The organism is Streptomyces sp. NPDC032940 (assembly GCF_040636935.1).
GTDB lineage: Bacteria > Actinomycetota > Actinomycetes > Streptomycetales > Streptomycetaceae > Streptomyces.
In genome coordinates this window covers 56,690-111,230 of sequence record NZ_JBEZVJ010000010.1, presented here as the reverse complement: position 1 = coordinate 111,230, position 54,541 = coordinate 56,690, and the positions used below count along the sequence as shown (strand labels likewise).

The following is a 54,541-nucleotide window of genomic DNA, read 5'->3' as shown; positions in this document are numbered from 1 at the left end:
CGGCCCGTGGCCCGTGTCCCCCGGTGGGGCGCGCGGCCCGCCTCAGAGGCGTCCGTCGCTCAGGGGGCCTCCCCGCGCCGGAAGGCCTCCGCGTCCCACGTGCCGTCCAGACGGGGTGCCAGCCACTGCGGTGCCGCCGACCGGAAGGCGGACGGTGCGAGGGCGGCCGCGCCGGCGGGCAGGGCGCCGAGCAGGGGTGCCCCCGACACCTCCGGCAGGTCCGCGAGGTTGCAGCGCGAGGCGAGGTCCGGCTCCGCCGGCCAGCTGCCGATCACCACACCCGGCAACTCAAGCCCCCGCGCGGCGAGTTCGCGCGCCGTCAGCTCGGTCGTGTTCAGCGTGCCCAGGCCCGCCGACGCCACCACGAGCACCGGCGCGCCCAGAAGTGCCGCGACGTCCGCCAGGGTGCCGCCCTCCTCGTCGAAGCGGACGAGCAGGCCGCCCGCACCCTCCACCAGCACCAGGTCGTGCTCGGTCGCCAGCTTGGCCGCGCGCTCCGCCACCTCCCCGGGACGCACCGGCGCCCGCCTGGCCCGCCGCGCGGCCGTGCCCGGTGCCAACGGCTCGGGGTAACGGTCGACCTCGGCCGCCGTCACGGCGCCCGCGAGACGCGCGACCTCCTGGGCGTCCCCGGGCTCGTCCGGACGTACGCCAGTCTGGGCGGCCTTGAGCACGGCCACCGACCGGCCCACGGCCAGCGCCGTCGCGGCGACGGCGGCGGTCACGACGGTCTTGCCGACCTCCGTGCCCGTCCCCGTGATCACCAGTACCGGCATGTCGTCATCCTTCCCGTGCCGCCGCGCACACCGCGCGCGTGATGCGCGCGACGTCGGCGTCGCCCGTGACGTAGGGCGGCATCGTGTAGATCAGGTCGCGGAACGGCCGCAGCCACACACCCTCGCGCACGGCCGCCTCGGTCGCCGCCCGCATGTCGACGGGGTGGTCGAGCTGCACCACGCCGATCGCGCCGAGCACCCGCACGTCGGTCACGCCCGGCAGTTCGGCGGCGGGCGCGAGCCCCCCGGTGAGGCCCGCCTCGATGCGCTTGACCTCCGCGCGCCAGTCCTGGCCGAGCAGCAGCCCGATCGACGCGCACGCCACGGCCGCCGCGAGCGGGTTGCCCATGAACGTCGGCCCGTGCGCGAGCACCGGCACCTCGCCGCGCGAGATGCCCTCGGCCACCCGCGAGGTGCACAGCGTCGCCGCCATGGTGAGGTAACCGCCGGTCAGCGCCTTGCCCACGCACATCACGTCCGGCGACACGGCCGCGTGCTCCGCCGCGAACAGCGCGCCCGTACGCCCGAAGCCGGTGGCGATCTCGTCGAACACCAGCAGCACGTCGTGCGCGTCGCACGCCTCGCGCAGCACGCGCAGATAGGCGGGGGAGTGGAAGCGCATGCCGCCCGCGCCCTGCACCACCGGCTCGACGATCACCGCGGCCAGCTCCTCGGAGTGCCGCTCGACCGTCGCGCGCAGATGTTCGGCGTACGACTCCTCGTACTCCGCGGGCGGGGCGTCCGCGAAGACCTGACGCGGCAGCACCCCGCTCCACAGCTCGTGCATCCCGCCCTCGGGGTCGCACACCGACATCGGCTGCCAGGTGTCGCCGTGGTAGCCGCCGCGCCAGGTCAGCAGCCGCCGCTTCGCGGGCCGGCCCAGCGAACGCCAGTACTGGAGGCACATCTTGACCGCGACCTCGACCGACACCGACCCGGAGTCGGCGAGGAACACATGCTCCAGCCCCTGCGGCGACATGTCGACAAGGAGCTTCGCCAGCCGCACGGCGGGCTCATGGGTGAGCCCGCCGAACATGACGTGACTCATCCGGTCCAGCTGCTCCCGTGCGGCCTCGTTGAGCACCGGGTGGTTGTAGCCGTGGATCGCCGACCACCAGGACGACATCCCGTCGACCAGCTCGCCCGAGCCGTCGGCCGGCCGCAGCCGCACCCCGCTCGCCGACTCCACGACGAGCGGGTCCTGCCGGCCGGGCATGGGGCCGTAGGGGTGCCAGACGTGCCGCCGGTCGAGGGTCAGCAGCTCGTCGACGGTCAGCGCGGGCTCAGGCATTGGGCGCGAGGTCCGTTCCGGCACCGCGCCGGCGCACGGCGACCAGGTCCGTACGCGCCTCGCCCGCCGCCGGCACCTCCGCGGCCGCAGGGGCGGAACCGCAGACGCCGCCGCCCGCGTGGGAGCCGCAGCCCCCGTTCCCCTCGTGCGACCCGCAGGCGCCGCCGTCCGCGCCGTCCCCGTGCGACCCGCAGCCGCCCCGGCCGGCCGCCCGGTGTTCCGGCAGGGTCACCTCGCCGGTGCCCTCCACCTCGAAACCGGCGTCCGCGATCATCTCCAGGTCCGCCTTGCCCGCCTGGCCCTCACTGGTGAGGTAGTCGCCGAGGAAGATCGAGTTGGCCAGGTGCAGCGCGAGCGGCTGCATCGAGCGCAGATGCACCTCGCGGCCGCCGGCGATGCGCACCTCGACGTCCGGGCACACGAACCGCGTCATCGCGAGGATGCGCAGGCAGCGCTGCGGGGTGAGGTTCCACTCCTTGGCCAGCGGCGTGCCCTCGAACGGGATCAGGAAGTTCACCGGCACCGAGTCGGGGTCCAGCTCGCGCAGCGAGAAGACCACGTCGACCAGGTCCTCGTCGCTCTCGCCCATGCCCGCGATCAGCCCGGAACAGGCGGACAGCCCGGCCGCGTGCGCCTTGTTGACCGTGTCCACCCGGTCGGCGTAGGTGTGCGTGGTCGTGATGTCCCCGTACGTCGACTCGGACGTGTTGAGGTTGTGGTTGTAGGCGTCGGCGCCCGCCTCGCGCAGCCGCTCCGCCTGGCCGTCGGAGAGCAGGCCGAGACAGGCGCACACCTCGACGCCCTCGTTCTGCTCCTTGATGGTCCGGATCGTCTCGGAGACCCGGTCCACGTCCCGCTCGGTCGGACCGCGGCCGCTGGCCACCAGACACACCCGCTTCGCGCCGCCGGCCACGCCCGCGGCGGCGGCCTCGGAGGCCTGGCCGGGCTTGAGCCAGGTGTACTTGAGGATCTCCGCCTTGGAGCCGAGCCGCTGCGAGCAGTAGGAGCAGTCCTCGGGACACAGGCCCGACTTGAGGTTGACGAGGTAGTTGAGTTTCACCCGTCGGCCGAACCAGTGACGGCGCACCCTGCCGGCCGCGGCCACCACCTCGAGCAGGTCGTCGTCGGAAGTGGCGAGGACGGCCAGCGCTTCCTCGCGGGTCGGCGTCTCGCGCCGAAGCCCCTTGTCCACCAGCGTGTTCAGCAGGTCCATGAGAGCCGATCCTGTCCTACGGGGCCGCCCGGGGCCAAGGAGACTTCGCACAACAGTGACAGATCACCGTGTGGGTATCGCCACACCTCGGGCAGCCCGTCGTGCCGCTAATGTCTGTCCACTGCCTACAAAACCCCGGAGGGCGAAGCCATGGCGTTCGGCTGGATCGACGAGCAGGCAGCGGCGCGCCGCCGGGCCGGACTGGTCCGCACCCTGCGGCCCCGCCCCGCCGAGTCACCCCTGCTGGACCTGGCCGGCAACGACTACCTCGGGCTGGCCCGGCACCCGGAGGTGGCCGAGGGCGCGGCGCGGGCCGCGCGGACCTGGGGCGGCGGCGCCACCGGCTCCCGGCTGGTGACCGGAACGACCGATCTGCACGCCGAACTCGAGCGCGAACTGGCGGCCCACTGCGGTTTCGAGGCCGCGCTCGTCTTCTCCTCCGGCTACGCGGCCAACCTCGCCGCGGTCACCGCGCTGGCCCCGCACGGCTCCCTCGTCGTCTCCGACGCGGGCAACCACGCCTCGCTGATCGACGGCTGCCGGCTGGCCCGGGGGACCACCCAGGTGGTGGCTCACGCCGACCCGGACGCGGTGCGCAAGGCGCTGGCGACGCACGACGGGCCCGCCGTCGTCGTCTCCGACACGGTGTTCTCGGTGGACGGCGACGCGGCGCCGCTGGCCGGCCTCGCCGAGGCGTGCCGGGAACACGGCGCGGGGCTGGTCGTCGACGACGCCCACGGTCTCGGCGTCCTCGGCGACGGCGGCCGGGGCGCTCCGCACGCCGCGGGGCTCGCGGGCGCCGACGACGTCGTCGCGACGGTCACGCTGTCCAAGTCGCTCGGCAGCCAGGGCGGCGCCGTGCTCGGCCCCGCGCGGGTGATCGACCATCTGGTGAACGCCGCCCGGACGTTCATCTTCGACACCGGACTCGCCCCCGCCGCCACGGGCGCGGCCCTCGCCGCACTGCGGCTGCTGCGCCGGGAGCCCGGCCGGGCCGCGCGGGCGCGCGAGGTGGCGGCCGAACTGCACGCACGCCTGACCGCCGCGGGCCTCGAGGCGGTGCGCCCGGACGCCGCGGTGGTCTCCGTGCGCGCTCCCTCCCCGGAGGGAGCCGTGCGGTGGGCGGCCGACTGCCGTGCGGCCGGCCTGTCCGTGGGCTGCTTCCGCCCTCCGTCGGTGCCCGATGGCATCTCACGGATCAGGCTGACCGCTCGCGCGGACCTCTCCGGGGATCAGATCGCACAGGCTGTACGGGTGATCGGCGAAACGCGGCCATGAGTCGGCGTGGCACGGCCGTGCGTCGCGCGGCACCCGGCGGGATCAGCCGGTCCGGCCGTCGTGGACGGCGGCCGTGAAGGACGCCCAGCTCCCGGGGGAGAAGAGCAGCGCGGGACCGGCCGGGTCCTTGGAGTCGCGTACGGCGAGGAGTCCGGCCCAGGGGCCGGCCGCCGGACGTGCCGTCTCCACGCAGTTGTTGGCTCCCGTGCTGTAGCTGCTGCGCCGCCACCGCACGCCGTGCAGGTCGGTACTCGTGGGGGTGTTCCGAGGAAGTGCGGACATGGTGCCTCCTTACGCGCCGGCCGCTGTCGCGGCGATGTAGTCCAACGAGTCCTCGGGCGAAAGGGCATGGTGCAGGAGAGCGTGGAAAGCCTCGGTGTAGGCCTCTAGGTCTTCTTTCCGCTCGAGATGGAGGCTACTCGTCAAGTGGTCGAGAACCACCACGTCGAGATCAGAAGTGCTCGGAAAGGAGAAGATGACGAAAGGGCCGGTGACGCCGATGTGCGCCCCGGCGGCGAACGGGAGCACCTGGAGCCGGACATGGGGCAGCCGCGCGGCCTCCACCAGCCGTTCCAGCTGGCGGGCCATCACCCCCGCCCCGCCCACCTCCCGGCGCAGCACCGCCTCGTCGAGCACCGCGTTCAGCTCCAGCGGCGGGTCGGCCCGCAGCACGTCCTGCCGGGCCAGCCGGACCTCCACCAGCGTGTCCAGCCGTTCCTCCGACAGACCCTCCACGGCGGCCCGGGTGACCGCGCGGGCGTACTCCGGTGTCTGCAGCAGCCCCGGCACGACCGTGGTCTCCAGCGTCCGCATCGCGCTCGCCTGCGACTCCAGGCTGATGAAGTCCCGGTACGTCGGCGGCAGCACCCCGCGATAGGCGTGCCACCAGTGGTGCCGGCCGCCCGTGTCCTCCGAGCCCGCCAGCACCACCAGCAGCTCCCGCAGTTCCCGGTCGGCCACTCCGTAGGCGTCCAGCAGCAACCGCACGTCGGCCGGCTTCGCCCCGCTCGTCCCGGTCTCGATCCGGCTGACCTTCGACTGGTGCCAGCCCACCAGCCGGGCCGCCTCGCCGCTGGTGATGCCCGCCGACGTGCGCAGGGCGCGCAGTTCCGCGCCCAGCTTGCGGCGGCGCACCACCGGACCGTGCTGCATGGGCCACTCCTCTACTCCCAGTGAGCCACCCGAATACGCTCTGCCGTCGCAGAGTTCACCGCTTCGAGCGACAGATATATGCATATCCCGGTGGATCGCCGCCCCGCTCCGGGTGGTGATGGCAGTCTGACGGTGAAGCACCAGTCCGGGACCGTACTCGAACCATCCGCTCCGTGTCGGACCGCGGTCCCGTGGGAAGGGACGACGTCGCCATGGCAGACCATCTGGAAGCATCCGTCACTCTGCCGAGCGATCCCGCCTCGGTGGCCGCCGCGCGCACCTACGTGGTGGGCACCCTGGCGGAGTGGGGTCTGCCCGCGGAGGCGGAGGTGTCGGAGACCGTCCGGCTCATCGTCTCGGAGCTGGCGACGAACGCGGTGCAGCACACGTTCGGGCAGTCGCCGACCTTCACGGTGGACCTCGTCCTCGACCGCGACGAGCGGCTGTACATCGGCGTCACCGACAGCCATCCGCGCTTCCCCAAGCGGCTGCCCGCCGCCGTGCAGCAGGACAACGGCCGGGGCATGGTGATCATCCGCTGGCTGACCGCTGAGTGCGGCGGCAGGCTGAGAGTGCGGCCCACACGTGAGGGCGGCAAGACCGTCTCCATCGAACTGCCCTGGACGGCACCGGCCCCGGCGGTGCCCGCCGAGCCGGTCCCGGTCGTGGGACGTCCCCGGGGCGAGGCGGTGGAGCGGCAGGAGCCTCAGCGCTGAGGCGTGGACGGCACCCGGCGCGCGACGGACGTCGCGGCCCGGGCCGTGCGGCCCCGCGCCCGGCCGTGCCGGGCCGACGGGGCCGGGTCCGCCGCCGTGCGGCGATCCGCGGCACGGCGTTCACCGGTCATGTGGACCCGCCGGACCCGGTGGGGGAGCAGCCCCCACAGGCCGAGGCAGGCCAGCAGCGTCACCGCGCCGGCGGCCGCTCCGCCGGACCGGCCCGCGGTCACGTCGACCACGAGCAGCACCGAGCCGGTGAACGCGCAGACCAGTACGCCGAGGCCCGCCGTGGCGAGTCGCGAGGACACCCGCACGATGCGCGCCTTGGCGCCCCGCTGGAAGAGCGAGCGGTGCAGCGCGGCCGGAGCCGTGAACAGCATCGCGGCGAGCACCGTGAACAGCAGCGTGGTCACGTAGACGGCGCGCTGGAAGGTGTCGAGCTCCGGGAAGCGCGACGTGAAGGCCAGGGACAGCAGGAAGGCGAAGAGGATCTGCACCCCGGTCTGGGTGACGCGTAGTTCCTGGAGCAGCTCGACGAAGTTGCGGTCGGCTCGCTCCAGCGGGGTCTCGTTGCGTGCGGTGCAGCGGCGGTGGTCGGCCATGCCTGACGGGTAACCGCCGAGCGCCGCGTCACGCATCCCGGGCGGTGACGGCGCGTCAGGGCGCCGTCACCGCTCCGGGCGGCTCACCTCACCCGGCCGTACGAGACGTTGCTCGTCCAGATCTTCTGGAGCCGCACCACGTCCCCGGTCTTCGGGGCGTGCCAGATCTTGCCCTTACCGGCGTAGATGCCGACGTGGTACACGCTCCGGCCCGAGTGGAAGAACACCAGGTCCCCGGCCTTGCGGCTCCCGGCGGAGACGTGCCGGGTCTTGTTGTACTGCTGCGCGGCGGTCCGCGGCAGCTTCTTGCCGGCCTTCTTGAACGAGTAGAGGGTCAGTCCGGAGCAGTCGAACCGGTACGGGCCGGTGGCCCCCCACGCGTAGGGGGAGCCCTTCTTGGAGGCCGCGATCCGCAGGGCCTTCGTGGCGTGGGCCGCCGCGGCGGCCTCGGAGGCGGCGCCGGGAACCACGAGGGTGCCGCCCACGGCGGCGATGGTCAGGGCCGAGGCCGTACCGGCACGGGCCATCAGGGACGGGACACGATTGAGCGCAGTCATGCGCAACCCTTCGTCAGCCGCCTGTGAAGGATGACCTGTCGGATTCGGGCTGGCGAAGTTGCCCGGCCGCACGGGTGCGGCTTCACCCCAAGGGCTGCTCGGCCCGGCGCCTCCCCGTCGGGGGGCGGCCGTTCCGGCGACCCGTCGTGCTCGGGTCCTCCACTCCTGCCGATCCACTCCTGTCGACCGGTCGTCCGGGCGGCGGCAGGACTCGGCGTCCGCCCGGACCGCCCCGCCGCTGTGGCGGGGGCTTGTCGTCAGTCATGGATCTTGGCGCACCGAAGTCGGAAAATCCCAACGGAACCGGGCCCTTGTGTGGTTACTCACCACTCACCCGTTCAGGTGGACATGTCGGTGTTCGACCCCTTGACGGGTGCCGCGGCGACCCCGGGACCAGCGACGGAATGACACCTTCCGCCATCCGGGATCATGCGTGGCGCAAGCTCGACGGGCCGGAAATCCGAGGTGTTTCTACGCCGATGGGGGGTAAGCCGTTCGGCCGGTTCGGGCGCGCCCGTGTCGACGCCTGCGGCAGCGCCGGTTCCGGAGGGGGGGCGACGTCGCGGTGCGGCGGCGGTGGCGTCCAGGAGTGCGCGGGCATGCGAAAGGCCGTCGGCGGCACCGGTAATCGGCCGGTCAAACCGGTAATCAGTCAGTCAAAACCGCGTGACGTGGCAGAAACACTCTAGCCGTACTGTGCACCCCGTTCCACCTGCGGTTTTCCCGACGGCAGCGGGCACTTTGCGGCCCATTGCTGTGTGTTACATCTAGAGCCGTCGCGGTGGACGCGGCAGCCGGACCGTCCGGGTCCCGGCGTGATGTTCTGTGAGGTGGTACGTGCAACTGACCCCGCACGAGCAGGAGAGACTGCTCATCCACGTGGCCGCGGACGTGGCCGCGAAGCGCCGCGCGCGCGGCGTGAAGCTCAACCACCCCGAAGTCGTCGCGCTGATCACCTCGCACATCCTCGAAGGGGCCCGCGACGGCCGCACGGTCGGCGAGCTCATGGCGTCCGGACGGAAGCTGATCCAGCGTCACGAGGTCATGGAGGGCGTGCCCGAGATGATCCACGACGTCCAGGTCGAGGCGACCTTCCCCGACGGCACCAAGCTCGTCACCGTCCACGAACCGATCATCTGACGGGAACCGCAGCCATGATTCCCGGAGAGATCCTCTTCGCCGACGAGCCCGTCGCCTTCAACGAGGGCCGCGAGAGCGTCCGTCTGACCGTGCTCAACACCGCCGACCGGCCCGTCCAGGTCGGCTCCCACTACCACTTCGCCGAGGCCAACCCCGGTCTCGACTTCGACCGCGCCGCCGCGCACGGCAGGCGGCTGAACATCGCCGCCGGCACCGCCGTCCGGTTCGAGCCCGGCATCCCGGTCGACGTGGAGCTGATCCCCCTCGCGGGCGCTCGCGTCGTCGTGGGTCTGCGCGGCGCGACCGGAGGTGCCCTCGATGCCTGAACTGTCCCGCGCCGCCTACGCCGACCTGTTCGGCCCGACCACGGGCGACCGCATCCGCCTGGCCGACACCGGCCTCTTCGTCGAGATCGAGGAGGACCGCTCCGGCGGCCCCGGCCGCTCCGGCGACGAGTCGGTCTTCGGCGGCGGCAAGGTGCTGCGCGAGTCCATGGGCCAGTCGCGCACCACCCGCGCCGAGGGCGCCCCCGACACCGTGATCACCGGGGCCGTGATCATCGACCACTGGGGCGTCGTCAAGGCCGACATCGGCATCCGCGACGGCCGCATCACCGGCATCGGCAAGTCCGGCAACCCGGACACCATGGACGGCGTCCACCCCGAGCTCGTCATCGGCCCCGAGACCGAGGTCATCGCGGGCAACGGCAGGATCGTCACCGCCGGCGGCATCGACACGCACATCCACTTCATCGCGCCGGGCATCGTCGACGAGGCCCTCGCCTCCGGCGTCACCACCCTCATCGGGGGCGGCACGGGCCCGGCCGAGGGCAGCAAGGCGACCACGGTCACCCCCGGTTCGTGGCACCTCGCCCGGATGTACGCGGCCCTGGAGTCGAGCCCCGTCAACATCGGCTTCCTCGGCAAGGGCAGCACCATGTCCAAGGAGTCGATGCGCGACCAGTTGCGCGCCGGCATCCTCGGCTTCAAGATCCACGAGGACTGGGGCGCGACCCCCGCCGTGATCTCCGCCTGTCTGGACGTGTGCGAGGAGTCCGGCGTCCAGCTCGCCGTCCACACCGACACCCTGAACGAGGCCGGCTTCGTCGGCGACACCTTCGACGCGGTCGCCGGGCGCACCCTGCACGCCTTCCACGTCGAGGGCGCCGGCGGCGGCCACGCGCCCGACATGATCACCGCGGTGTCGCTGCCCAACATGCTGCCGGCGTCCACCAACCCGACCCGGCCGCACACCGTCAACACCGTCGAGGAGCACCTCGACATGCTGATGGTCTGCCACCACCTCAACCCCGCGGTCCCCGAGGACCTGGCCTTCGCCGAGTCCCGCATCCGGCCGAGCACCATCGCCGCCGAGGACGTCCTGCACGACATGGGCGCCATCTCCATCATGTCGTCGGACTCCCAGGCCATGGGCCGCGTCGGCGAGGTGATCCTGCGGACCTGGCAGACCGCGCACGTGATGAAGGGCCGGCGCGGCTTCCTGCCCGGCGACACCAGGGCCGACAACCGCCGCGCCCGTCGCTATGTCGCCAAATACACCATCAACCCGGCCGTCGCCCAGGGCATCGACCACGAGGTCGGCTCCGTCGAGTCCGGCAAGCTCGCCGACCTGGTCCTCTGGGAGCCCCGCTTCTTCGGCGTGAAGCCGCAGCTCGTGCTCAAGGGCGGGCAGATCGCCTACGCGCAGATGGGCGACGCCAACGCCTCCATCCCCACCCCGCAGCCCGTCCTGCCACGCCCCATGTACGGCGCCCTGGGCAGGGCGCCCGCGCTGAACTCGCTGAACTTCGTGGCCGAGGCGGCGATCGAGGACGGACTGCCCGAACGCCTCGGCCTCGGCAAGGAGTTCGTGCCGATTCGCTCCACCCGCGGCCGTACCAAGGCCGACATGCGCGAGAACGACGCCCTGCCCCGGGTCGAGGTCGCCGCGGACTCCTTCGCGGTGACCATCGACGGCGAACTCGTCGAACCCGCACCCGCCACGGAACTGCCGCTCGCGCAGCGGTACTTCCTCTTCTGAGCGCCGCCATGAGCCGCGCAGCACTGCTCGTCCTGTCGGACGGCCGCTTCCCCGCCGGAGGGCACGCCCACTCCGGCGGGGCTGAGGCCGCCGTCAAGGCCGGACGCATCACCGACGCCGCGAGCCTTGAGGAGTTCTGCCGGGGACGGCTGCACACGAGCGGGGCCGTGACGGCGTCCCTCGCGGCAGCCGCGGCCCTCGGCGTCGACCCCGAGGAACTCGACCGGGCCGCGGACGCCCGCACGCCGTCACCCGCCCTGCGGGTGGTGGCGCGAAGACTCGGCCGGCAGCTCATGCGGGCCGCCCGCGCCACCTGGCCGGACCCCGGACTCGAGGCGCTGGCCGGGCGCTTCCCCAAGGGCGCCCACCAGCCCGTCGTCCTCGGGCTGGCCGCCCGCGCGGCCGGGCTCGAAGCCCTGGACGCGGCGTACTGCTCCGCCTACGAGGGGGTGAGCGGACCGGCGACCGCGGTCGTGCGGCTGCTGGGCCTCGATCCGTTCGACGCCACCGCCGTCCTCGCGAGGCTGGCGCCCGACGTGGACCGCGTGGCCCAGGACGCGGTGGAGGCGGCGCGGCAGGCCGTGAGCGAGGGGGTGGACGCGCTGCCGGCGCGGTCCGCGCCGTTGCTCGAGATCGGGGCGCAGGCGCATGCCGCCTGGGCTGTGCGGTTGTTCGCCTCGTAGCGGGCTCTCGCCCCCGCCGCCCCTTCCCTTTCCCGACCCCCGGGGGCTCCGCCCCCTGGACCCCCGGTCGGCCTGAACGGCCTCGTCCTCAAACTCCCCCAGAGGGGGGACCCCCAGGACGGGCTGAGAATGCCGGCCCAGCTGTACAGGAGTCGCACCATGCACCTCGACCACCACCACGACGGGCCCGCCGCCGTGTCCGCCGACGCGCGCCGGCCCGACGGGAGCCGGCGTGCGCTGCGCATCGGGCTCGGCGGGCCCGTCGGGTCCGGGAAGACCGCGACCGTCGCCGCGCTCTGCCGGGCCCTGCGCGAGGAGTTGTCCCTCGCCGTCGTCACCAACGACATCTATACGCGCGAGGACGCCGAGTTCCTGCTCCGCGAGGCGGTGCTGCCGCCGGAGCGGATCAGCGCCGTCGAGACCGGCGCCTGCCCGCACACCGCGATCCGGGACGACATCTCCGCCAACCTGGAGGCCGTCGAGGACCTGGAGGACGAGGTCGGACCGCTCGACCTGGTGCTCGTGGAGTCCGGCGGCGACAACCTCACCGCCACCTTCTCCCGGGGGCTCGTCGACGCCCAGATCTTCGTGATCGACGTGGCCGGCGGCGACGACATCCCGCGCAAGGGCGGCCCCGGTGTCACCACCGCCGACCTGCTCGTCGTCAACAAGACCGACCTCGCCCCCTACGTCGGCTCCGACCTCGCGCGGATGGCCGCCGACGCCAAGGCGCAGCGCGGTGAACTGCCCGTCGTCCTCCAGTCGCTGCGGAGCGAGGCGGGCGTGGGGGAGGTCGCCGGCTGGGTGCGTGCCCGGCTCGCCGCGTGGACGGCATGACGGCGCCGGCCGGCGTCCGGGCGCGGGCGCGGATCCTCGCCCGCGGCGACGGACGCGGCGGCACCAGCCTGCCCGTGCTGGAGGGCGAGGGCCCGCTCGCGGTGCGGCGGACCCGGGGGAGCGGGGCGGAGGCCCGGGTACTGCTGGTCGGCGCGATGAGCGGCCCCCTCGGCGGCGACCGGTTCACGGTGACCGCCGAGGCGGTACAGGGCGCCCGGCTGCGGGTCGGCTCGGCCGCCGCCACCCTCGCACTGCCGGGCCAGGACAAGGCGGGGGCCCGCTACGACGTCCGGCTCGATGTCGCCGACGATGCCGAACTGCACTGGGTGCCCGAACAGTTGATCTCCGCGAAGGGCAGCGACCTGCACGTGACCACTCGCGCCGACGTCGCGCCCACGGCACGGCTCGTGCTGCGCGAAGAACAGGTGCTGGGGCGGTCCGGCGAGGAACCGGGGCGGCTCACCAGCCGTCTTGCCGTCCGGGTCGCGGGCCGTACCGTCCTCGACCAGGAGCTGGCCTGCGGGCCCGGCGCGCCGGGCGGCTGGGACGGCCCGGCGGGCCTGGCCGGTCATCGCGCCGTCGGCCAGGCCGTCGTCGTCCGGCCGTCGTTCGCGACCGCGCCGCCGGCCGCGCGTACCCTGGGGGACGGCGCGGCCGTCATGCCGCTCGCCGGTCCGGCCGCGCTGGTGACGGCCGTGGCGGCGGACGCGCTGCGGCTGCGGCGGCTGCTGGACGAGGCGCTGGCCTCCCTCGACTGAGGGTCTCCGCCCCTCGGACACACTTCTCCGTTTATCGGATTGGCAAAGAAGTGGCGCGGGCCCTGTTCTCAGCGAACGCACAGCCGCGAGGATCCCCGTACTTGTCGAATCATGTACGGGGAGGGCCACTTGAGGAAGACCAGGCTGCACCGGAGAGCCGCGGCGTTCGGCTCGGCCGGAGCACTCGTCACCGCGACGCTGATAGCCGGCACCGTCGCGGCACCGGCGGCCAACGCCGGCCCGGCCGACGGCCGGGGACACGGGCACGGGCAGGGCTGGGACCGCGAGGCACGCGGCGCCGCCGTCGCCGCCGCCCGCGCGGCGAAGGCCGGCATCGACTGGAAGGACTGCCCCGCCGACTGGAACCTGCCGAAGCCGATCCAGTGCGGCTACGTCACCGTCCCGGTCGACTACGCCAAGCCGTACGGCAAGCAGATCAAGCTCGCCGTCGACCGCATCGGCAACACCGGCACGGCGTCCGAGCGCCAGGGCGCGCTCATCTACAACCCGGGCGGCCCCGGCGGCTCCGGCCTGCGCTTCCCGGCCCGCGTCACCAGCAAGAGCGCCGTGTGGGCCGACACCGCCAAGGCCTACGACTTCGTGGGCTTCGACCCGCGCGGCGTCGGCAGGTCGGCGCCCATCTCCTGCGTCGACCCGCAGGAGTTCGTCAAGGCGCCGAAGATGGACCCGGTGCCGCGCTCCGAGGCCGACAAGCGCGCCCAGCGGGGGCTCGCCGCCGAGTACGCCGAGGGCTGCCTCGAGCGCAGCGGCGACATGCTGGCGCACATGACCACACCGAACACCGCCCGCGACCTGGACGTCATCCGCGCCGCGCTCGGCGAGAAGAAGCTCAACTACCTGGGCGTCTCCTACGGCACCTACCTCGGCGCGGTCTACGGCACCCTCTTCCCGGACCACGTGCGCCGGATGGTCGTCGACAGCGTCGTCAACCCGTCCCGCGAGAAGATCTGGTACCAGGCCAACCTGGACCAGGACGTCGCCTTCGAGGGCCGCTGGAAGGACTGGCAGGACTGGGTCGCCAAGAACGACGCGACCTACCACCTCGGCGACACCCGCGCCGAGGTCCAGGAGCAGTGGCTCAAGCTGCGCGCCACCGCCGAGAAGGCGCCCCTCGGTGGCGTCGTCGGCCCGGCCGAGCTGATCTCCTTCTTCCAGAGCGCCCCGTACTACGACTCCGCGTGGGCGCCCACGGCGGCGATCTTCAGCAAGTACGTCGCCGGGGACACCCAGGCCCTCGTCGACGCCGCCGCCCCGGATCTGACCGACACCGTGGGCAACGCCGCCTCGGAGAACGGCAACGCCGTGTACACCGCGGTCGAGTGCGCGGACGCCAAGTGGCCCACCAATTGGCGCACCTGGGACCGGGACAACACCAGGCTGCACCGCGACCACCCGTTCATGACCTGGGCCAACGCGTGGATGAACCTGCCGTGCGCCACCTGGCCGGTCAAGCAGCAGACCCCGCTGAACGTGAAGACCGGCAAGGGACTGCCGCCGGTGCTGATCGTCCAGTCCGAGCGTGACGCGGCCACCCCGTACGAGGGCGCCGTCGAACTGCACCAGCGGTTCAAGGGCTCCCGTCTGATCACCGAGAAGGACGCCGGCTCCCACGGCGTCACCGGCCTGGTCAACCCGTGCATCAACGACCGGGTGGACGCCTACCTGCTCACCGGCAAGCTGGACGCCCGGGACGTGACCTGCGCCCCGCACGCCACGCCCAAGCCGTAGTCCACGACAGGCGGACACCAGGGGGCGGCCGGTCCGACCGGCCGCCCCCTTCCCCTGTCACCGGCCGGTCGGACCGGCCGGCCAGGCGTCCTCCGCCGCGTAGTCGAAGAGCTCGCCGTAGTTCGCGGCCATCTCGGGGAAGGCGTCCCGCCAGTCCCGGCCGGCGAGCCGCTCCTCGATCCAGGCGACCGTGTCCGGCAGGGTCTCGGCGTACCGGACCACCGGGCGGTAGTCCAACTCCCGCCGGGCCGCGCTCATGTCGCACACGACCGGCGCGGGCGCGGACCACGGCGTGTCGCCCACGCCGGGCACGGGCGGTGCACCGTCCACCAGGACGTCCTCGGCACTGACGCCCATCACCGCGTCGATCGCCGCCGCGATCTCCGCCACCGTCGGCGCGTCCGGGTCGACGGCGTTGAGCACGCGCGTGCCCGGCCGCGCGGCGGCCAGCCGGATCAGCTCCGCGATGTTCCGCACGCTCGCCGGGTGAAAACGGCTCGCACCGCCGTACGCGAGCACGCGCCGGCGCCTGCCGTCCAGGTTGCGCTTGACGAAGTACAGCTCGCGCGGGGTCCGGCAGTGCGGCCCGTGGACCGCTCCCGCACGCAGCAGCGTCACCGGCAACCGGTCCCCGGCGGCGAGGAGTCCGCTCTCCAGGGCCGCCTTGCGGGTGCTGTACGACGAGTCGCCGGGCCGGACCGTGCGCTGTTCCTCGGTGAGCGGGACCGGGTACTCCGGGAAGCCGCCGGGTTCCGCCTGTGTGTCGAAGTTCCGGCCCTCCGCGTCCTCGTAGACCGACACGCTGGAGATCACCACCGCAGAGCCGACGCGTCCGGCGAGCGAGACCAGCTGGCGGGCGTGCCCGGGGCCGAAGGCCACCACGTCCACCAGGACGTCGCAGCCGTCGCCGACCGCCGCGGACAGCGCCGCGTCATCCTCCCGGTCGGCCCGCACCACCCGCACGTCGCCCGGCCAGTCCCCGCCGCGGCCGCCGCCGCGCGAGACGGCCGTCACCTCCAGCCGTCGCCGGCCAGCGCCCCCACCGCAGCCCGTCCGATCTGTCCCGTCGCCCCGATCACCACAGCTCGTGTCATACGGGGACCGTAGGCGCGCACCCTCCCGCACGGCCATGCCCCTCTGCCGAGGGCAGACAGGGCCGAAAACGGACGGGGCAGCAGACTGCCCGTGTCTAGCGGTGCGGCAGCCGGGGGAAGCGCCGGTTCCTCGCCGCCCGCTCCGCCTCCTCGGCCTTGACGTCGGCCGCGTACCGGTCGACGTACTCCTGCTCGGACAGCGACAGGATCGCGTACATGATCTCGTCGGTCACGGCGCGCAGTACGGCCTTCTCGCCCTCCATGCCCGCATAGCGGGAGAAGTCCAGCGGCTCGCCGAAACGGATCACCACGGGGTGCAGCCGCGGGATCTTCCGGCCGGGCGGCTGGGCCTCGAAGGTGCCGATCATCGCGCACGGCACGACGGGCACCCCGGCCCTGAGCGCCATCACCGCGACGCCGACCTTGCCCTTGTACAGCCGCCCGTCGTGCGAGCGCGTGCCCTCCGGATAGATGCCGAGCAGTTCGCCCCGGTCCAGCACGCCGAGCCCCTCGCGGATCGCGGCCTGGCCCGCCTCCTTGCCGGAACGGTCGACCGGGATCTGTCCCGCGCTGCGGAAGAAGAACGCCGTCAGCCGGCCCTTGAGGCCGGGACCGGTGAAGTACTCGGCCTTGGCGAGGAAGGTGATGCGGCGCCGCAGCACGGCGGGCATGAGGAAGTGGTCGGAGAACGACAGGTGGTTCCCGGCGACGATGGCCGCACCCGAGCCCGGCACATGGTCCAGCCCCTCGATCCGGGGGCGGAAGACCAGCCTCAGCAGCGGCCCGAGCAGTACGTACTTGAGCACGTAGTAGAACATGGTTCGCCCTCTCACCCGGATTGATGCTGCCCCCATGCTGGGTCACCTGACGGGCCATCACCAGCCTCGCCGGGTTATTCGCCGCAAGTCGCGCCGGCGGTCCGGTCCGGCTGCGCTGCCCGAACCCGACCGATCTTTCCACGAGGAAGTTCAGTCTTTGTCCTTGACGAGGGGAAAGTGGGCCCTCTAGCGTCCAACCGACTCACTCCGCACGGGTTTTCGCCTGTCTCACCTGCAGCGGCCGGCCGGGGTCTTCACGGCTGCCGACCAGTACGAAGGAGTTCCGAGTGCGCAACAGACGGATCGTCACCCTGGTGGGGGCAGCGGCGCTGGCCGCGACCGCCGGGCTCCTGACCGTCCCCACGGTCCAAGCCGCCCCGTCGGACCCGGCACCGCCGGCCGCGTCGGCCTTCCAGAAGGTCACCCTCAACGACCGTCCGGGCGAGCCCATGGCCCTCGCCGTCCTGCCCGACGGGCGGGTGCTGCACACCGCGCGCACCGGCGAGGTGCGGATCAACGACCCGAAGAGCGGCGTCAACTTCCTCGCCGCCGACATGAAGAAGAGCCCCGCCGGGCTCTACCAGCACGACGAGGAGGGCGTGCAGGGCATCGCCATCGACCCCGACTTCAGCAGGAACAAGTGGGTCTACCTCTACTACTCGCCCCGCCTCGACACCCCCATGGACGACCCGGCCACCCCGGGCGTGAACGAGGGCGACGCGCCGGAGTTCGGCACCGCCGCGGACTTCGCCGAGTACAAGGGCGTCACGCGGCTGTCGCGGTTCAAGCTCGAGGGCAACACGCTGAACTTCGCCACCGAGCAGAAGATCCTCGACGTCCCGGCCGACCGCGGCATCTGCTGCCACGTCGGCGGCAAGATCGACTTCGACGGCAAGGGCAACCTGTTCCTGTCGACCGGCGACGACTCCAACCCGTTCGCCTCGGACGGCTACGCCCCGCTCGACGACCGCCCCGACCGCAACCCCGCCTTCGACGCGCGGCGCACCGCGGGCAACACCAACGACCTGCGCGGCAAGGTCCTGCGCATCAAGGTCCACAAGGACGGCCGGTACACGATCCCGGGCGGCAACCTCTTCCGTCCCGGCACCCCGAAGACCCGGCCCGAGATCTACGCCATGGGTCTGCGCAACCCGTTCCGCTTCGCGGTGGACGACCGGACCGGCGAGGTCTACGTCGGCGACTACTCGCCCGACGCCAACACGGCGAAGCCCGACCGCGGCCCCGCCGGCCACGGCCGCTGGATGGTCATCGACCGCCCCGCCAACTACGGCTGGCCGTACTGCGTCACCCCGGACATGCCCTACCAGGACTACGACTTCGCCACCCAGAAGTCGAGCGGCGCCTTCGACTGCGCGGCGCCGGTAAACGACTCCCGCAACAACACCGGCCGGAGCCTGCTGCCGCCGGTCACCGACGCGGAGATCGTCTACGGCTACGGCGCCACCGAGGAGTTCCCGGAACTCGGCACCGGCGGCATCGCCCCCATGGGCGGGCCGGCGTACCGCTACGACAAGCGGAACAAGGCCGAGAACCGCTGGCCCGCGTACTTCGACGGCAAGCCGCTCTTCTACGAGTGGACGCGCGACCAGATGCTCGCCCTCACCCTCGGCAGGAAGAACGAGGTCACCAAGATCGAGAACGCGCTCACCTCGATCACCACGGACGGTCCGATCGACGCCGAGTTCGGCCCGGACGGAGCCCTGTACGTCCTCGAGTACGGCACCGGGTACTTCGCGGAGCTGCCCGAGGCCCAGCTCGCCCGCATCGACTTCACGCGGGGCAACCGCACCCCGGAGCCCAGGGCCGCCGCGGACGTGGTCAACGGCACCAGCCCGCTGACCGTCCGGTTCTCCAGCGCCGGCACGAAGGACGCCGACGGCGACGCCCTCAGCTACGCCTGGGACTTCGACGCCGACGGGAAGGTGGACTCCAGGGAGGCCGACCCGACGCACACCTTCACAGAGAACGCCGTCTTCGACGCCACGCTGAAGGTCACCGACAGCACCGGCCGCTCGGCCGCCGTCTCGGTCCCGGTCGTCGTCGGCAACAAGGCGCCGGTCGTCTCCCTGACGACCGACCCCGCTCCGCACGGCGGCACCGCGTTCCACTGGGGTGACACGGTCACCTGGAAGGTCACCGTCACCGACGACCAGCCGGTGGACTGCTCCAAGGTCAGCGTCTCGTTCATCCTGGGCCACGACACCCACGGCCACCCGCTCTCCTCGAGCACCGGCTGCTCCGGATCGTTCGAGACGTTCGTCGACGGCGGTCACGCCGGTGCGGACAACCTGAAGGCCGTCTTCAACGCCTCCTACACGGACACGCCCCCGGACGGGCTTCCCGCCCTCTCCGGCAGTGCCGAGGTCGCGCTGACGCCGGCCGACTGACCGGCGGCGAGGACGACGACGGCGGGGCGCCACCCTTGCGGGCGGCGCCCCGTCGGGCGTGCGGTCGTTCAGAACTTCGGCGTCGGCGCCTGCGCCTCCACCAGCTCCGCGGCCTCCTCCTCGGTCTGCACCGAGGGCGGGGACCCGGCGAGCGGCTGCTGGGCCGTCTCCTTCATGCAGGCCACCGCAACGACACCGACCAGGGCGGCGGCCATCGCGTAGTAGGCGGGCATCATGTCGGAGCCGGTCACGCTGATCAGGGCCGTGATCACCAGCGGCGTGGTCCCGCCGAACAGTGACGTCGACAGGTTGTAGCCGACCGACAGGGACCCGTAGCGGACGTTGGTCGGGAACATCGCCGGGAGCGCCGCCGACATCGTGCCGAGCAGACAGACCAGGGACAGCCCGAGCATCAGCATGCCGCCCGAGACGGCGAGCAGGCTGCCGTTCTGCACCAGCACGAAGGCCGGGGCGGACAGGACGAAGAAGCCGATCATGCCGGTCATCAGCACGGGCCGGCGGCCGTACCGGTCGGAGATCCGGCCCACCCGGTTGATGATCAGCATCAGCAGCACCATCGTGACCACCAGGATCAGCAGACCGTGGCTCTCGCTGTAGTCCAGCTCGTCCGAGAGATACGTCGGCATGTACGACAGCAGCATGTAGTCGGTGATGTTGTACGCGCCGACCAGCGCGATGCACAGCACCAGCGGACGCCAGTGCGTACGGAAGATCTTGGCGAGGTCCCCCCGGGCGCTGGTCTCCACCGCGGTCGCCGCGTCGGAGACGTGCACGTTGGCACCCTCGAGCTTGAGGAAGGCGGGCGTGTCGTCCAGCCTCAGCCGCAGATAGATGCCGACGATGCCGAGGGGGGCGGCCAGCAGGAAGGGGATGCGCCAGCCCCAGGCGTCCATGGTGTCGCTGCCGAGCCACGCGGTCAGCGCGGTGACCAGACCGGCGGCGCCGGTGTAGCCGGCCAGCGTGCCCAGCTCCAGGAAGCTGCCGAAGAAGCCGCGCCGCTTGTCGGGCGCGTACTCGGCGATGAAGGTGGACGCGCCGCCGTACTCACCGCCGGTGGAGAAGCCCTGGAGCAGGCGGAAGAGGATCAGCAGCAGCGGCGACCAGAAGCCGATCGCGTCGTAGCTGGGGATGAGCCCGATGGCGGCCGTGCCGATCGCCATGAGGATCATCGTCAGCGCGAGGACCTTCTTGCGGCCGATCCTGTCACCCATGGGGCCGAAGACCATGCCGCCGAGCGGGCGCACGAGGAACGCCACGGCGAAGGTGGCGAACGAGGACAGCAGCTGCGCCGTGTCGCTCCCGGACGGGAAGAACACCCGGCCGATGGTGCCGGCCAGATACGCGTAGATGCCGAAGTCGAACCACTCCATGGCGTTGCCCAGCGACGCCGCCTTCACGGCGCGCTTGACCGCGGCCTCGTCCGTGACGGTGATGTCCGACCGGCGCAGCCGGGGGTTCTGCCGACGTCTGATGGCCCGGAACAGTGCGGGGTGGCGGCGGATCGCCGCGGCGTCCGGTTCTGGGCCGTTCTCGTTGGGGGACGTGGCGGCCTCCCTTTCCACGCGCAGACACTCCCGGGGGAGCGCTGCTCGGTCGTACGTTCTCAGGTCCTCCCGTTCCCCCGATCATCCTGGGTATGGGCGTGACGTCGGTCATGCGGATGAGCCGATGAGGTGAGCGGCCGCGCCGAGTACCCTTCGCACATGCGTATCTCCGTCTCCTCGGACATGGACGAACCGGTGGCCGGCCTTCTCGTCGAGGAACTGCGCGGACGCGGGCACGAGGTGCTGACGCACGGCGCCCTGCGCCCCGGGGACGACCCCCGATGGGCGGTGTGCTCGGAGCGCGCCGCGCGCGACGTCGCCGCCGGCACGGCCGACCAGGCGGTGGTGTGCTGCTGGACCGGCACCGGCGCCTCGATCGCGGCCAACAAGGTCCCCGGCGTACGGGCGGCCCTGTGCACCGACGCCTACACGGCCGACGGGGCACGCCGCTGGAACGACGCCAACGTGCTCGCGCTCAGCCTGCGCCTCACCTCCCCGCCGCTGCTGCGGGAGATCCTCGACGCATGGTTCGCCGCCGGGGCGAGCACGGACGCCGAGGACCTGGGCAACGTGGAACGCGTGGAGCGGCTCGACCGGGGCCGGGCCGCTCCCTGACGCGGACGCTCCTCAGGACGCCAGGACCTTCTCCAGCGTCCCGATCGCGCCCCTCAGCTCCTCGCCGGTCACGGTCAGCGGCGGCGCCAGACGGATCGTGGAGCCGTGGGTGTCCTTGACGAGGATGCCCTCGCGCATCAGCCGCTCGCTGATCTCGCGGCCGGTGCCGATCGCCGGGTCCACGTCCACGCCCGCCCACAGCCCGCGTGCCCGGAAACCGACGACGCCCTTGCCGACCAGCGCCTGAAGTCCCTCGCGCAGCACTTCGCCCAGCTCGGCCGCCCGGCGCTGGAACTCACCGGTCTCCAGCAACTCCACCACCGCCGTGCCGACCGCCGCGGCCAGCGGATTGCCGCCGAAGGTCGACCCGTGCTCACCCGGGTGCAGCACACCGAGCACCTCGCGGCGCCCGACCACCGCCGACACCGGCACGATCCCGCCGCCCAGCGCCTTGCCGAGCAGCACCACGTCCGGGACGACCGACTCGTGCTCGACGGCGAGGGTGTGCCCGGTGCGGCCCAGGCCCGACTGGATCTCGTCCGCGACGAACAGACACCCCGCCCGCCGGGTCAGCTCACGCACCCCCGCCAGATAGCCGTCGTCCGGGATGTTGACGCCGGCCTCGCCCTGGATCGGCTCGATCAGCACGGCCGCCGTCGTCTCGTCGACCGCCGCCTCCAGCGCCGCCAGGTCGTTGTACGGCACGATCCGGAATCCGGGCGTGAACGGACCGAAGCCCGAGCGGGCCGTCTCGTCCGTCGAGAAGCTCACGATCGTCGTCGTACGGCCGTGGAAGTTGTCCGCGGCGACCACGATCGTCGCCCGGTCCGCCGGGACGCCCTTCACGTCGTAGGCCCACTTGCGGGCCACCTTGATGCCGCTCTCCACCGCCTCCGCTCCGGTGTTCATCGGCAGCACCATGTCCGTGCCGGTCAGCGCGGCCAGCCGCTCGGCGAAGCCGGCGAGCCGGTCGTTGTGGAACGCGCGCGAGGTCAGCGTCAGCCGGTCCAGCTGCCGGTGCGCGGCCTCGATCAGCGCCGGGTGACGGTGACCGAAGTTGAGCGCCGAGTAGCCGGCCAGCATGTCCAGATAGCGGCGGCCCTCCACGTCCTCCACCCAGGCGCCCTCCGCGCGGGCCACGACCACGGGCAGCGGATGGTAGTTGTGGGCGAGGACGGGCTCCTCCGCGCGGATGAGCTCCTCGGAGCCGCGGCTGCGGGCGGGTGCGGTCATGAGCGGATCTCCCGGATCTCCTGGGTGCAGCACTTGATGCCGCCACCGGCCTTGTGGAACTCGGACAGGTCGACGGGGACGGGGACGTAGCCGAGGCCCGCGAGCCGGTCGGCGAGTGCCCGCGCCCCGGGCGAGATGAACACGTGCCGCCCGTCTGACACGGAATTGAGCCCGAACGCCATGGCGTCCTCCCGGGCGGCGAGCACCGCGTCCGGGTACAGCCGCTCCAGCACCTCACGGCTGCCCGGCGAGAAGGCCCCGGGGTAGTAGACGATGTTCCCGTCACCCCCCTCGTGGCCGTCGTCCAGGACGAACAGGGCCGTGTCCAGATGGTAGAAGTACGGATCCACCAGCGTCAGCGACACCACCGGCCGGCCGAAGTACTCCTGTACCTCGCGGTGCGCCTCGGGCGTGGTGCGGAACCCGGTGCCGGCCAGGATCCAGCGGCCCGCCGGCACGAGGTCGCCCTCGCCCTCGCAGACCGACTCGGGCGGATGGACGTCGAAGCCCGCGCCCTTGAACCACGTCTCGTAGGGCACGGACTCGGGACGGCGTTCCGGCGCGTGGAACAGCGAGCCGAAGACCCGGCCGTCCACGACGAGCGCCGCGTTGGCGGCGAACACCATGTCGGGCAGCCCGGGGACCGGCGTCACGGCGTCCACGGTGTGCCCGTGGGCGCGATAGGCGTCGATCAGCGCGCGCCACTGGGTCAGCGCACGGCCCACGTGGACGGGCTCTCCGGAGCACATCCACGGGTTGATCGCGTACTGCACGGCGAAGTGTCTGGGTTCGCAGACGAGGAAGCGCCGCCGGCGCGGCACACGGGAGTCGGACACAGAGGGGTGCCTCCGCTTCCTGACGGACGGTGACTGAGGGATGACACCACGGTAGGAAGCGGGCGTGACGGACGACAAGCGCGAAGAGCTGCGTGTCGGCGCACGATCGCTGCGTCCTCACCCGGGTCGGCGCAGGTCTGCTGCGCCCGGTCGGCCCACCTCTGCCGCGCCCTCGGGCGCCGGGAGATTCGCCCCGGCCTCCGGGCTGTCCGGCAGCAGGTGCGACAGCACCATCACGCTGATCGTCTTGCGGATGAACGGCTCCGCCCGGATCCGCTCCAGCACCTCCTCGAAGTGCTCCACGTCCCGCGCCCGCACATGCAGCAGCGCGTCCGCCCCGCCGGTCACCGTCATCGCCGCCGTGATCTCCGGATAGCCCCGCACCACCTCCGCCAGCCGCCGCGGCGGGGCCGCCCCCTCGCAGTACACCTCCACGTACGCCTCCGTGCGCCAGCCCAGCGCGGACGGCCGCACCGTCGCCGTGAACCCGGTGATCACGCCGGTCTCCCGCAGCCGGTCCACGCGGCGCTTGACCGCCGTCGCGGACAGCCCGATCCCCGTGCCGATCTCCGCGAAGGACGTCCTGGCGTTCGCCATCAGCGCTGTGACGATCTTCCGGTCGAGCTCGTCGAAGGGCGAGGGCCTGCTGTTCATGCCCGCACTGTAACCAGCCATGTGCAGGCGTCCGGATTCCACCTACACTCCACCTTCATGCTGCGCGCCCTCGCCGTCGACGACGAACGCCCCTCGCTGGAGGAACTGCTCTACCTGCTGGACGCCGATCCACGGATCGGCAGCGTGGAGGGCGCCGGCGACGCCACGGAGGCGCTGCGCCGCATCAACCGGGCCCTGGAGTCCGGCCCGCACGGCCCCGAGGCCATCGACGTCGTCTTCCTCGACATCCAGATGCCCGGCCTCGACGGACTCGACCTCGCCCGGCTGCTCACCGGCTTCGCCCGGCCGCCGCTGGTCGTCTTCGTCACCGCGCACGAGGACTTCGCCGTCCAGGCCTTCGACCTGAAGGCCGTCGACTACGTCCTCAAGCCCGTCCGCAGGGAACGGCTGGCCGAGGCGGTCCGCCGCGTCGTCGAACAGCGCGGCACCGCCGGCGCCGCCCCCCGCATACCGGTGCACGAACCGGACCCCGGCCACATCCCCGTCGAGCTGGGCGGCGTCACCCGCTTCGTGCCCGTGGACGACATCACCCACGTCGAGGCGCAGGGCGACTACGCGCGCCTGCACACCGACAAGGGCAGCCACCTCGTCCGCATCCCGCTGTCCACCCTGGAGGAGCGCTGGCGGGCCCGCGGCTTCGTCCGCATCCACCGCCGCCACCTGGTCGCCCTGCGCCACATCGGCGAACTCCGCCTGGACGCCGGCACCGTCAGCGTCCTCGTCGGCTCCGAGGAGCTCCAGGTCAGCCGGCGCCACGCACGCGAACTGCGGGACCTGCTCATGCGGAGGCCGTGAGCGTGCCCCAGGACCCCGCCGAACGCCGCGTCACCGTCACCGGCCCGCCCAGGCGCACCCTGCGGGCCTCCGGCTACTACCGGCCGCGCACCGAGATCGACGAGCAGACCACGCTCGGCCACACCTACGTCCGCTCCCTCATGCGCAGCCAGCTGCGCGCCGGGTTCACCGCCCTCGCCGTGCTCGGGCTGCTCGTCGGCCCGCTGCCGCTGCTGTTCGCGGTGATGCCCGACGCCCGCCGCCTCGAATGGGCCGTCCTCGGCTTCGGCCTGTACGCCCCACTCGTCCTCCTCGCCCGCTGGTACGTGCGCCGCGCCGAGCGCAACGAACGCGACTTCGTCCGCCTGGTCGAGGACCGGTGAGCCGAGGACCGGTGACGAGAAGAGCCGTGAACCGCCGATGAACCCGAACTACGCGATACCCGCCGTCGCCCTCGTCGTCGTCGCCACCGTCCTGGTCGGCGCGTTCGGCCTGCGCGTCTCCCGCACCACCTCCGACTTCTACGTCGCCTCCCGCACCGTCGGGCCCCGCCTCAACGCCGCCGCCATCAGCGGCGAGTACCTCTCCGCCGCGTCCTTCCTCGGCATCGCGGGCCTCGTCCTCGTCCAGGGCTCCGACATGCTCTGGTACCCGGTCGGCTACACCGCCGGCTATCTGGTCCTGCTGCTCTTCGTCGCCGCCCCGCTGCGCCGCTCCGGCGCCTACACCCTGCCCGACTTCGCCGAGGCCCGGCTCGCCTCCCAGGCGGTACGGCGGCTGGCGGGCGCCTTCGTCGTCGGCGTCGGCTGGCTGTACCTGCTGCCCCAGCTCCAGGGCGCCGGACTGACACTGACCGTGCTCACCGGCGCGCCCGACTGGCTCGGCGGGGTGATCGTCGCGGTCGTGGTCATCGCCATCGTCGCCGCCGGCGGGATGCGCAGCATCACCTTCGTGCAGGCGTTCCAGTACTGGCTGAAGCTCACCGCCCTCCTCGTGCCCGCGCTCTTCCTGGTCCTCGCCTGGCAGGGCGACGGCGCCCCCGGCCACGCCTTCGAGGAACCCGCCACCTTCCGCGAGCAGCGGTCCGTCAAGGTCGCCGACACCCTCACCCTCAAGCTCGACCGACCGCTCACCGTCACCGTCGACGGCACCGTGGACGGCCGCGCCCTCGACGCCACCCGCGTGCAGCTGCCCGCCGGCACCCACCAGATCGACGCCGACACCCGCCTCACCTTCGCCGAGGGCACCCCGGTACCGGCCGCCGGACGCGGCGCCGACGACGCCCTGTCGCCGTCGCGGGCCGAGAGCCGCACCGAACGCCCGCTGTACGCCACCTACGGGCTGATCCTCGCCACGTTCCTCGGCACCATGGGCCTGCCGCACGTCGTGGTCCGCTTCTACACCAGCCCCACCGGTGTCGCCGCCCGCCGCACCACCGTCGCCGTCCTCGGCCTGATCGGCGCCTTCTACCTGCTGCCGCCCGTCTACGGCGCCCTCGGCCGCCTCTACGCCCCCGAGCTGACCCTCACCGGCGCCGCCGACGCCGCCGTCCTGCTGCTGCCGGACCGGATGATCGGGGGAGTGGGCGGCGAGCTGCTCGGCGCCCTGGTCGCGGGCGGCGCCTTCGCCGCGTTCCTGTCCACGGCGTCCGGGCTGACCATGGCCGTCGCGGGCGTCCTCACCCAGGACGTGCTGCCGTCCCGCGCCGTACCGCACTTCCGGCTCGGCACCCTGCTCGCCATGGCCGTGCCGCTGGCCGCGAGCGCGCTGGTCGGCGGGCTGCCGGTGGCCGACGCCGTCGGCCTCGCCTTCGCCGTGTCCGCCTCCTCCTTCTGCCCGCTGCTCGTCCTCGGCATCTGGTGGCGCCGGCTGACCCCGCCCGGCGCCGCGGCCGGGATGCTGGTGGGCGGCGGCTCCGCCCTGCTCGCCGTCGCCGCGACCATGGGCGGCTTCCCGGGCGGCGGCGGCGCCCTGCACGCGCTGCTGGCCTGGCCCGCCCTGTGGTCGGTGCCGCTGGGCTTCCTCACCATGGCCCTGGTCTCCCTGGCCACCCCGGGCCGGGTGCCGGCCGGGACGGCGGCGATCCTGGCCCGCTTCCACCTCCCGGAGGAACTGCTCGCGGACGAACTGCGCAAGGAGGTGACCCCGTGAGCGGCTCCGTGAGCGGATTCCTGGCCGGTCTGGCCGTCGCCGTGCTGCCCCTGCTGGCCGCGGGCTTCTGGCTGGGCCGACGCACGGCCCGGCCCCAGCACCTCGGCGGGCTCGGCACCCCGGTCGAGCACGCCACCTTCCAGACCCTGCACACCGCCTCCCTCGCCACCCCGCCGCTGCGCGCCGGCCTCACCGAGGAGACCGCCCGCAAGTCGGCCCGCAAGCTGCGCTCCCTGCTCGGCACCGACGCGCTGTGCCTGGCCGACCACAAGGAGGTCCTGGTCTGGGACGGCGTCGGCGCCCACCACCGCGCCGAGATCATGGAGCGCCTGGCCGGCCCTCTGGAGACCGGCCGCGGCGAGGCCTTCCCGCTCACCTGCGACACCCCCGACTGCGCGGTGCGCTGGGCGGTCGTCGCCCCGCTCACCGTCGACGACCGGGTGCACGGCGCCCTCGTCGCCTGCGCGCCCCGCGAGTCCGCCGTCCTGGTCCGGGCGGCCGGGGAGGTGGCCCGCTGGGTGTCGGTGCAGCTGGAGCTGGCCGATCTCGACCAGTCCCGGACCCGGCTGATCGAGGCCGAGATCAAGGCGCTGCGGGCCCAGATCTCCCCCCACTTCATCTTCAACTCGCTCGCGGTGATCGCGTCCTTCGTGCGCACCGATCCCGAGCGCGCCCGCGAGCTGCTGCTGGAGTTCGCCGACTTCACCCGCTACTCGTTCCGCCGGCACGGCGACTTCACCACGCTCGCCGACGAGCTGCACGCCATCGACCACTACCTGGCGCTCGTGCGGGCCCGCTTCGGCGACCGTCTCTCCGTCACCCTCCAGGTCGCCCCCGAGGTGCTGCCGGTCGCCCTGCCCTTCCTCTGCCTCCAGCCCCTCGTGGAGAACGCCGTCAAACACGGCCTGGAGGGCAAGTCGGACAAGTGCCACATCCAGATCACCGCGCAGGACGCGGGCGCCGAGGCGCTGGTCGTCATCGAGGACGACGGCGCCGGAATGGACCCCGGTCTGCTGCGCCGGATCCTCGCGCGCGAGGTCAGCCCCTCGGGCGGCATCGGCCTGTCCAACGTCGACGACCGGCTCCGCCAGGTCTACGGCGACGACCACGGCCTCGTCATCGAGACCGCCGTCGGCGCCGGAATGAAGATCACCGTCCGGCTGCCCAAGTACCAGCCGGGCGTCCACTCGGCCGGACGGCTCGGCCGCGAGTGAGGCAGGCGACGCCGCTCACGAGCTGCGCGTGGCGACCATCCCGATCGTGATCAGGCCGAGGACGACCCAGCCGAACCACAGCCAGCCGTTGCTGCCGAGCGCCACCGTGTAGGCCGTCACCGCGACCAGGCCGCCGATGGTGAGCGCCCCCATCGTCTTCGTGGAACTGTCCGTGGAACCGGGCATCGCGACACCCTCCTCGTGGTCCGTTGCCCTCCATGGTGCCCCGAACCACCGCCGCACGGGGGGTACGGCGGGATCCGGGCCCGATTCCCGGGCCCGGCACGGCTCAGCTGCTGCGCCCGTTCAGCGAGGCCAGATAGGCGTTGTACGCCTCCAGCTCCTTGTCGCCGTCACGGTCGGCGGCCCGGTCGGTGCGCCGCGCCTGCCGCTGGTCCGAGGCGTACCACTGGGCCACCAGGGCCAGCAGCACCAGGACGGACGGGACCTCACTGAACGCCCAGGCGATGCCGCCCGCCGCGTTCTGGTCGGAGAGCGCGTCGATGCCGAGCGAGGCGGGCGGGTTCTTGAACGTCTCCACCATCGGCGAGGACGCCATCATCAGCGCGATGCCGAAGAACGCGTGGAACGGCATGCCGGCGAACAGCTCCAGCATCCGCATCAGGTAGCCCGGCCGGTGCGGGCCCGGGTCCACGCCCATGATCGGCCAGAAGAAGACCAGGCCGACGGCGAGGAAGTGCACCATCATGCCGACGTGCCCGATCTTGGAGCCCATCAGGAAGTCGAAGAGCGGAGTGAAGTACAGCGCGTACAGGCTCGCGATGAACAGCGGGATGGTGAACACCGGGTGCGTGACGATCCGCATGTACCGGCTGTGCAGCAGCATCAGCAGCACCTCGCGCGGCCCCTTGCGGCCCCGGCCCGCCGTGGGCAGCGCCCGCAGCGCCAGGGTGATCGGGGCGCCGAGCAGCAGCAGGATCGGCGAGACCATGCTGATCACCATGTGCTGCACCATGTGCACGCTGAACATGACCATGCCGTAGTCGTTCAGCTTGGTGCACATCATCAGCCCGATGCTCAGCACACCGGCGACGAACCCGACGGTCCGTCCCACCGGCCACTTGTCACCGCGCCGCGTCAGACGGACGACACCCCAGCCGTACAGCGCCAGGCCCACCAGGCAGGCGATGAGGAAGAAGGGGTCCGCCGACCAGCCGAGACCTCGCCCCAGCGTGAACGGCGGCAGATCCATCGTCATGCCGTGCCCGCTGTGATCCATCCGCCGGCTCCTGTTTCGTGGGGGTTGAGCGCTGCTTGTCCGGACCAAGACTAGAACCGCCCCCGGCGACTTCTGTCACCGGGGGCGTGGAGCGCCCCGTCAGGGGCGCGGGACTGCATCGATGTGCGGCTCCGCCGCGTGGGCGCGGTCAACCACACACGACCCGCGGTCGGCCGACCACCGCATCCTCAGAGAACACACTCCGCTTCCGCGTACCGCGCGTCCGGTACCGTCTTCAGCGTCTCCACGGCCTCCGCCAGCGACACCATCCTGATGTCCGTCCCGCGCAGCGCCGTCATCATCCCGAACTCCCCGCGGTGCACCGCCTCCACCGCGTGCCATCCGAACCGGGTCGCCAGCACCCGGTCGTACGCCGTGGGCGTCCCGCCGCGCTGGACGTGCCCGAGGATCACCGGCCGGGCCTCCTTGCCGAGCCGCTCCTCCAGCTCGAGGGAGAGCTGGCGGGCGATCCCGGCGAAGCGCTCGTGACCGTAGACGTCCTTGCCGCCCTCGTCGAAGTCCATGGTGCCCGGCTTCGGCTTGGCGCCCTCCGCGGCGACCACTATGGCGAACCGCTTGCCCGCGGAGAACCGCTCGCCGACCTTGGCGGTCAGCTCGTCGATGTCGAAGGGCCGCTCCGGGACGACGACGGCGTGCGCGCCGGCCGCCATGCCCGAGTGCAGCGCGATCCAACCGGTGTGACGGCCCATGACCTCCACGATGAGCACCCGCTGGTGGGACTCGGCGGTGGTCTTCAGCCGGTCCAGGGCCTCGGTGGCGACGGTGACGGCCGTGTCGAAGCCGAAGGTGACGTCGGTGACCGCGATGTCGTTGTCGATGGTCTTCGGCACGCCCACGATCGGCAGGCCGTTGTCGGACAGCAGCCGGGCCGCCTTCAGCGTGCCCTCGCCGCCGATCGGGATGATCGCGTCGAGTCCGAGTTCCTCGACATGGCCGCGGGCCCGCTCCACGCCGTCCCGCAGGTGCTCGGGGCGGACCCGGGAGGAGCCGAGGATGGTGCCGCCGCGGGCCAGGATGCCGCCGACGGCGTCGAGGTCGAGCTTGAGGTAGTCGCACTCCAGGAGGCCCTTCCAGCCGTCCCGGAAGCCGATGACCTCGTCGCCGTGGTCGACGACGGCACGGTGTACGACGGACCGGATGACGGCGTTCAGGCCGGGGCAGTCACCGCCGGACGTGAGGACACCAATGCGCATAGCCCGAATTACCTTCTCAACGTGGCACGGGTCCGGACCGCGCTGTCCGGTTCGATTCCCCGCCACCCTAGCGGTACCGGGGGGCGGGGCCGAACCGTGCGTCCGCCTACTGGACGCACCCGCTCACCTGTGCGGATGCATCATCAGACGGGCTGCGCGGGGCGTGTCAGGCGGGCTGCTGCGCCGCCGCGATGCGCTCGTTGCGCAGTGCCTCGTACCACCGGTCGTCGGTCGGCGGCAGCGCGTTCACGTCGAGGGCCAGCTTGAGCAGCAGGTCCGCGATCTGCGGGTTGCGGGCGAGGACGGGCCCGTGCATGTACGTGCCGAAGACCGTGTCGTTGTACGCGCCCTCCGTGCCGTCCCCGGTGCCGTTGCCGTTGCCGAAGCGGACCTGGGCGAACGGGCGGGCGGTGGGGCCCAGGTGGGTGACGCCCTGGTGGTTCTCGAAGCCGGTCAGCGGGGGCAGGCCGAGGCGCGGGTCGATGTCGCCGAGGACGTCGCCCACGCACCGCGCGCCCTCGCCGCGCGTGGAGACCACGTCGAGCAGGCCGAGGCCCGGCTCGCGCTGGCCGAGGTCGTTGATGAACTCGTGGCCGAGGATCTGGTAGCCGGCGCAGACGGAGAAGACGATCGCGCCGTTCTCCACGGCCCGGTGCAGACCCCCGTCCCGGCGCAGCCGCTCGGCCGCCAGCCGCTGCGGCCGGTCCTCGCCGCCGCCGATCAGGTAGATGTCGCCGGAGGTCGGGATGGGCTGGTCGCTGCGCACGTCGAGCCGGGCCACGTCGAGGCCGCGCTGCCGGGCCCGGCGCTCCACGACGAGGGCGTTGCCCTGGTCGCCGTAGGTGCTGAGCAGGTCCGGGTAGATCCAGACGATCCGCAGTTGGTTGTCGCTCACGAAAGTCCCCTGAAGTCTCGCGGTCAGTTGCCGACGCGGCGGCGCAGGTCCTGGAAGGCGGTGTAGTTCGCGATGACCTCGATCCGGCCGGGCGGGCACAGCTGCACCGCCTGGTCGAGGTTCTCGCACACCTGGAACTGCTGGTTCGCGACCTCCAGGCGCACCGCGAGGTCCAGCTTGCGGTCGCCGATCACGCAGATCGGGTGGCCGGTCAGCCGGGTGTAGTCCACGTCCCACAGCCAGGAGGTGTCGGTGCCGTCGGCGCCGCGCGCGTTCACCGAGAGGATCACCGGGGTCGGCGGCGGGTCGATCAGGGAGAAGGTCTCCAGCCAGCCCGCGGGGTTCTTGGCGAGCAGCAGACGCAGGTCGCGGCCCTGGAACTGGACGACGTCGTAGCGCCCGGCGACGGCCTGCACCTGGTACATCCGCTCCAGGGCGACCTGCGGCGGCACCCCGAAGACGGCGCAGACGGCGGCCGAGGAGGCGGCGTTGGCCTTGTTGGCGCGGCCGGGCAGCTGGAGGTGGATCGGCCAGGCGGAGCCGTGCGGGTCGAGGACGTGGTCGTTCGAGAGCGCCCAGCTCGGTGTGGGACGGCGGAAGCCGCACTCGCCGCAGAACCAGTCGTCGCCGGGACGCTGCATCACACCGCCGCAGGACGGGCAGGACCAGGCGTCGTCCTTCCACATCTGCCCGGCGGCGACCCAGATCACGTTGGGGGAGGAGGAGGCGGCCCACACCACCAGCGGGTCGTCGGCGTTGGCGACGATCACGGCCTTCGAACCGGCCAGGCCCTCGCGCCAGTTCTCGGCGAGCATCCGGGTCTCGGCGGCGCGGTCGAGCTGGTCGCGGGAGAGGTTGAGCAGCGCGATGCACTTCGGGTCGGTGGCCTGGGCGACGCCGACGAGGTACTTCTCGTCGACCTCGATGACCCCGTAGCGGGCCTCGGCGCCGCCCGCGAGGGCCGAGGTGATGCCGGCCGGCATGTTGGCGCCGAGCGCGTTCGACACGACCGGGCCGGCCGCCTTGAGCGCCTCGGCGATGAGCCGGGTGGTGGTGGTCTTGCCGTTCGTCGCCGAGACGAGGGTCACGTCCAGGTGCTGGGCGAGCCGGTGGAGGAGGTCGGGGTCGAGTTTCAGCGCGACCCGGCCGCCGATCACCGAACCGCTGCCGCGCCCCGCGGCGCGCGACGCCGCCGCGACCGCCTTGCCCGCGGTCACGGCGATCTTGGCCCGCGGCGTGAGCGGGTCCGAGTTGCCTGCCATCAGTTCTCGATCCTCCTTGCCGTACGCGCCGCGGCTGAAGCCTGGGAAGCCTGACGGCCACGTGGTGTGGACCTCAGCCTATCGAGATCCGTTCGCACTCCCGAATCGCGGCACCGGCCACACGGCCCCGACGGTGGGCGCGCGCCGCCGGGGAACACAGGGACCTTACTCTGACCGTCATGCGACACGGCTCCATCCCGGGCGTCCACGGACGCGTACGGCCCCTCCGCCTCCTCGGCGACCCCGTCCTGCACACGCCGTGCGAGGAGGTGACGGACTTCGGTCCGGAACTCGCGGCACTCGTGGAGGACTTGTTCGCGACCATGTACGCCGCCCACGGCGTCGGCCTGGCCGCGAACCAGATCGGCGAGCCGGTGCGCGTCTTCGTGTACGACTGCCCGGACGACGAGGACGTGCGTCACCTCGGCCACGTGGTGAACCCGCGGCTCGTGGAGACGGACGGGGTGGTGGTGCGCGGCCCGGAGGGCTGTCTGTCGCTGCCCGGACTGGAGGCGGGCACCGAGCGCCACGACCACGCGGTCGTCGAGGGCTTCACGGTGACCGGGGAGCCGGTCACCGTGCACGGGACGGGCTTCTTCGCCCGGTGTCTCCAGCACGAGTGCGACCATCTGGAGGGCCGGGTCTACGCCGACCGGCTGTCGGGCCGGCGTCACCGGAAGCTGATGCGGCAGGTGGCGCGGGCGTCCTGGAGCCGCTGAGAGCACCGGCGGGCAGGCACGTGGGCTTCAGCACCCGGCACCTGGGCGTCAGAGCACCGGCACCTGGGCGTCAGAACCCCGGGCCGCCCACCTTGTCCTCGGCCGCGGCCAGCCGCCCCCACAGCAGCTCCGTCAGGCTCGTCACCAACTCCGCCCGGGAGCAGGGCCGTTCGCCCAGCCACCAGTCGCCGGCGGCGTGCATCATGCCGACGATGCCGTGTCCCCAGACGCGGGCCAGCCGTTCGCTGCCGGGGCCCATGTCGAGGCGGTCCTCGATCACCTTGCCCAGTTCCTCGCCCATGCGGCGCAGCAGCGGTGCCGAGTGCTTGCCCACGTCGAAGCCCTGGTCGGTCTGGTCACCCGCGGTGGTGCCGCCCTCCGCCGGATGCATCAGGAAGCGGTACACCTGCGGGCGTGCCTCGATCGCCGCGAGATAGGTGTCCAGCGTGGCCTCGACGCGCCTGCGCCGCTCCGCCGGGGCGTCCAGGGCGGCCCGCAGCGAGTCGAGGAGGGCGTCCGTGTGCCGCTGGGCCAGGGCGGCGTACAGGCCGCCCTTGTCGCCGAAGTGCCGGTAGAGGATCGGCTTGGTGATGCCCGCCTCGGCGGCGATGGCGTTCATCGAGGCCTGGGGACCGTCGCGCAGCACCACCCGGTCGGCGGCCTCCAGCAGCTCGCGCCGTCGGCGGTCGGCGGTCCGCTGCTGATCGGTCCGCTGCGTGGTGTCCATGTGCTCTCCCCACCCGTGCTGTTTCGGTGACGCCTGCGCAAACTAACACCCGGCGGGCATCGCACATCGAACGGGAGGGCGAGGGGTTCCGGGGAGTTGACTTTTCCTACCCGTCGGTAACAGACTCCTGTTACCGCAAGTAACATGCACGTGCGTCACTGGAGGGGACATGGCCGAGTTCACCATGGAGCTCAACGACGAACAGAAGGAGGTCCGGGACTGGCTGCACGGCTTCGCCGCCGACGTCATCCGTCCCGCGGCCGCCGAATGGGACGAGCGTGAGGAGACTCCCTGGCCGGTCATCCAGGAGGCCGCCAAGGTCGGTATCTACTCCCTCGACTTCTACGCCCAGCAGTACTTCGACTCCACCGGCCTCGGCATCCCCATGGCGATGGAGGAGCTGTTCTGGGGCGACGCGGGCATCGCGCTGTCGATCGTCGGCACCGGGCTCGCCGCCGTCGGTGTCCTCGCCAACGGCACCGAGGAGCAGATCGGCACCTGGATCCCCCAGATGTACGGCGACGCCAACGACGTGAAGGTCGCCGCCTTCTGCTCCTCCGAGCCCGACGCCGGCTCCGACGTCGCCTCCATGCGCACGCGTGCTGTGTACGACGAGGCCAAGGACGAGTGGGTGCTCAACGGCACCAAGACCTGGGCGACCAACGGCGGCATCGCCAACGTCCACGTGGTCGTGGCGGTCGTGGACCCGGAGCTGGGCTCCAAGGGCCACGCCTCCTTCATCGTGCCGCCCAACACCCCCGGGCTGTCCCAGGGGCAGAAGTTCAAGAAGCACGGCATCCGCGCCTCGCACACCGCCGAGGTCGTCCTCGACCAGGTGCGCGTCCCCGGTTCCTGCCTGCTCGGCGGCAAGGAGAAGCTGGACGCGCGTCTGGCCCGCGCCCGGGAGAAGGCCAAGAAGGGCGGCGGCGAGCGCGTGAAGAACGCGGCGATGGCCACCTTCGAGGCGTCGCGTCCGGCGGTCGGCGCCATGGCCGTGGGCACCGCGCGTGCCGCGTACGAGGTGGCGCTGGAGTACGCCCGGACGCGTGAGCAGTTCGGGCGGCCGATCATCGATAACCAGGGCGTCGCCTTCCAGCTCGCCGACATGCGGACGTCGATCGACGCGGCGCGGCTGCTGGTGTGGCGGGCCTCGTGGATGGCGATCAACGGCAAGCCGTTCACCGCGGCCGAGGGCTCGATGTCCAAGCTGTTCGCGAGCGAGACCGCGAAGAAGGTCACGGCCCAGGCGGTGCAGATCCTGGGCGGCAACGGCTACACCCGGGAGTACCCGGTGGAGCGGATGCACCGCGACTCGGCGATCTACACGATCTTCGAGGGCACCAGCGAGATCCAGCGGCTGGTGATCGCGCGGACGCTGGCGGGGATGCCGATCCGCTAGCGGGTGCGGGCCGTCAGGAGGACCGGCCGCTGCTGTGGGCGATGCAGGCCACGTCGATGCGGTCGGCCAGTTTGGCCAGTTCGATGGTGAGGGCCGCCACCGTGTCCTCGTCCAGACCCTCCTCGCCGGCCTCCACCAGCCTCAGCCACCGCCCGCCCACCGTACGCAGCAGCTTGCTCACGTCGGCCGCGGACACCTGCAGGGTGCCGCGGTCGTCGACGATCAGAGGCAGGGTCACTTCGCGGGTCACAAAAAGGGATCGTAGCCCCGCAACCCTCACGCCCCGTGCCATACGGTGGTGATGTTGCAGAACTCGCGGATTCCGTGCCCGGACAGCTCACGCCCGTAGCCCGACCGCTTGACCCCGCCGAACGGGAAGGCCGGGTGGGACGCCGTCATCCCGTTGACGTAGACCCCGCCCGCCTCCAGATCCCGGACGAACCGGTCCACGTCGGCGTCGTCGCGCGTCCACACGTTGGAACTCAGCCCGAAGTCGGTGTCGTTGGCGATCAGCACCGCCTCGTCCAGATCGGCCGCCCGGTACAGCGTGGCCACCGGGCCGAAGGCCTCCTCGCGGTGGATGCGCATCTCGCGGGTGACGTCGGCCAGCACGGTCGGCGGGTAGTACCAGCCGGGCCCGTCCGGGCGTTCGCCGCCGCACAGCACGCTCGCGCCGCCGCGCACCGCGTCGTCGACCAGCTCGACGAGGTCGTTCACGCCCTGTTCGCTGGAGAGCGGCCCGACCTCGGTCTCCTCGTCCATCGGATCGCCCACCCTCAGCGCCCGCATGCCCTGTGTGAAGCGTTCGGCGAAGGCGTCGTACACGTCCGTGTGCACGATGAACCGCTTGGCGGCGATGCAGGACTGGCCGGCGTTCTGCGTGCGCGCCGTCACCGCGACCTCGGCGGCCCGGTCGACGTCGGCGGACGGCATGACCACGAACGGGTCGCTGCCGCCCAGCTCCAGCACCGTCTTCTTGATCATCTCCCCGGCTGTGGAGGCGACCGCGCGGCCGGCGGGCTCGCTGCCGGTGAGGGTCGCGGCCCGCACCCGCTCGTCGCGCAGGATGTCGTCCACGGCGGCCGAGCCGATCAGCAGGGTCTGGAAGCAGCCCTCGGGGTAGCCCGCGCGGTGGAACAGGTCCTCCAGGTACAGGGCGGTCTGCGGCACGTTGGAGGCGTGCTTGAGCAGGCCGACGTTGCCCGCCATCAGCGCGGGCGCCGCGAAGCGGATCACCTGCCACAGCGGGAAGTTCCACGGCATCACCGCGAGCACCGGGCCCAGCGGCCGGTAACGGACCAGCGCGCGGGAGGCGCCGGAGTCCTTCACGTCCTCCTCGTCGGGCTCCTCGTCGGCGAGCAGCTCCGCCGCGTGGTCGGCGTACCAGCGCATCGCCCTGGCGCACTTGGCTGCCTCCGCGCGGGCCTGCTTGACCGGCTTGCCCATCTCGGTGGTGATGACCCTGCCGATCGCGTCCCGGTCCGCCTCGAGCAGGTCGGCGGCGCGGCGCAGCAGCCCGGCCCGCTCGTAGAAACCCGTCGTCCGGTAGGTGCGGAAGGTGGCCTCCGCGAGCTGGAGCCGGCGCTCGATCTCCTCCTCGCCCATGGCCTCGTACGTCCTGAGCGTCTCGCCGTTCGCCGGGTTCACCGTCGCGATGGGCATGGCCGACCTCCCTGGGTGCAGACTCGTGCTTCGACCTTGGCGCGCGGCGCAGGGTGCCGCAACGCGGAGGGTCTCGTCAGTGCGAGTGCTCAGTGAGCCGGTCGAGAAACGCGGCCTGGGCCTTCACGATCACCTCGCGCGCCCGGTCCACCGTGAACCACGCCACCCGGTCCAGCTCGGGGAACTCCTCGGTCCGGCCCGACCTCGGCGGCCACTCCATGCGGAAGGTGCCGGGGGCGATCGTCGCCGGATCGAGGTCGGCCTCGACGGCCCACGCCGTGACGACCTTCCCGCCGGACTGGCGGACCTCGCCGAGCGGTACGGCCTCGCCGTCGGGCGGCGGCAGCCCCAGCTCTTCCTCGAACTCGCGCCGGGCCGCCTCCCAGGCGGGCTCCGTCGGGTCGTACTCGCCCTTGGGGATCGTCCACGCGCCCGCGTCGCGGCGGGCGTGGAACGGGCCGCCCATGTGGCCGAGGAGCACCTCGGTGCCCCCGGCGCCGGGGCGGTGCAGCAGCAGGCCCGCGCTGCGCCTCACGGGGCCGCCCCCGGGTGGGCGGCGAGCAGCGTCTCGACGGTGTCCGCGTCCTCGGGGCGCTTGTCCTCGCGGTAGCGCACGACGCGGGCGAAGCGGAGGGTGACGCCGGCCGGGTAGCGGGTGGAGCGCTGGAGGCCGTCGTAGGCGATCTCGACGACCAGCTCCGGGCGCACGGTGACGCCCCAGCGGTGCTCCTCGAGGGCCAGCTCCCGCAGGCGCCCGGTCTGCCAGGCCAGCAGCGCGTCGGTCATGCCCTTGAAGGTCTTGCCGAGCATGGTGAACGAGCCGTCCGCGGTGCGGGCGCCGAGATGGAGGTTGGACAGCTTGCCGGTCCTGCGGCCGTGTCCCCACTCGGCGGCCAGGACGACCAGGTCGAGGGTGTGCACGGGCTTGACCTTCAACCACGACGCGCCGCGCCGGCCCGCGCTGTAGGCGGCGTCCAGCCCTTTGAGGACGACGCCCTCGTGGCCCCGTTCGAGTGCGGCGGCGAGGAACTCGTCGGCCGCGGGTGTGTCCTCGGGCCCCGCCACCAGGGTGCGGCGCACCCGTATCGGCTCGGGGACCAGCCGGGCCAGCTCCGCGTGCCGTTCGGTGAGCGGCAGGTCGAGCAGGTCGCGGCCGTCGACGGACAGTGCGTCGAAGAACACGGCGGAGACGGGGACGGCCCGCGCGGCCGTGGCCACGTCCGTGCGGGAGCCGACGCGTCCGGCGGTCTCCTGGAAGGAGCGGGGGCGCCCGTCCGCGTCCAGGGAGATAGCCTCGCCGTCCAGGACGAACCGCTCCCCGGGCAGCGCGAGGGCGGCCGAGGTGATCTCCGGGAGCCGTGAGGTGATGTCGTCCAGGGTACGGGTGTAGACCCGTACGACGGTGCCGTCGCGGTGCACCTGGACGCGGATGCCGTCCAGCTTCTCCTCGACGGCGCAGCCGCCCAGTTTGCCGACCGCCTCGGCCACGGAGGACGCGCTGTGCGCCAGCATCGGCAGCACCGGGCGGCCGACGGTGAGACGGAACCGGGCCAGGGCCTCGGGCCCGTCGGCGAGCAGCGCCTCGGCCACGGCCTGGAGCGACCCCGCGAGCATCACCGCCCGCCGTACATCCGCCGCGGGCGCGTCCGTCGCCAGGGCCAGCCCCTCCACGGCGACCGCCTCCAGGGCACCCTGCCGCACCTCGCCGGTGAGCAGCCCCAGCAGGAAGCGCTGCTCGTCCTCGGTGGCCGCGCCCATCAGGGCGCCGACCAGCCGCGACCGCCGCGCCTGCGCACCGGTACCGGAAACCGCGCCGAGCTCGGTGAGCCGGGCGTCCACCTCGCGCACGGTCAGGCTCGGTCCGGCGGCCGGCGTGACCCGCTCGCCGAGCACCTTCCAGCCGACGCCGATCCGGCCCTGCGGGAGGCGTCCCGCGAGATACGGGATGACGATCGGCACGTCCGCCGCCTCCGCCTCCCGGAACAGCTCCGCGAGCAGGGCGGTCTTCCGGGAGCGCGCCGAGGTGGCCGCGACCTCCCGGGACACCTGGGCCAGCCGGGCAAGCAGCATGCAGCCATGGTGCACCGGCAGGCCGGGGCCCACACCCGCACGGAAACGCGGCCCTCCCGGCGGCGTCCCGTCCGGGCCGCCCCCTACCCGCCGATGCGGGCGTCGAGGTCCGACATGATCAGGTCCCCGACGATCGCCGAGGCGGCGCGGTAACCGCCGCTCGCGGCGTGGACGACCTGCTCCGCGAAGCCCATCGCGTTGCCCGCGGTCCACACGCCCGGCACGGTGGTCCGGCCCGTCGGGTCGACCACGGGGTAGGCGCCGAAGGGCGTCTCCTGGAGCTCCGCGCCGAGCCGTTCCATCAGCCCGGTCTGCGGCACGGCCCGCGGGGCGACGAAGAGCACCGAACGGTCGTGCACGGCGCCTTCCCCGGAGGGGGCGCCCCCGGCCAGCCGGACACCGGTGAGCCGGTCGTCCTCGACACGCAGGCCCGCGACCTCGCCGGGCACCACCTTCACCCCGGCCGCGGAGAGCCTGCGCAGGTCCTCGTCGGACAGCTCCTCCTCGGCGACCGTGTGCAGGAACAGCGTCACGTCGGCCGACCACCCGGACACCATCAGCGCCTGGTGGACGCTGAGCGGACTGGTCGCGAGGACACCGAAGCGTTCGTCACGGACCTCCCAGCCGTGGCAGAACGGGCAGTGCAGCACGTCCCGCCCGAAGCGCTCGGCGACCCCGGGGACGTCCGGCAGCTCGTCCTTCAGACCGGTGGTGACGATCAGCCGGCGGGCGCGCACGGTCCGCCCGCCCGCCAGCTCCACGGCGAAGTCCTCGCCCCGCGTCACGTCCACCGCGCGGTCCCGGACGAACCCGACGCCGTAGCGCGCGACCTCCTCCCGTCCGAGCGCCAGGAACTCGCCGGGCGGCATGCCGTCCCGGGTCAGATACCCCTGCATGTGGTCCGAGGGCGCGTTGCGCGGCTCACCGGTGTCGACGACCAGGGCGCGCCGTCGCGCCCGGCCGAGGACGAGCGCGGCGGACAGCCCGGCCGCACCACCGCCGACCACGATCACGTCGTACGTCCCGGACAGGTCCTGCTTCTCGGTCATGGTGACCACCTCCTGGTCCGAAGGTCGCCCGGAGACCAGCGGATCGACAAACGTATTTGCCGGTTCTGCAACAATGGACCGCATGACTGCAGACGACGTACTCGCCGGAGTGGGGCCGAGGCTGAGACAGATCCGCAAGGAGCGCGAGGTCACCCTCGCCGCCCTGTCGGAGGCGACGGGCATCTCGGTCAGCACCCTGTCGCGGCTGGAGTCGGGGCTGCGCAAGCCGAGCCTCGAGCTGCTGCTGCCGATCGCCCAGGCCCACCAGGTGGCGCTGGACGAACTGGTCGGCGCTCCACCCGTGGGTGACCCGCGGGTGCGCGGCGCCCGGCCCATCGTGCGCCACGGCCGCACCCACTGGCCCCTCACCCGGCAGCCGGGCGGCCTCCAGGCGTTCAAGGTGCTGGAGCCGCAGCGCAAGGAGGAACCGGACCCGCGCACCCATGAGGGCTACGAGTGGCTCTACGTCCTCTCCGGCCGGCTGCGTCTGGTGCTCGGTGAGCACGACGTGGTGCTCGGCGCGGGCGAGGCCGCCGAGTTCGACACCCGGGTGCCGCACTGGTTCGGCTCGACGGGGGAGGGACCGGTCGAGTTCCTCAGCCTGTTCGGCCCGCAGGGCGAGCGGATGCACGTACGGGCACGGCCCGCCCGGCCGTGAGGGACGGGGCACGGCCCGCCCGGCCGTGAGGGACGACGTGCCGCCACCTGTTCCCTGATCGGCAAGCGACCGCTTAGTATGCGGGGGACCCGGACCGACAGTGACAGTCGCGTGGAGGCCCCGCATGCAGGCATGGCAGGTGCACGAGAACGGCGAGCCGAACGAGGTGATGCGCCTCGGCGACGTGCCGCCCCCGACGCCCGGCGACGGCCAGGTCCTGCTGAGGGTCCGGGCCGCCAACATCAACTTCCCGGACGCGCTGATGTGCCGGGGTCAGTACCAGGTCAGGCCGCCCCTGCCCTTCACTCCCGGCGTGGAGATCTGCGGCGAGACCGAGGACGGGCGCCGCGTCCTCGCCAACCCGGCGCTGCCCCACGGCGGCTTCGCCGAGTACGCCGTCGCCGACGCCCGCGCCCTGCTGCCCGCGCCGGACGCCCTCGACGACGCCGAGGCCGCCGCGCTGCACATCGGGTACCAGACGGGCTGGTTCGGCCTGCACCGCAGGGCCCGGCTGGAGGCCGGCGAGACCCTGCTCGTCCACGCCGCCGCCGGCGGGGTGGGCAGCGCGGCCGTACAGCTGGGGAAGGCCGCCGGGGCGCGCGTCATCGGCGTCGTCGGCGGTCCCGAGAAGGCCGCCGTCGCCCGCGAGCTGGGCTGCGACGTGGTGATCGACCGGCGGAGCGAGGACGTCGTGGCCGCCGTGAAGGAGGCCACCGGCGGCCGGGGCGCCGACGTGATCTACGACCCCGTGGGCGGCGACGCCTACACCCAGTCCGCCAAGACCGTCGCCTTCGAGGGCCGGATCGTCGTCGTCGGCTTCGCGAGCGGCACCATCCCCAGCCCGGCGCTGAACCACGCCCTGGTGAAGAACTACTCGATCCTCGGCCTCCACTGGGGCCTGTACAACACCAAGAACCCGAAGCTGGTCCAGCACTGCCACGAGCAGCTCACCGACCTGGCGGCGCGGGGCGCGATCAAGCCGCTGGTGAGCGAGCGCGTGCCGCTGGACGGGGCCGCGGACGCCGTGCAGCGGGTCGCCGACGGGAAGACGACCGGCCGCGTGGCCGTCGTCCTGGAGAAGGGAGCCGCCGCATGACCGACGCCGACGAACTGCGCCGACGCACACAGGAGTTGCTGGCCGACCATCCGCCGGCCGGCACCGACCGCCTCGACTTCCTCCGGGCCCGCTTCGACGCCGGGCTCGCCTGGGTGCACTACCCCGAAGGGCTCGGCGGACTCGGCGCGCCCCGCTCCCTCCAGGCCGTGGTCGACGCCGAACTCGCCGCCGCGGGCGCCCCCGACAACGACCCCCGGCGCATCGGCATCGGTCTCGGCATGGCCGCGCCGACCATCCTCCAGTACGGCACCGAGGAGCAGAAGCGCCGGCTGCTGCGCCCGCTGTGGACCGGCGAGGAGATCTGGTGCCAGCTCTTCAGCGAGCCCGGCGCCGGCTCCGACCTCGCCGCCCTCGGCACCCGTGCCGTCCGGGAGGGCGACACGTGGGTGGTCGACGGCCAGAAGGTGTGGACCTCCAGCGCGCACCTCGCCCGCTGGGCCATCCTCATCGCCCGCACCGACCCGGACGTGCCCAAGCACCGGGGCATCACCTACTTCCTCTGCGACATGACCGACCCCGGCGTGGAGGTCCGGCCGCTGCGCCAGATCACCGGCGAGGCCGAGTTCAACGAGGTCTTCCTCACCGGCGTCCGCATCCCCGACTCCATGCGCCTCGGCGACATCGGCGACGGCTGGCGGGTCGCCCAGACCACGCTGAACAACGAGCGCGTCGCCATCGGCGGTACCCCGATCCCCCGCGAGGGCGGCATGATCGGCAAGATCGCCGAGACCTGGCGGGAACGCCCCGGCCTGCGCACCCACGACCTGCACCAGCGGCTGCTCGGCCTGTGGGTCGAGGCCGAGGTCGCCCGGCTCACCGGCGCACGGCTGCGCCAGCAGCTGGCGGCCGGCCAGCCCGGCCCCGAGGGCGCCGGCATGAAGCTCAACTTCGCCCGCCTCAACCAGGAGATCAGCGGCCTCGAGGTCGAACTCCTCGGCGAGGAAGGCCTGCTGTACGACGACTGGACCATGCGCCGCCCCGAGCTGGTGGACTTCACCGGCCGCGAGGCCGGATACCGCTATCTGCGCTCCAAGGGCAACAGCATCGAGGGCGGGACCAGCGAGGTCCTGCTGAACATCGTCGCCGAGCGCGTCCTCGGCCTGCCCGCCGAACCGCGCACCGACAAGGACGTCGCCTGGAAGGACCTGGCCCGATGAGCGCCCAGCCCGATCTGCTGTACTCGGAGGAGGAAGAGGCGCTGCGCGCCGCCGTCCGGGACCTGCTCACCGACCACTCGGACCCGGCCGACGTCATCGCGCGCACCGAGTCCGACGCGCCCCACGACCGCGCCCTGTGGAAGGCGCTGGCCGAGGGCATGGGCCTCGCCGGACTCCTGGTGCCCGAGGCGCTGGGCGGCCAGGGCGCCACGTACCGGGAGGCCGCCGTCGCCCTGGAGGAGCTGGGCCGGTCCGTCGCGCCCGTGCCCTACCTGACGAGCGCCGTCGTCGCCACGGAGGCCCTGCTGGCCTGCGGCGCCGAGGACCTCCTCGGTGACCTCGCCTCCGGACGCCGGACCGGCGTCCTCGCCGTCGGTCTGCACACCGCGCCGGGCGCCGCCTGGGCGACCGTACGGACCGAGGACGGGACGCTGCACGGGGAGCTGACCGGCATCGCCGACGCCGCCGTGGCCGACGTCCTCCTCGTCCCGGCGGACGACGGCGCCCTGTACGCGGTGGACGCCGACGCCGCGACCGTCACCCCGCGCCCGTCCCTGGACCTGACCCGGCCCCTGGCCACGGTCACGCTCGACGGGGCGCCGGGACGCAGGATCGGCGACGCCGCACCCGCCGTACGCCGCGCCCTGCGGACCGGGGCCGGGCTGCTGGCCTCCGAGCAACTGGGCCTCGCCGACGGGCTGCTGACCGAGACGGTCCGCTACCTGAAGGAACGCCGCCAGTTCAACCGCCAGGTCGGCGGCTTCCAGGCGCTCAAGCACCGGCTCGCCCGGCTGTGGCTGGAGGTCGCGGGCCTGCGCGCCGCCGCCCGCAACGCGGCCGACGCGCTGACGACCGGCGTCGACACCGACGTGGCGGTCGCCGTCGCCCAGGCCTACGCGGCCCAGGTCGCCGTCCACGTCGCCGAGGAGGCGCTGCAACTGCACGGCGGCATCGGGATGACCTGGGAGCACCCGGTCCACCTCTGTCTGAAGCGGGCCAAGGCCGACTCGATCGCCCTCGGCACGGCGGGCGCCCACCGGGAGGCGCTGGCCGAACTGGCCGACCTGCGCGCCCCCTGACGGCTCGTCCGGCAGGAGCGATGCCCGTCCCTTCGGGGGCGGGCATTTCCTGTGCGCTGTCTCCGTGCACGCCCCATGAAGTGAACGACCGACGGCAGTCCGGCCAACTCCCCGCACACCTCTGCTCCTCGGGCACCCCGGGACCCCATACTCACAGGCGTCCCGTACGGCACCTCCAGGGAGGCAGAGCATGGCCCTCACCACCCGACGCAGAGCCCTCACCACCCTCGGCGCCGCCCTCGCGGGCGCGGTGGCCCTGCCGGCCGGCACCGCGCTGGCGGGCGACGGCAGACACGGGCCCCGCCCGCTGTGGCGTGCCCACGCCCACAACGACTACGAGCACACCCGCCCCCTCCTCGACGCCCTCGACCACCGCTTCGGCAGCGTCGAGGCCGACATCCACCTCGTGGGCGACCAACTGCTCGTCGCCCACGACCCCGAGGACCTCGACCCGGCCCGCACCCTGGAGTCCCTCTACCTCGACCCGCTCGCCGCCCGCGTCCGCGCCCACCACGGCCGGGTCTACCGGGGCGACCGGCGCCCGCTGCAACTCCTCGTCGACATCAAGACCGAGGGAGCGTCGACGTATCTCGAGCTCGACCGTCATCTGCGCCGCTACCGGCACCTGTTCACGACCTACGCCCACGGCCGGGTCCACCCCGGCGCGGTGACCGTCGTCGTCTCCGGTGACCGCGCCGCCCGCGCCCCCATGGCCGCCCAGCGCACGCGCCCGGCTTTCTACGACGGCCGCCTCACCGACCTCGGCACCTCCGCCCCGGCCTCCTTCGTGCCGTTGATCAGCGACAACTGGACGCTCAACTTCACCTGGCAGGGCGTCGGCGCCTTCCCCTCGGCCGAGCGCGCCAGGCTCCGGGGCATCGTCGAAGCGGCGCACCGGCGCGGGCAGCGGGTGCGTTTCTGGGCCACCCCCGACCTGCCGGGCGCCGCCCGCGACGCGGTGTGGGGCGAGCTGCTCGCCGCGGGCGTCGACCACCTCAACACCGACGACCTCGCGGGGCTCGAGGCGTTCGTCGACGCCCGCAGCTAGCGCGGAGAGCACCGCCGGAACATCACACGTTCGGCGGACAGGTCAGCCGCCCGGATGAACCCTCCGTTACGCCACACTTACGGCCGAACGCCGCGAAGTGGACGTGGCGGAGGAGGTTGACGATGGCCATTTCCATCTCTGTGGTGTTGCTGCTGACGATCCTGGCGGTGCTCTTCCTGCGCAATGGAGGCCTGAAGATCTCGCACGCGCTGGTCTGCCTGCTGCTGGGCTTCTACCTGGCCGGCACGAGCATCGCCCCGACCATCCACAGCGGTCTCATGGCCACGGCGGACATCGTCGGCAGCCTCAGGCCGTGACGGAGGGCCCGGGCGGCGCCCGGGCTTCGGGGATCAGGCGTCGAGGACGCGGGAGCGGATGAGGAAACGGACCCCCTCGGGCGCCTCCAGCGAGAAGCCGCTGCCCCGCCCCTCGACCACGTCGACGATCAGTCTGGTGTGGCTCCACACGGCGAACTGGCTCCGGGACATCCAGAACGCCACCGGCTCCTCGACGCCCTCCACGGCCAGCTCCGCGAGCAGGATGTCCGCGGCGCCGGTGCGGAACTCGCCGGCCGGGTAGCACATGGGGGCGCTGCCGTCGCAGCATCCGCCCGACTGGTGGAACATCAGGGGCCCGTGCATCGAGCGCAGGCGCCGCAGCAGAGCGGCCGCCGGGGCGGTGAGCTCGACGCGGGGGATCTCCTCATAGGTGTCGCGCATGCCGTGCATGTCAGCACGGGGAAGGTTGCGACAGCGTTGCGGAGCGCGGTCCCTCCCCGTCAAAAGCTCTTTTGACATACCTATGCTTTCATACGTACCTTGTCCGGGTGACCGACTCCAGCACCCCCCGCCGGGACCTCGACCGCGTGGCCGGTGGCCTCGCGGCGTGCCTTCCCGTGCTGCTCCGGGCGCTGGACCGGCAGGTCGCCGCGGCGTACCCGCACCCCAAGCCCCCCGAGGGCCGGCTCGCCCTGCTGCGGTACGTCGCGCAGCACGAGGGCGTCACGGTGCGTGAGGCCGCCGAGGCGCTGCTGATGAAGCCGAACAACGTGAGCGCTCTCGTCTCCCAGCTCACCGAGCGGGGCGACCTCGAGCGCAGGCAGGACAGCGCCGACAAGCGGATCGCCCACCTCCATCTGACGGCCATGGCCCGCGAGCGGGTGGCCGAGGTGCGGGAGCTGGAGACCGCGTTCATCCGCCAGGCCCTGACCTCCCTCACCGAGGGCGAGCAGGGTGCGCTCGGCTCCGCCGTGGGCGCCCTCGAAGCACTCGCCCGGCACCTCCACCCCGCCGCCCGCTGACCGGGCGGGACCCGGGCGTTCCCGCCGGCCGCCGGCCCACCGCCGTGCCCGCGGCCGGCCCACCGTCGTCCCGTGGACCGCCCCGCCCTGCTCCGCATCACCCCGAACCTGGAAGAGAAGGCTCACCCATGCCGTCCACGTCCGTGGAACACCCCGCCGCGCCCGCGGCCGGGACCGCCCCGCCGGCCGTCCGCCGCGGGCTGCGGTCCAACCCCTGGCTGACCCTCCTGGCGGTCGCCTTCGGACTGTTCATGGTCCAGCTCGACGGCTCCGTCGTCGCCATCGCCAACCCCGAGATCGGCCGCGACCTGCACGCGTCGACCGCCCAGCTCCAGTGGGTCACCAACGCCTACCTGCTCGCGCTCGCCGCCACCCTCATCCTGGGCGGCAAGCTCGGCGACCGCTTCGGCCGGCGCACCTACTACCTCGCCGGAGTCGCCGGCTTCACCCTCGCCTCCGTCGCCATCGGCCTGTCCGGCTCCATCGAGGGCGTCGTCGCCTTCCGCGCCCTGCAGGGCGTCTTCGGCGGGCTGCTGATGCCCAACACCCTCGGACTGCTCCGCAGCGTGTTCCCGCCGAAGAAGTTCGGCATGGCCGTCGGCATCTGGGCCATGGTCTCCGCCGTCGCGACGGCCCTCGGACCCATCGTGGGCGGCCTGCTCGTGGAGCACGTCGACTGGGAGTCCGTCTTCTACATCAACGCCCCCATCGGCGTCGCCGCCATCGCCTTCGGCCTCCTCGTCCTCCCGCAGAGCCGCAGCGCCACCGGCCGGGAACGCTTCGACATCACCGGCCTGGCCCTGCTCGCGCTGGGTCTTCTCGCCGTGGTCTTCGGCGTGGTCAAGGGCGAGACCTGGGGCTGGACCTCCGCCGGCACGCTCGGCGCCGTCGCCGCCGGACTCGTCCTGCTGGTCCTGTTCGGCCGGTACGAGACCCGGGTCGAGCACCCGCTGCTGCCGATGCGCCTGTTCCGCAGCCGCGCGCTGACGACGGGCGCGGTCATCACCGGGCTGAACTTCTTCGTCATGCTCGGCGTGATCTTCTTCGTCATGCTGTACCTGCAGAACGTACGCGGGTTCACGCCGGTCGAGGCGGGCGTGCGGACCCTCCCGCTCAGCCTCGCCTCGCTGGTCGCCTCCCCCCTGGGCGCGGCCCTCACCCAGCGCTTCGGGGCCCGGCTGACCATGCCGCTGGGCATGCTGCTCCAGGCCGCGTCCTGCTTCGGCATGCTCACCTGGCAGACCGACTCCTCCTACGCCACGATGTGGCCGCCGTTCATCGCCCTCGGCCTCGGCGTCGGCATGGTGATGGCCGCCTCCTCCGACGCCATCGTCGGCAACGCCCCCGTCCGGGACGGCGGGGTCGCCGGTGGTCTCCAGGCCACGACGCTGCAGATCGGCGGCGCGCTCGGTACGTCCGTGCTGGTCTCCCTGATCAGCGGCAGGGTCGGCGCCACCCTCGCCGGGGAGCTGACCGGCGCGGGCGTCCCGTCGGCCACGGCGCACGGGCTGCTGGAGGCCGAGGACGCGGTGGCGATGGGCGTGGCCCCCGTCTCCGGGGACATGCCGGCCGGGCTGCGGGCTGCCGTGGTGGAGGGCAGCGGACAGGCCTTCATGAACGGCGTCCACGCGGCCGTGACCGTGACCGGAGTGCTCTGTGTGATCGGCGCGGGCGTCGCCGCCGCCGGCATCCGGCGCAGCGCGGAACAGCCCGCGGACCACTGAACGTCCGCACGGCGGTGCCCCCTCCGGCCGGGGCGCCGCCGTCGGCGTGGCTCAGAACTCGCCTGCCGCCGAGCGGGGCAGCACCGTGACGCGGTGGAAGTTGCACCCCGGGGGCAGGTCCGAGGCGGGGCGCGACTGATGGGCCTTCAGGGCGATGCTCACCAGGCTCAGCAGCAGGTCGACGTCCGTGTCGCAGTCCAGGTGCACGGTCACCCAGCGGGAACCGGGAACGAGGTGTATCGCGCTGGAGCCGCCGAGGTCGTACTGGAAACGCTCGATGGCCCGGTGGGTCAGGTGGAGGTCCACGTCCCGGTCCGAGTGGAAGTGGACGATCTCGTCATGGGCGGAGCGCAGTGCCCGCCCGGTTCCGCAACTGGCCGGACCCCGGGTGAGGTCGGGCCAGGCGTGCAGCCGCTCATAGGCGCGCTGGGCCAGAGTCATGCCCCCATCGTCGCCGGATCACCGCTCCGCAACCAGGGGTTGAGCGATTCGTAACCGGCACGTGAGGTCGACGGGCGCGCCGGGAGCCCGGGCGGGCGCCGCGCACGGCCGCGCGACGCCCGCCCGCGCCGTACTACTCCACGCAGCCGATCGTCCCCACCGGGAAGTCGTTGCCCGTGGAGGTGGCGGTGAAGCCGAAGGACACGCTGCCGTCCGGCGGGACGACACGGTTGTGGTCCACGTTGCGGACCGTGACCGTGCCGTCGTCACCGCTCGACAACGAGCCGTTCCACACCCCGCCCAGCGTGGTCCCCGTCCCGGGGCGCCACTGCACGGCCCAGCCGTTCAGCGGCTCCGTCCCGTGGTTCATCACCTCGACGGATCCCTGGAAGCCGCCGTTCCAGGAGTTCTGCACGGAGTAGACGGCCATGCAGTCACCCGTGTGCGTGGGCGGCGGCGTGGTCGGGGGCGTCGTGGGAGGCGTCGTGCTGCCCGAGCCGCGGATGCCGGTCACCTCGCCGTTGCCGCCGTCGAAGACGACGTCGGAGCAGGAGAAGAAGTTCTCCTGGCTGTCCGACCGCACCCACTGGATGAAGATCAGGGCATCACCCGAGCGGCCCGAGGGCAGCGCCAGGTCCCAGTAGTAGTGGCCGCCCGAGGTGCCGGGCGAGCCCTGCTGGGGCGGGTTCGTCACCGTCTGGATCAACTGGAGGTCGTCCCAGCCCAGCTGGGAGGTGGGCGACCACCCCGGCTCCGTCAGATAGACCCGGAAGTCACCCGGGTGGGCCGCCCAGTTGCTGTACTGCACCTTCATCGTCGCGCCCGACGTCAGATGCGTCCGCGGCCAGTCCGCGCGGGCGGCGTTGTAGGCGGAGAAGTCGTACGGCGAACGGTCGCCGGCGCTGCACAGCGTGCCGTCCGGCACATAACCGGCGCCGCGCCCGCCCGCGTTGGAGTCGAGCACGGCGAACCAGTTGTACAGCGCCGTCGCCCCGCTCCGGTCGAGCGCGTCCTGACACGCCGGGTTGGTCGGGTCCAGGGCGCCGGTGCCGGTGAGGGCGTCCAGCTGGCACAGGTACGTGCGCGAGCCGGGCATCATCGCCACGCCGTGCGCCTCGGCCCGGCCCTGTCCGAAGAGGGCGGTCAGGCCGAGTGCACCGAACAGGGTGGCCAGTACGGCCGCGAGTGACAGCCATCTGCTGCGTCGAACCATGGGGGGTCTCCTGTTTCGCTCAGTGGATGATGGTGACGATCTGTGCATGACAATCAGGTGATGTGCCGTGCGTTCAGGAGGTGTCTCGTGCGGTGGAGCCCCCGCCCGGCCGGGGGAGGGACTCGACCGGCCGGGCGGGGGAGTGGGGGGGACGCGGAGGATCGGGGCCTGCGCTACGCGGTCGCGCAGGCGGTGCCGTTGAGGCTGAAGGCGCCCGGCGCGACGAACGAGCCGCCGTACGTCCCCTGGAAGCCGAACGTCAGGCTGCCGCCGGACGCGATCCGGGCGTTGTGGTCCAGGCCGGTCGCCGTGACGGCGCCCGAGAACGGGGTCACGGAGGCGTTCCAGGCGTTCGTGACGCGCTGTCCGGAGGGCAGCGTGAAGGCGAGCCGCCAGCCGTCGACGGGGGAGGCGGCGGTGTTGGTGACGGTGACGTCCGCGGTGAAGCCGCCCGGCCACACGTTCGTGGTGTACGCGACCTCGCACGCCGCCGGGTCGCCGGGGTCACCCGGTTCGCCGGGCCCGCCGGGATCGGCGTCGGTCGTGACGGCCGACGAGAAGGAGGTCACCGCCAGGCCGGTGCCGTCCTGCCAGGGCTCGAAGCCCGCCTGGACGCTCGTCAGATACCAGTCGTCCGCGGCCAGTCCGCGCGAGACCGCCTGCCGGACGAAGTCCATGACGTCGAAGCTCCAGCCGCCGATCGCCGACGGGGCGACGAAGGACAGCACGTCGTTCGAGCCGTTGTCGCCCGACCACACCTCCCAGGAACGGCCCGCCACGGTGGCCGTGCCCACCTTGGAGCCCACCGGCTGGACGGGGCCGGTGTGATGGAACCAGACCATGATCTCGGTCCGGTTCACCCCGTCGGTCCGGGGCGTCGGGTCGAGCCAGATGTCGTAGGCGGCGTCGTAGATCGCGTTGTCGACATAGCCGAAGGACACGCTGGTGGGCGCCGCGGAGATGTCGCTCAGCCGGGCCGGAAGGCGCGTGCCCGGCGCGCAGGCGGTGTAGTGACAGCCGTCGAAGACGGACGGGTACGACTTCGGGGCGCCGTTGGTGGGTACGGAGCCGTCGGCCCGGTCGATCCGGAAGCCCGAGTCGGTGACGGTGATGCACTGCTCGGCGCTGGTGCCCCAGCGGTTGTTCTGGACGAGATAGCGGCCCTGGATCGTCGCCGTGCCGAACGCCTCGCAGATCGCGGTGTCCGCCTGGGCCGGCGCCGCCGTGGTGACGAGCGACGCCACCAGGGCGAACGTCGCGAGCAGCGCGCCCAGTAATCCCTGTAAGGGGCGGATGTGGTGTCGTGACGGTCGCATGTGGGGGTCTCTCCTGGGGGTGGGGGTGCGGGGGGAGGACCGGTGCGGGAGCGCTCCCACCTCCCCACGGATGGGAGCGCTCCCATTTACCGGTGTGCTGAGGACTGTAGAAGTCGTCCATGTCCCTGACAAGACTGTGCGCACCGCTGTTGTCGAACGAATCTCGAAGGCCCAGGTCAAAGGGTCGGGCGCAGGCCGGGCGAGGTCAGGCGCAGGCCGGGCGAGGTCAGGCCGCGCCGGGCTCCACCCCCCAAGCAGCGGCGCACAGGGCGCGGTCGACCTCCTGCGCGTACACCGCTGCGGCGAGCCAGGCGAGGGCGAAGCGTCCGGTGTCCGCCGGGAGGAGCCGGCCGAACGGGTCCCGGGTGCGGTCCGCCGCGGCGGCGTGCAGCCCGTCGAGCAGGTCGGCCGCCGTGCCCAAGCCGTTCCGGCGCAACCGCGGACCGTCGGCGTCCCGGCCGCCGGGGAACGCCAGCACCCGGCGACCGCCGGAGACGGCCTGGTGGACCCGGCGGCGCAGCAGATGCACCGGGGCCTCGTCGGCGTCGGGCCCGGACCCGGCGGCCGGCACCGTGTGCGCGGGCAGATCCGCGCGGCGCAGCCGGTCCAGGCCGAGGTCGACGCGGGCGTCGGGGTCGGTGGGGTGACTGACGGCCAGGAGCAGCGCTCGGGGGAACGGGGCCGGCGTGAGCCGGGCGACCACCCGCAGGCGGCACCCGCCGGCCGTCGCCAGGAGACGGAGGTTGTCGCGGTGGGGCAGCGCGGGATCGTCGTGGGCGGCGGCGAGCCGCACCGTCAGTCCGGCACAGTCGGCGACCAGGCACTCGCCCGCCGCCTCGCGCACCGTGCCGGTGAGCGTGACGTCGAGGAACAGCAGGTCCTGGTCGGTCGTCAGCGCACGGGAGACCTGCTCGGCCACCGGAACCGCCCACATGCGGTCGAGGGGCTCGGCGTGCCACGCGGCCCCGGACGCGCGGACCGCCCGGACACCCGCCCCCGCGCCCAGGCGGCCCGTCGGGGAGACGGTGGCGCCGGACACGACGAGTCCGGCGCGCGACAGTTCACGGTGGGTCAGGGTCGTGTCGCCGATGCGGACGCCGCGGTCGGCGGCGCCCGTGGCCCGGCCGGCGCCGCCCGGTGCGACGTCGGAGACGGTGTGGAGCCTGCCCGTGGCGTCGGCGGTCCAGGTGACGGCGCCCGCGTATCCGGTGGCCGTGAGCACGGGCTCGGAGAACAGCCCGTACAGGCGCAGCGAGCCCTTCGGCGTGTACGGCTGCCGGGCGTTGCCGCGCAGGGCGGTGAGCTCCGGCCCGCCGGCGTCGGGGAGGCGCTGGGCGAGCAGCAGGACGTCGCGGAGTGCGGCGGTGAGGTCGGTGAGGCGGTAGGCGACGTCGGCGCTCCGGGCGGCCCGCACCGCCGTGACGACGGCGACCGCGAGGCCCGCCGCCCGGGGAAGCCCCGCGAGCCGCGCGGTGTGCGCGGCGTGCAGCAGCTCCGCCTGCGCCACGGCGCCGGCGCCGTCCGTACCGGCCTCCAGCACCGCGGCGGCCGCGGCCCACAGGGCGACCGCGGCGTCGCGTTGTCCGGGGGTGGGTGCGTCGGGGGCGGGTGGGGCTGCTGGGGTGGCGGCCGGTACCGACGGCTGCGGGGCCGGGGACGAGGATGGGACGGTGGCCGTGGTGGGCGGGGTGGCCGGGTCGGTGACCTGTGGCCGGCGCGGGGCCGGGCCCGAGGGGACCGTCGGGTCGGCGGCCGGGCGCTGCCTCGGGGCGGTGGCCGGTGGGTGGGGCGAGGTGATGATCGAGGGGCCCGTCGGGCCGGTTGCCGATGGCCGCGTCGGGTGGGGGGCCGGTCGGGCGGCCCGGGTGTCGGCCGGTGGACGGGCCGGGGCCGGGTGCGCGGCCGGGCGCGAGACCGCCGTCGGGTCCGGGACCGCAGTCGGGTCCGTCGCCGCCGTCGGGTCCGGGTCCGGGTCCCGGACCGATGCCAGGTCTGAAGTCGGGTCCGGGTCCGCGTGGGCCGTCGCGTCGGCGATCGGTGCGGCCGACGCCGCCGCGGCGCGGTGGAGGCAGGCGGGCGCCAGCAGGCAACCGCAGCGGATCGCCTCCGCGTCGCTCACCACGCCGCCGGACGCGTGCAGCTCCAGGCCGGTGTCGTCGTCCACGGCGACGCGCACCACGTCGCCCTCGCGGACCGCCGGCCGTTCCGCCACCTTGGTGACGGCCGCGTCCAGCCGCTTGCGGAGCCGGGGCGTCAGCGCCGCGACGAGCTCGGCGGTCACCGCCGGGTCGACCGGCGGGAGGTGCGGGTTCATGCGATCTTCTCCCCTACCCAGCGGGCGAGTTCGAGCGGACTGAGGGCGGCGACCGGCATCCCCGCCGCGACGAGCCGGCCCGCGACACCGGTGGAGTACCGGGGCCGCCCCGCGTCGTCGAGGCTCGCGCACCCGAGGACGTGGCAGCCCGCCCCGGCCAGGGCGCGGACCTCCGCGAGCAGACCGCCCACCGGGTAGCCCTCCTCGAAGTCGCTGACGACCACGACGAGGGTGCGGGACGGCACGGTGACGAGCTCGCGGGCGTGCCGCAGGCCCGCGGCGATGTGGGTGCCGCCGCCCACGCTGACCTCGAGCAGCAGGGACAGCGGATCCTCGACGTGCTCCGTGAGGTCGATGACCTTCGTGGAGAACGCCAGGAAGTGGGTCGACAGGGCAGGCACCCCCGCCAGCACGGACGCCGTGAGCGCCGACCAGACCGTGGACGCCTCCATCGACCCCGACACGTCCGTCACCAGGATCAGCCGCCAGTCGGCGGTGCGCCGGGCGCGGGTGCGGAAGACGGGGTGCTCGGGCACCACCCGGACGGTGCCGTCCGGACCGCGGTGCGCGGAGGCCAGGTTGGCCCGCAGCGTACGGGCCAGGTCCAGACCGCCGCCCGGCCGGCGGCTCGGGCGGGGCAGGACCGTACCGTGCAGCGCGGGACGCAGCCGGGTGGCCAGTTGCCGGGTCAGCGCCTCGACCAGGCTCCGGACGAGCGGCCGCAGCGCGGCCAGCCGGGACTCGGGCAGGCCGCCCGCG

At 73.0% G+C, this 54,541-nt stretch carries 54 protein-coding genes, 1 pseudogene and 1 riboswitch (1 of these 56 only partly in view); of the genes and pseudogenes, 25 read left to right on the top strand and 30 right to left on the bottom strand.

Annotation, left to right across the window (positions count from 1 at the left end):
- Positions 1-59 precede the first annotated feature (59 nt).
- The 3 genes from bioD to bioB are packed head-to-tail and all read right to left on the bottom strand — an operon-like array spanning position 60 to position 3,280.
- A complete protein-coding gene (gene bioD, locus AB0E77_RS15610; RefSeq protein ID WP_361570112.1) occupies positions 60-776 on the bottom strand; it encodes a dethiobiotin synthase in 717 nt (238 codons plus the stop codon).
- Positions 777-780: 4 nt separating this feature from the next.
- Positions 781-2,067, bottom strand: coding sequence for an adenosylmethionine--8-amino-7-oxononanoate transaminase (locus AB0E77_RS15605; RefSeq protein ID WP_361570110.1), 1,287 nt, complete (start codon positions 2,065-2,067; stop codon positions 781-783).
- Positions 2,060-3,280, bottom strand: a complete 1,221-nt coding sequence (gene bioB / locus AB0E77_RS15600; RefSeq protein ID WP_361570108.1) for a biotin synthase BioB — start codon at positions 3,278-3,280, stop codon at positions 2,060-2,062. Before bioB ends, AB0E77_RS15605 begins: the two co-directional genes overlap by 8 nt.
- Positions 3,281-3,430: 150 nt before the next feature.
- On the opposite strand from bioB, the gene AB0E77_RS15595 reads away from it, so the two are divergent.
- Positions 3,431-4,558: an 8-amino-7-oxononanoate synthase gene (locus tag AB0E77_RS15595; protein WP_361570106.1), complete on the top strand. Its 1,128-nt coding sequence runs from the start codon at positions 3,431-3,433 to the stop codon at positions 4,556-4,558.
- 42 nt (positions 4,559-4,600) lie between these two features.
- On the opposite strand, the gene AB0E77_RS15590 is transcribed toward AB0E77_RS15595, so the two are convergent.
- Both AB0E77_RS15590 and AB0E77_RS15585 read right to left on the bottom strand, forming a co-directional pair.
- Complete coding sequence (locus tag AB0E77_RS15590; RefSeq protein ID WP_361570104.1) at positions 4,601-4,840, bottom strand: DUF397 domain-containing protein; 240 nt, start codon at positions 4,838-4,840, stop codon at positions 4,601-4,603.
- A 9-nt stretch (positions 4,841-4,849) separates the two neighbouring features.
- A complete protein-coding gene (locus AB0E77_RS15585; protein ID WP_361570102.1) occupies positions 4,850-5,710 on the bottom strand; it encodes a helix-turn-helix transcriptional regulator in 861 nt (286 codons plus the stop codon).
- A gap of 212 nt (positions 5,711-5,922) precedes the next feature.
- On the opposite strand from AB0E77_RS15585, the gene AB0E77_RS15580 reads away from it, so the two are divergent.
- Entirely contained in the window at positions 5,923-6,426 is a 504-nt protein-coding gene (locus AB0E77_RS15580; protein ID WP_361570100.1) for an ATP-binding protein, read from the top strand.
- Here AB0E77_RS15580 and AB0E77_RS15575 read toward each other — a convergent pair.
- Together AB0E77_RS15575 and AB0E77_RS15570 are read right to left on the bottom strand one after the other, a co-directional pair.
- Positions 6,417-7,031, bottom strand: a complete 615-nt coding sequence (locus tag AB0E77_RS15575) for a DUF6328 family protein (protein ID WP_361570098.1) — start codon at positions 7,029-7,031, stop codon at positions 6,417-6,419. The two genes, AB0E77_RS15580 and AB0E77_RS15575, sit on opposite strands and share 10 nt — an antisense overlap.
- Before the next feature lie 83 nt (positions 7,032-7,114).
- A complete protein-coding gene (locus AB0E77_RS15570; RefSeq protein ID WP_361570096.1) occupies positions 7,115-7,588 on the bottom strand; it encodes a C40 family peptidase in 474 nt (157 codons plus the stop codon).
- Between the two features lie 35 nt (positions 7,589-7,623).
- Positions 7,624-7,685: riboswitch (cyclic di-AMP (ydaO/yuaA leader) on the bottom strand.
- Between the two features lie 740 nt (positions 7,686-8,425).
- Here AB0E77_RS15570 and AB0E77_RS15565 point away from each other — a divergent pair.
- From AB0E77_RS15565 to AB0E77_RS15535, 7 genes are all read left to right on the top strand, one after another.
- On the top strand, positions 8,426-8,728 hold the full coding sequence (locus AB0E77_RS15565; protein ID WP_361570094.1) for an urease subunit gamma: 303 nt from the start codon (positions 8,426-8,428) through the stop codon (positions 8,726-8,728).
- A 14-nt stretch (positions 8,729-8,742) separates the two neighbouring features.
- Positions 8,743-9,054, top strand: a complete 312-nt coding sequence (locus tag AB0E77_RS15560) for an urease subunit beta (protein ID WP_361570092.1) — start codon at positions 8,743-8,745, stop codon at positions 9,052-9,054.
- Entirely contained in the window at positions 9,047-10,768 is a 1,722-nt protein-coding gene (locus AB0E77_RS15555; protein WP_361570090.1) for an urease subunit alpha, read from the top strand. The genes AB0E77_RS15560 and AB0E77_RS15555 overlap by 8 nt, the downstream gene beginning before the upstream one ends.
- An 8-nt stretch (positions 10,769-10,776) precedes the next feature.
- Positions 10,777-11,451 carry an urease accessory UreF family protein gene (locus tag AB0E77_RS15550; RefSeq protein ID WP_361570088.1) on the top strand — a complete coding sequence of 225 codons (675 nt, stop codon included), beginning with the start codon at positions 10,777-10,779 and terminating at the stop codon, positions 11,449-11,451.
- A gap of 159 nt (positions 11,452-11,610) precedes the next feature.
- Positions 11,611-12,288, top strand: coding sequence for an urease accessory protein UreG (ureG, locus tag AB0E77_RS15545; RefSeq protein ID WP_361570086.1), 678 nt, complete (start codon positions 11,611-11,613; stop codon positions 12,286-12,288).
- The gene (locus AB0E77_RS15540; protein WP_361570360.1) at positions 12,285-13,046 is read left to right on the top strand and encodes an urease accessory protein UreD; all 762 of its coding nucleotides are present in this window, start codon (positions 12,285-12,287) and stop codon (positions 13,044-13,046) included. Before ureG ends, AB0E77_RS15540 begins: the two co-directional genes overlap by 4 nt.
- Positions 13,047-13,175: 129 nt before the next feature.
- A complete protein-coding gene (locus tag AB0E77_RS15535) occupies positions 13,176-14,795 on the top strand; it encodes an alpha/beta hydrolase (RefSeq protein ID WP_361570084.1) in 1,620 nt (539 codons plus the stop codon).
- A 57-nt stretch (positions 14,796-14,852) separates the two neighbouring features.
- Here the strand turns inward: AB0E77_RS15535 and AB0E77_RS15530 are convergent.
- Together AB0E77_RS15530 and AB0E77_RS15525 are read right to left on the bottom strand one after the other, a co-directional pair.
- A pseudogene (locus AB0E77_RS15530) lies at positions 14,853-15,889 on the bottom strand (NAD(P)-dependent oxidoreductase).
- Between the two features lie 95 nt (positions 15,890-15,984).
- Positions 15,985-16,707 carry a lysophospholipid acyltransferase family protein gene (locus AB0E77_RS15525; RefSeq protein ID WP_361570357.1) on the bottom strand — a complete coding sequence of 241 codons (723 nt, stop codon included), beginning with the start codon at positions 16,705-16,707 and terminating at the stop codon, positions 15,985-15,987.
- A gap of 287 nt (positions 16,708-16,994) precedes the next feature.
- Between AB0E77_RS15525 and AB0E77_RS15520 the strand changes: the two genes are divergently transcribed.
- Positions 16,995-19,115 (top strand): PQQ-dependent sugar dehydrogenase, encoded by a 2,121-nt coding sequence (locus AB0E77_RS15520; RefSeq protein WP_361570082.1) that lies wholly within the window; start codon positions 16,995-16,997, stop codon positions 19,113-19,115.
- 68 nt (positions 19,116-19,183) lie between these two features.
- On the opposite strand, the gene AB0E77_RS15515 is transcribed toward AB0E77_RS15520, so the two are convergent.
- Entirely contained in the window at positions 19,184-20,698 is a 1,515-nt protein-coding gene (locus tag AB0E77_RS15515) for an MFS transporter (protein ID WP_361570080.1), read from the bottom strand.
- A gap of 141 nt (positions 20,699-20,839) precedes the next feature.
- Here AB0E77_RS15515 and AB0E77_RS15510 point away from each other — a divergent pair, with 141 nt between their 5' ends.
- Entirely contained in the window at positions 20,840-21,295 is a 456-nt protein-coding gene (locus AB0E77_RS15510; RefSeq protein WP_361570078.1) for an RpiB/LacA/LacB family sugar-phosphate isomerase, read from the top strand.
- Between the two features lie 12 nt (positions 21,296-21,307).
- Here the strand turns inward: AB0E77_RS15510 and rocD are convergent, their stop codons facing one another.
- From rocD to AB0E77_RS15495, 3 genes are all read right to left on the bottom strand, one after another.
- A complete protein-coding gene (rocD, locus tag AB0E77_RS15505; protein WP_361570076.1) occupies positions 21,308-22,528 on the bottom strand; it encodes an ornithine--oxo-acid transaminase in 1,221 nt (406 codons plus the stop codon).
- Positions 22,525-23,364, bottom strand: a complete 840-nt coding sequence (ddaH, locus tag AB0E77_RS15500) for a dimethylargininase (protein WP_361570074.1) — start codon at positions 23,362-23,364, stop codon at positions 22,525-22,527. Before ddaH ends, rocD begins: the two co-directional genes overlap by 4 nt.
- 117 nt (positions 23,365-23,481) lie before the next feature.
- The gene (locus AB0E77_RS15495; RefSeq protein ID WP_361570072.1) at positions 23,482-24,018 is read right to left on the bottom strand and encodes an Lrp/AsnC family transcriptional regulator; all 537 of its coding nucleotides are present in this window, start codon (positions 24,016-24,018) and stop codon (positions 23,482-23,484) included.
- 57 nt (positions 24,019-24,075) lie between these two features.
- Here AB0E77_RS15495 and AB0E77_RS15490 point away from each other — a divergent pair, with 57 nt between their 5' ends.
- Genes AB0E77_RS15490 through AB0E77_RS15475 form a run of 4 tightly spaced genes read left to right on the top strand, consistent with a single transcriptional unit; the run spans position 24,076 to position 28,178 of the window.
- Positions 24,076-24,834 carry a LytTR family DNA-binding domain-containing protein gene (locus tag AB0E77_RS15490; protein WP_361570070.1) on the top strand — a complete coding sequence of 253 codons (759 nt, stop codon included), beginning with the start codon at positions 24,076-24,078 and terminating at the stop codon, positions 24,832-24,834.
- Positions 24,835-24,836: 2 nt separating this feature from the next.
- The gene (locus AB0E77_RS15485; protein WP_361570354.1) at positions 24,837-25,196 is read left to right on the top strand and encodes a hypothetical protein; all 360 of its coding nucleotides are present in this window, start codon (positions 24,837-24,839) and stop codon (positions 25,194-25,196) included.
- 37 nt (positions 25,197-25,233) lie between these two features.
- A complete protein-coding gene (locus AB0E77_RS15480; RefSeq protein ID WP_361570068.1) occupies positions 25,234-26,964 on the top strand; it encodes a cation acetate symporter in 1,731 nt (576 codons plus the stop codon).
- A gap of 8 nt (positions 26,965-26,972) precedes the next feature.
- Positions 26,973-28,178, top strand: a complete 1,206-nt coding sequence (locus tag AB0E77_RS15475; protein ID WP_361570351.1) for a histidine kinase — start codon at positions 26,973-26,975, stop codon at positions 28,176-28,178.
- Positions 28,179-28,193: 15 nt separating this feature from the next.
- On the opposite strand, the gene AB0E77_RS15470 is transcribed toward AB0E77_RS15475, so the two are convergent.
- The 5 genes from AB0E77_RS15470 to AB0E77_RS15450 form a co-directional block, all read right to left on the bottom strand.
- Positions 28,194-28,364, bottom strand: a complete 171-nt coding sequence (locus AB0E77_RS15470) for a hypothetical protein (protein WP_361570066.1) — start codon at positions 28,362-28,364, stop codon at positions 28,194-28,196.
- Positions 28,365-28,467: 103 nt separating this feature from the next.
- Positions 28,468-29,418, bottom strand: a complete 951-nt coding sequence (locus AB0E77_RS15465; RefSeq protein ID WP_361570064.1) for a cytochrome c oxidase assembly protein — start codon at positions 29,416-29,418, stop codon at positions 28,468-28,470.
- Between the two features lie 188 nt (positions 29,419-29,606).
- Positions 29,607-30,632 carry a 6-phosphofructokinase gene (locus AB0E77_RS15460; protein ID WP_361570062.1) on the bottom strand — a complete coding sequence of 342 codons (1,026 nt, stop codon included), beginning with the start codon at positions 30,630-30,632 and terminating at the stop codon, positions 29,607-29,609.
- 166 nt (positions 30,633-30,798) lie between these two features.
- Complete coding sequence (locus AB0E77_RS15455; RefSeq protein WP_361570060.1) at positions 30,799-31,527, bottom strand: glutamine amidotransferase; 729 nt, start codon at positions 31,525-31,527, stop codon at positions 30,799-30,801.
- A 23-nt stretch (positions 31,528-31,550) separates the two neighbouring features.
- Positions 31,551-32,789, bottom strand: a complete 1,239-nt coding sequence (locus AB0E77_RS15450; RefSeq protein WP_361570058.1) for a MurT ligase domain-containing protein — start codon at positions 32,787-32,789, stop codon at positions 31,551-31,553.
- A gap of 179 nt (positions 32,790-32,968) precedes the next feature.
- On the opposite strand from AB0E77_RS15450, the gene def reads away from it, so the two are divergent.
- Entirely contained in the window at positions 32,969-33,508 is a 540-nt protein-coding gene (def, locus tag AB0E77_RS15445; protein ID WP_361570056.1) for a peptide deformylase, read from the top strand.
- Between the two features lie 70 nt (positions 33,509-33,578).
- On the opposite strand, the gene AB0E77_RS15440 is transcribed toward def, so the two are convergent.
- Complete coding sequence (locus AB0E77_RS15440) at positions 33,579-34,235, bottom strand: TetR family transcriptional regulator (protein ID WP_361570054.1); 657 nt, start codon at positions 34,233-34,235, stop codon at positions 33,579-33,581.
- 169 nt (positions 34,236-34,404) lie between these two features.
- Here AB0E77_RS15440 and AB0E77_RS15435 point away from each other — a divergent pair, with 169 nt between their 5' ends.
- Positions 34,405-35,634, top strand: a complete 1,230-nt coding sequence (locus tag AB0E77_RS15435) for an acyl-CoA dehydrogenase family protein (RefSeq protein WP_361570053.1) — start codon at positions 34,405-34,407, stop codon at positions 35,632-35,634.
- Positions 35,635-35,647: 13 nt separating this feature from the next.
- On the opposite strand, the gene AB0E77_RS15430 is transcribed toward AB0E77_RS15435, so the two are convergent.
- The 5 genes from AB0E77_RS15430 to AB0E77_RS15410 form a co-directional block, all read right to left on the bottom strand.
- Positions 35,648-35,884, bottom strand: a complete 237-nt coding sequence (locus AB0E77_RS15430) for a DUF6213 family protein (protein ID WP_225635023.1) — start codon at positions 35,882-35,884, stop codon at positions 35,648-35,650.
- Positions 35,885-35,910: 26 nt separating this feature from the next.
- The gene (locus tag AB0E77_RS15425; RefSeq protein WP_361570051.1) at positions 35,911-37,296 is read right to left on the bottom strand and encodes an NADP-dependent succinic semialdehyde dehydrogenase; all 1,386 of its coding nucleotides are present in this window, start codon (positions 37,294-37,296) and stop codon (positions 35,911-35,913) included.
- Positions 37,297-37,372: 76 nt separating this feature from the next.
- Complete coding sequence (locus tag AB0E77_RS15420; RefSeq protein ID WP_361570049.1) at positions 37,373-37,831, bottom strand: NUDIX domain-containing protein; 459 nt, start codon at positions 37,829-37,831, stop codon at positions 37,373-37,375.
- On the bottom strand, positions 37,828-39,366 hold the full coding sequence (locus tag AB0E77_RS15415) for an ATP-dependent DNA ligase (protein WP_361570047.1): 1,539 nt from the start codon (positions 39,364-39,366) through the stop codon (positions 37,828-37,830). Before AB0E77_RS15415 ends, AB0E77_RS15420 begins: the two co-directional genes overlap by 4 nt.
- 83 nt (positions 39,367-39,449) lie before the next feature.
- Entirely contained in the window at positions 39,450-40,415 is a 966-nt protein-coding gene (locus AB0E77_RS15410) for an NAD(P)/FAD-dependent oxidoreductase (protein WP_361570045.1), read from the bottom strand.
- Positions 40,416-40,497: 82 nt separating this feature from the next.
- Between AB0E77_RS15410 and AB0E77_RS15405 the strand changes: the two genes are divergently transcribed.
- The 6 genes from AB0E77_RS15405 to AB0E77_RS15380 all read left to right on the top strand — a co-directional run bounded on the left by AB0E77_RS15405 (position 40,498) and on the right by AB0E77_RS15380 (position 45,791).
- Positions 40,498-41,073, top strand: coding sequence for an XRE family transcriptional regulator (locus AB0E77_RS15405; protein ID WP_361570043.1), 576 nt, complete (start codon positions 40,498-40,500; stop codon positions 41,071-41,073).
- Between the two features lie 124 nt (positions 41,074-41,197).
- Positions 41,198-42,169: an NADPH:quinone oxidoreductase family protein gene (locus tag AB0E77_RS15400; protein ID WP_361570042.1), complete on the top strand. Its 972-nt coding sequence runs from the start codon at positions 41,198-41,200 to the stop codon at positions 42,167-42,169.
- Positions 42,166-43,347, top strand: coding sequence for an acyl-CoA dehydrogenase family protein (locus tag AB0E77_RS15395; protein ID WP_361570040.1), 1,182 nt, complete (start codon positions 42,166-42,168; stop codon positions 43,345-43,347). The genes AB0E77_RS15400 and AB0E77_RS15395 overlap by 4 nt, the downstream gene beginning before the upstream one ends.
- Positions 43,344-44,426 (top strand): acyl-CoA dehydrogenase family protein, encoded by a 1,083-nt coding sequence (locus tag AB0E77_RS15390; protein ID WP_361570038.1) that lies wholly within the window; start codon positions 43,344-43,346, stop codon positions 44,424-44,426. Before AB0E77_RS15395 ends, AB0E77_RS15390 begins: the two co-directional genes overlap by 4 nt.
- A 190-nt stretch (positions 44,427-44,616) precedes the next feature.
- Positions 44,617-45,474 carry a phosphatidylinositol-specific phospholipase C/glycerophosphodiester phosphodiesterase family protein gene (locus AB0E77_RS15385; protein WP_361570037.1) on the top strand — a complete coding sequence of 286 codons (858 nt, stop codon included), beginning with the start codon at positions 44,617-44,619 and terminating at the stop codon, positions 45,472-45,474.
- Between the two features lie 122 nt (positions 45,475-45,596).
- Positions 45,597-45,791 carry a hypothetical protein gene (locus tag AB0E77_RS15380; protein ID WP_161165495.1) on the top strand — a complete coding sequence of 65 codons (195 nt, stop codon included), beginning with the start codon at positions 45,597-45,599 and terminating at the stop codon, positions 45,789-45,791.
- Between the two features lie 33 nt (positions 45,792-45,824).
- On the opposite strand, the gene AB0E77_RS15375 is transcribed toward AB0E77_RS15380, so the two are convergent.
- Positions 45,825-46,193 (bottom strand): DUF779 domain-containing protein, encoded by a 369-nt coding sequence (locus AB0E77_RS15375; RefSeq protein WP_361570035.1) that lies wholly within the window; start codon positions 46,191-46,193, stop codon positions 45,825-45,827.
- A gap of 107 nt (positions 46,194-46,300) precedes the next feature.
- Here AB0E77_RS15375 and AB0E77_RS15370 point away from each other — a divergent pair, with 107 nt between their 5' ends.
- Both AB0E77_RS15370 and AB0E77_RS15365 read left to right on the top strand, forming a co-directional pair.
- On the top strand, positions 46,301-46,774 hold the full coding sequence (locus AB0E77_RS15370; RefSeq protein ID WP_361570033.1) for a MarR family transcriptional regulator: 474 nt from the start codon (positions 46,301-46,303) through the stop codon (positions 46,772-46,774).
- Positions 46,775-46,902: 128 nt separating this feature from the next.
- Positions 46,903-48,498 (top strand): MFS transporter, encoded by a 1,596-nt coding sequence (locus AB0E77_RS15365; RefSeq protein ID WP_361570032.1) that lies wholly within the window; start codon positions 46,903-46,905, stop codon positions 48,496-48,498.
- 51 nt (positions 48,499-48,549) lie between these two features.
- Here the strand turns inward: AB0E77_RS15365 and AB0E77_RS15360 are convergent, their stop codons facing one another.
- The 5 genes from AB0E77_RS15360 to AB0E77_RS15340 form a co-directional block, all read right to left on the bottom strand.
- Positions 48,550-48,939 carry a luciferase family protein gene (locus AB0E77_RS15360; RefSeq protein WP_361570031.1) on the bottom strand — a complete coding sequence of 130 codons (390 nt, stop codon included), beginning with the start codon at positions 48,937-48,939 and terminating at the stop codon, positions 48,550-48,552.
- A 133-nt stretch (positions 48,940-49,072) separates the two neighbouring features.
- Positions 49,073-50,152, bottom strand: a complete 1,080-nt coding sequence (locus AB0E77_RS15355) for a lytic polysaccharide monooxygenase (protein WP_361570029.1) — start codon at positions 50,150-50,152, stop codon at positions 49,073-49,075.
- Between the two features lie 173 nt (positions 50,153-50,325).
- Positions 50,326-51,468: a cellulose binding domain-containing protein gene (locus AB0E77_RS15350; protein WP_361570027.1), complete on the bottom strand. Its 1,143-nt coding sequence runs from the start codon at positions 51,466-51,468 to the stop codon at positions 50,326-50,328.
- A 226-nt stretch (positions 51,469-51,694) separates the two neighbouring features.
- Positions 51,695-53,782, bottom strand: a complete 2,088-nt coding sequence (locus tag AB0E77_RS15345) for a hypothetical protein (protein WP_361570025.1) — start codon at positions 53,780-53,782, stop codon at positions 51,695-51,697.
- Positions 53,779-54,541: the end of a DUF5682 family protein gene (locus tag AB0E77_RS15340; RefSeq protein WP_361570348.1), read on the bottom strand. 2,771 nt of this gene lie beyond the right edge of the window; the window shows 763 of its 3,534 coding nt (coding positions 2,772-3,534); its start codon lies beyond the right edge, outside the window — the gene reads right to left on this strand; it ends in the stop codon at positions 53,779-53,781. Before AB0E77_RS15340 ends, AB0E77_RS15345 begins: the two co-directional genes overlap by 4 nt.

What these genes read in the sequence shown, in the direction of transcription:
- bioD (WP_361570112.1), bottom strand. Translation starts at nt 776, where the DNA reads ATGCCGGTACTGGTGATCACGGGGACGGGCACGGAGGTCGGCAAGACC.
- AB0E77_RS15605 (WP_361570110.1), bottom strand. Translation starts at nt 2,067, where the DNA reads ATGCCTGAGCCCGCGCTGACCGTCGACGAGCTGCTGACCCTCGACCGG.
- bioB (WP_361570108.1), bottom strand. Translation starts at nt 3,280, where the DNA reads ATGGACCTGCTGAACACGCTGGTGGACAAGGGGCTTCGGCGCGAGACG.
- AB0E77_RS15595 (WP_361570106.1), top strand. Translation starts at nt 3,431, where the DNA reads ATGGCGTTCGGCTGGATCGACGAGCAGGCAGCGGCGCGCCGCCGGGCC.
- AB0E77_RS15590 (WP_361570104.1), bottom strand. Translation starts at nt 4,840, where the DNA reads ATGTCCGCACTTCCTCGGAACACCCCCACGAGTACCGACCTGCACGGC.
- AB0E77_RS15585 (WP_361570102.1), bottom strand. Translation starts at nt 5,710, where the DNA reads ATGCAGCACGGTCCGGTGGTGCGCCGCCGCAAGCTGGGCGCGGAACTG.
- AB0E77_RS15580 (WP_361570100.1), top strand. Translation starts at nt 5,923, where the DNA reads ATGGCAGACCATCTGGAAGCATCCGTCACTCTGCCGAGCGATCCCGCC.
- AB0E77_RS15575 (WP_361570098.1), bottom strand. Translation starts at nt 7,031, where the DNA reads ATGGCCGACCACCGCCGCTGCACCGCACGCAACGAGACCCCGCTGGAG.
- AB0E77_RS15570 (WP_361570096.1), bottom strand. Translation starts at nt 7,588, where the DNA reads ATGACTGCGCTCAATCGTGTCCCGTCCCTGATGGCCCGTGCCGGTACG.
- AB0E77_RS15560 (WP_361570092.1), top strand. Translation starts at nt 8,743, where the DNA reads ATGATTCCCGGAGAGATCCTCTTCGCCGACGAGCCCGTCGCCTTCAAC.
- AB0E77_RS15555 (WP_361570090.1), top strand. Translation starts at nt 9,047, where the DNA reads ATGCCTGAACTGTCCCGCGCCGCCTACGCCGACCTGTTCGGCCCGACC.
- AB0E77_RS15550 (WP_361570088.1), top strand. Translation starts at nt 10,777, where the DNA reads ATGAGCCGCGCAGCACTGCTCGTCCTGTCGGACGGCCGCTTCCCCGCC.
- ureG (WP_361570086.1), top strand. Translation starts at nt 11,611, where the DNA reads ATGCACCTCGACCACCACCACGACGGGCCCGCCGCCGTGTCCGCCGAC.
- AB0E77_RS15540 (WP_361570360.1), top strand. Translation starts at nt 12,285, where the DNA reads ATGACGGCGCCGGCCGGCGTCCGGGCGCGGGCGCGGATCCTCGCCCGC.
- AB0E77_RS15525 (WP_361570357.1), bottom strand. Translation starts at nt 16,707, where the DNA reads ATGTTCTACTACGTGCTCAAGTACGTACTGCTCGGGCCGCTGCTGAGG.
- AB0E77_RS15510 (WP_361570078.1), top strand. Translation starts at nt 20,840, where the DNA reads ATGCGTATCTCCGTCTCCTCGGACATGGACGAACCGGTGGCCGGCCTT.
- rocD (WP_361570076.1), bottom strand. Translation starts at nt 22,528, where the DNA reads ATGACCGCACCCGCCCGCAGCCGCGGCTCCGAGGAGCTCATCCGCGCG.
- AB0E77_RS15495 (WP_361570072.1), bottom strand. Translation starts at nt 24,018, where the DNA reads ATGAACAGCAGGCCCTCGCCCTTCGACGAGCTCGACCGGAAGATCGTC.
- AB0E77_RS15490 (WP_361570070.1), top strand. Translation starts at nt 24,076, where the DNA reads ATGCTGCGCGCCCTCGCCGTCGACGACGAACGCCCCTCGCTGGAGGAA.
- AB0E77_RS15480 (WP_361570068.1), top strand. Translation starts at nt 25,234, where the DNA reads ATGAACCCGAACTACGCGATACCCGCCGTCGCCCTCGTCGTCGTCGCC.
- AB0E77_RS15470 (WP_361570066.1), bottom strand. Translation starts at nt 28,364, where the DNA reads ATGCCCGGTTCCACGGACAGTTCCACGAAGACGATGGGGGCGCTCACC.
- AB0E77_RS15465 (WP_361570064.1), bottom strand. Translation starts at nt 29,418, where the DNA reads ATGGATCACAGCGGGCACGGCATGACGATGGATCTGCCGCCGTTCACG.
- AB0E77_RS15460 (WP_361570062.1), bottom strand. Translation starts at nt 30,632, where the DNA reads ATGCGCATTGGTGTCCTCACGTCCGGCGGTGACTGCCCCGGCCTGAAC.
- AB0E77_RS15450 (WP_361570058.1), bottom strand. Translation starts at nt 32,789, where the DNA reads ATGGCAGGCAACTCGGACCCGCTCACGCCGCGGGCCAAGATCGCCGTG.
- def (WP_361570056.1), top strand. Translation starts at nt 32,969, where the DNA reads ATGCGACACGGCTCCATCCCGGGCGTCCACGGACGCGTACGGCCCCTC.
- AB0E77_RS15440 (WP_361570054.1), bottom strand. Translation starts at nt 34,235, where the DNA reads ATGGACACCACGCAGCGGACCGATCAGCAGCGGACCGCCGACCGCCGA.
- AB0E77_RS15435 (WP_361570053.1), top strand. Translation starts at nt 34,405, where the DNA reads ATGGCCGAGTTCACCATGGAGCTCAACGACGAACAGAAGGAGGTCCGG.
- AB0E77_RS15425 (WP_361570051.1), bottom strand. Translation starts at nt 37,296, where the DNA reads ATGCCCATCGCGACGGTGAACCCGGCGAACGGCGAGACGCTCAGGACG.
- AB0E77_RS15415 (WP_361570047.1), bottom strand. Translation starts at nt 39,366, where the DNA reads ATGCTGCTTGCCCGGCTGGCCCAGGTGTCCCGGGAGGTCGCGGCCACC.
- AB0E77_RS15410 (WP_361570045.1), bottom strand. Translation starts at nt 40,415, where the DNA reads ATGACCGAGAAGCAGGACCTGTCCGGGACGTACGACGTGATCGTGGTC.
- AB0E77_RS15405 (WP_361570043.1), top strand. Translation starts at nt 40,498, where the DNA reads ATGACTGCAGACGACGTACTCGCCGGAGTGGGGCCGAGGCTGAGACAG.
- AB0E77_RS15400 (WP_361570042.1), top strand. Translation starts at nt 41,198, where the DNA reads ATGCAGGCATGGCAGGTGCACGAGAACGGCGAGCCGAACGAGGTGATG.
- AB0E77_RS15395 (WP_361570040.1), top strand. Translation starts at nt 42,166, where the DNA reads ATGACCGACGCCGACGAACTGCGCCGACGCACACAGGAGTTGCTGGCC.
- AB0E77_RS15390 (WP_361570038.1), top strand. Translation starts at nt 43,344, where the DNA reads ATGAGCGCCCAGCCCGATCTGCTGTACTCGGAGGAGGAAGAGGCGCTG.
- AB0E77_RS15385 (WP_361570037.1), top strand. Translation starts at nt 44,617, where the DNA reads ATGGCCCTCACCACCCGACGCAGAGCCCTCACCACCCTCGGCGCCGCC.
- AB0E77_RS15380 (WP_161165495.1), top strand. Translation starts at nt 45,597, where the DNA reads ATGGCCATTTCCATCTCTGTGGTGTTGCTGCTGACGATCCTGGCGGTG.
- AB0E77_RS15375 (WP_361570035.1), bottom strand. Translation starts at nt 46,193, where the DNA reads ATGCGCGACACCTATGAGGAGATCCCCCGCGTCGAGCTCACCGCCCCG.
- AB0E77_RS15365 (WP_361570032.1), top strand. Translation starts at nt 46,903, where the DNA reads ATGCCGTCCACGTCCGTGGAACACCCCGCCGCGCCCGCGGCCGGGACC.
- AB0E77_RS15360 (WP_361570031.1), bottom strand. Translation starts at nt 48,939, where the DNA reads ATGACTCTGGCCCAGCGCGCCTATGAGCGGCTGCACGCCTGGCCCGAC.
- AB0E77_RS15355 (WP_361570029.1), bottom strand. Translation starts at nt 50,152, where the DNA reads ATGGTTCGACGCAGCAGATGGCTGTCACTCGCGGCCGTACTGGCCACC.
- AB0E77_RS15350 (WP_361570027.1), bottom strand. Translation starts at nt 51,468, where the DNA reads ATGCGACCGTCACGACACCACATCCGCCCCTTACAGGGATTACTGGGC.
- AB0E77_RS15345 (WP_361570025.1), bottom strand. Translation starts at nt 53,782, where the DNA reads ATGAACCCGCACCTCCCGCCGGTCGACCCGGCGGTGACCGCCGAGCTC.